This window comes from Bartonella sp. DB5-6, assembly GCF_000278115.1.
GTDB lineage: Bacteria > Pseudomonadota > Alphaproteobacteria > Rhizobiales > Rhizobiaceae > Bartonella > Bartonella refiksaydamii.
This window is the reverse complement of sequence record NZ_JH725120.1, coordinates 115,344-160,584: the sequence shown is the minus strand read 5'-3', so window position 1 is coordinate 160,584 and position 45,241 is coordinate 115,344. Positions and strand designations below refer to the sequence as shown.

Annotated in this window: 39 protein-coding genes, 1 tRNA gene and 4 pseudogenes (1 of these 44 running past the window's edge); 24 read left to right on the top strand and 20 right to left on the bottom strand. The window is 39.5% G+C overall.

Annotated elements, in window-relative coordinates:
- The first annotated feature begins 288 nt into the window (after window positions 1-288).
- The 7 genes from MCO_RS07395 (at window position 289) to MCO_RS07365 (ending at window position 6,732) form a co-directional block, all read left to right on the top strand.
- The gene (locus MCO_RS07395; RefSeq protein WP_007553513.1) at window positions 289-1,590 is read left to right on the top strand and encodes a phage tail sheath C-terminal domain-containing protein; all 1,302 of its coding nucleotides are present in this window, start codon (window positions 289-291) and stop codon (window positions 1,588-1,590) included.
- A complete protein-coding gene (locus MCO_RS07390) occupies window positions 1,587-2,105 on the top strand; it encodes a phage major tail tube protein (RefSeq protein ID WP_007553512.1) in 519 nt (172 codons plus the stop codon). Before MCO_RS07395 ends, MCO_RS07390 begins: the two co-directional genes overlap by 4 nt.
- 23 nt (window positions 2,106-2,128) lie before the next feature.
- The gene (locus MCO_RS07385; RefSeq protein ID WP_007553511.1) at window positions 2,129-2,539 is read left to right on the top strand and encodes a hypothetical protein; all 411 of its coding nucleotides are present in this window, start codon (window positions 2,129-2,131) and stop codon (window positions 2,537-2,539) included.
- Between the two features lie 131 nt (window positions 2,540-2,670).
- Window positions 2,671-5,013 carry a phage tail tape measure protein gene (locus MCO_RS07380; RefSeq protein WP_007553510.1) on the top strand — a complete coding sequence of 781 codons (2,343 nt, stop codon included), beginning with the start codon at window positions 2,671-2,673 and terminating at the stop codon, window positions 5,011-5,013.
- 47 nt (window positions 5,014-5,060) lie between these two features.
- Entirely contained in the window at window positions 5,061-5,492 is a 432-nt protein-coding gene (locus MCO_RS07375) for a phage tail protein (protein ID WP_007552667.1), read from the top strand.
- Window positions 5,489-5,743: a tail protein X gene (locus MCO_RS07370; RefSeq protein ID WP_007552461.1), complete on the top strand. Its 255-nt coding sequence runs from the start codon at window positions 5,489-5,491 to the stop codon at window positions 5,741-5,743. The genes MCO_RS07375 and MCO_RS07370 overlap by 4 nt, the downstream gene beginning before the upstream one ends.
- The gene (locus MCO_RS07365; protein WP_007553509.1) at window positions 5,743-6,732 is read left to right on the top strand and encodes a phage late control D family protein; all 990 of its coding nucleotides are present in this window, start codon (window positions 5,743-5,745) and stop codon (window positions 6,730-6,732) included. The genes MCO_RS07370 and MCO_RS07365 overlap by 1 nt, the downstream gene beginning before the upstream one ends.
- Before the next feature lie 318 nt (window positions 6,733-7,050).
- On the opposite strand, the gene MCO_RS07360 is transcribed toward MCO_RS07365, so the two are convergent.
- A tRNA-Met gene (locus MCO_RS07360) sits at window positions 7,051-7,127 on the bottom strand.
- 169 nt (window positions 7,128-7,296) lie between these two features.
- Between MCO_RS07360 and MCO_RS07355 the strand changes: the two genes are divergently transcribed.
- On the top strand, window positions 7,297-8,253 hold the full coding sequence (locus MCO_RS07355) for a Gfo/Idh/MocA family protein (protein WP_007553508.1): 957 nt from the start codon (window positions 7,297-7,299) through the stop codon (window positions 8,251-8,253).
- Between the two features lie 49 nt (window positions 8,254-8,302).
- On the top strand, window positions 8,303-9,418 hold the full coding sequence (locus MCO_RS07350) for a DegT/DnrJ/EryC1/StrS aminotransferase family protein (protein WP_007553507.1): 1,116 nt from the start codon (window positions 8,303-8,305) through the stop codon (window positions 9,416-9,418).
- Window positions 9,419-9,598: 180 nt separating this feature from the next.
- Here the strand turns inward: MCO_RS07350 and MCO_RS10255 are convergent.
- Both MCO_RS10255 and MCO_RS07335 read right to left on the bottom strand, forming a co-directional pair.
- Window positions 9,599-10,249 (bottom strand): annotated as a pseudogene (locus MCO_RS10255) (hypothetical protein).
- A gap of 26 nt (window positions 10,250-10,275) precedes the next feature.
- Window positions 10,276-10,872 (bottom strand): DUF1134 domain-containing protein, encoded by a 597-nt coding sequence (locus tag MCO_RS07335; protein WP_007553504.1) that lies wholly within the window; start codon window positions 10,870-10,872, stop codon window positions 10,276-10,278.
- A gap of 217 nt (window positions 10,873-11,089) precedes the next feature.
- Here MCO_RS07335 and chpT point away from each other — a divergent pair, with 217 nt between their 5' ends.
- Entirely contained in the window at window positions 11,090-11,728 is a 639-nt protein-coding gene (gene chpT / locus MCO_RS07330; protein WP_007553503.1) for a histidine phosphotransferase ChpT, read from the top strand.
- A gap of 128 nt (window positions 11,729-11,856) precedes the next feature.
- Here the strand turns inward: chpT and ctrA are convergent, their stop codons facing one another.
- Window positions 11,857-12,558 carry a response regulator transcription factor CtrA gene (gene ctrA / locus MCO_RS07325; RefSeq protein WP_007553502.1) on the bottom strand — a complete coding sequence of 234 codons (702 nt, stop codon included), beginning with the start codon at window positions 12,556-12,558 and terminating at the stop codon, window positions 11,857-11,859.
- A gap of 566 nt (window positions 12,559-13,124) precedes the next feature.
- On the opposite strand from ctrA, the gene MCO_RS07320 reads away from it, so the two are divergent.
- Window positions 13,125-13,511, top strand: coding sequence for a hypothetical protein (locus tag MCO_RS07320; RefSeq protein WP_007553501.1), 387 nt, complete (start codon window positions 13,125-13,127; stop codon window positions 13,509-13,511).
- Between the two features lie 132 nt (window positions 13,512-13,643).
- On the opposite strand, the gene MCO_RS07315 is transcribed toward MCO_RS07320, so the two are convergent.
- Complete coding sequence (locus MCO_RS07315; protein WP_007553500.1) at window positions 13,644-13,919, bottom strand: DUF1153 domain-containing protein; 276 nt, start codon at window positions 13,917-13,919, stop codon at window positions 13,644-13,646.
- Window positions 13,920-14,268: 349 nt separating this feature from the next.
- On the opposite strand from MCO_RS07315, the gene mnmA reads away from it, so the two are divergent.
- Window positions 14,269-15,477: a tRNA 2-thiouridine(34) synthase MnmA gene (mnmA, locus tag MCO_RS07310; RefSeq protein ID WP_007553498.1), complete on the top strand. Its 1,209-nt coding sequence runs from the start codon at window positions 14,269-14,271 to the stop codon at window positions 15,475-15,477.
- A 71-nt stretch (window positions 15,478-15,548) separates the two neighbouring features.
- Here mnmA and MCO_RS07305 read toward each other — a convergent pair.
- A pseudogene (locus tag MCO_RS07305) lies at window positions 15,549-16,358 on the bottom strand (TrmH family RNA methyltransferase).
- Window positions 16,359-17,083: 725 nt separating this feature from the next.
- On the opposite strand from MCO_RS07305, the gene MCO_RS07300 reads away from it, so the two are divergent.
- Window positions 17,084-17,992 (top strand): cation diffusion facilitator family transporter, encoded by a 909-nt coding sequence (locus tag MCO_RS07300; protein WP_007553496.1) that lies wholly within the window; start codon window positions 17,084-17,086, stop codon window positions 17,990-17,992.
- Window positions 17,993-18,225: 233 nt separating this feature from the next.
- On the opposite strand, the gene MCO_RS07295 is transcribed toward MCO_RS07300, so the two are convergent.
- From MCO_RS07295 to MCO_RS07275, 5 genes are all read right to left on the bottom strand, one after another.
- Complete coding sequence (locus MCO_RS07295) at window positions 18,226-19,128, bottom strand: metallophosphoesterase (RefSeq protein WP_007553495.1); 903 nt, start codon at window positions 19,126-19,128, stop codon at window positions 18,226-18,228.
- Window positions 19,129-19,377: 249 nt separating this feature from the next.
- On the bottom strand, window positions 19,378-21,474 hold the full coding sequence (locus MCO_RS07290) for a glutamine amidotransferase (protein WP_007553494.1): 2,097 nt from the start codon (window positions 21,472-21,474) through the stop codon (window positions 19,378-19,380).
- Window positions 21,474-24,287 carry a DUF4159 domain-containing protein gene (locus MCO_RS07285; protein ID WP_007553493.1) on the bottom strand — a complete coding sequence of 938 codons (2,814 nt, stop codon included), beginning with the start codon at window positions 24,285-24,287 and terminating at the stop codon, window positions 21,474-21,476. Before MCO_RS07285 ends, MCO_RS07290 begins: the two co-directional genes overlap by 1 nt.
- Window positions 24,284-25,195: a DUF58 domain-containing protein gene (locus tag MCO_RS07280; RefSeq protein ID WP_007553492.1), complete on the bottom strand. Its 912-nt coding sequence runs from the start codon at window positions 25,193-25,195 to the stop codon at window positions 24,284-24,286. The genes MCO_RS07285 and MCO_RS07280 overlap by 4 nt, the downstream gene beginning before the upstream one ends.
- Window positions 25,195-26,226, bottom strand: a complete 1,032-nt coding sequence (locus MCO_RS07275; RefSeq protein ID WP_007553491.1) for a MoxR family ATPase — start codon at window positions 26,224-26,226, stop codon at window positions 25,195-25,197. The genes MCO_RS07280 and MCO_RS07275 overlap by 1 nt, the downstream gene beginning before the upstream one ends.
- 244 nt (window positions 26,227-26,470) lie before the next feature.
- Here MCO_RS07275 and MCO_RS07270 point away from each other — a divergent pair, with 244 nt between their 5' ends.
- Window positions 26,471-27,724 (top strand): CCA tRNA nucleotidyltransferase, encoded by a 1,254-nt coding sequence (locus MCO_RS07270; protein ID WP_007553490.1) that lies wholly within the window; start codon window positions 26,471-26,473, stop codon window positions 27,722-27,724.
- A gap of 295 nt (window positions 27,725-28,019) precedes the next feature.
- On the opposite strand, the gene MCO_RS07265 is transcribed toward MCO_RS07270, so the two are convergent.
- Window positions 28,020-28,496, bottom strand: coding sequence for a tRNA (cytidine(34)-2'-O)-methyltransferase (locus MCO_RS07265; RefSeq protein WP_007553489.1), 477 nt, complete (start codon window positions 28,494-28,496; stop codon window positions 28,020-28,022).
- A gap of 859 nt (window positions 28,497-29,355) precedes the next feature.
- On the opposite strand from MCO_RS07265, the pseudogene petA reads away from it, so the two are divergent.
- The 6 genes and pseudogenes from petA to MCO_RS07240 all read left to right on the top strand — a co-directional run bounded on the left by petA (window position 29,356) and on the right by MCO_RS07240 (window position 32,578).
- Window positions 29,356-29,905: pseudogene (petA, locus tag MCO_RS07260) on the top strand (ubiquinol-cytochrome c reductase iron-sulfur subunit).
- A 4-nt stretch (window positions 29,906-29,909) separates the two neighbouring features.
- On the top strand, window positions 29,910-30,179 hold the full coding sequence (locus MCO_RS11285) for a hypothetical protein (protein ID WP_007553487.1): 270 nt from the start codon (window positions 29,910-29,912) through the stop codon (window positions 30,177-30,179).
- Window positions 30,180-30,431: 252 nt separating this feature from the next.
- A complete protein-coding gene (locus MCO_RS11280; protein WP_007553486.1) occupies window positions 30,432-30,668 on the top strand; it encodes a cytochrome b N-terminal domain-containing protein in 237 nt (78 codons plus the stop codon).
- A gap of 26 nt (window positions 30,669-30,694) precedes the next feature.
- Entirely contained in the window at window positions 30,695-31,069 is a 375-nt protein-coding gene (locus MCO_RS11585) for a hypothetical protein (protein ID WP_007553485.1), read from the top strand.
- Window positions 31,070-31,194: 125 nt separating this feature from the next.
- Window positions 31,195-31,890, top strand: a pseudogene (locus MCO_RS07245) (cytochrome c1).
- 247 nt (window positions 31,891-32,137) lie between these two features.
- Window positions 32,138-32,578, top strand: coding sequence for a PRC-barrel domain-containing protein (locus MCO_RS07240; protein WP_007553482.1), 441 nt, complete (start codon window positions 32,138-32,140; stop codon window positions 32,576-32,578).
- A gap of 719 nt (window positions 32,579-33,297) precedes the next feature.
- Here the strand turns inward: MCO_RS07240 and ychF are convergent.
- Window positions 33,298-34,401 carry a redox-regulated ATPase YchF gene (gene ychF / locus MCO_RS07235; RefSeq protein ID WP_007553481.1) on the bottom strand — a complete coding sequence of 368 codons (1,104 nt, stop codon included), beginning with the start codon at window positions 34,399-34,401 and terminating at the stop codon, window positions 33,298-33,300.
- Between the two features lie 258 nt (window positions 34,402-34,659).
- On the opposite strand from ychF, the gene MCO_RS07230 reads away from it, so the two are divergent.
- On the top strand, window positions 34,660-35,409 hold the full coding sequence (locus MCO_RS07230; RefSeq protein ID WP_007553480.1) for a L,D-transpeptidase: 750 nt from the start codon (window positions 34,660-34,662) through the stop codon (window positions 35,407-35,409).
- 105 nt (window positions 35,410-35,514) lie between these two features.
- On the opposite strand, the gene pth is transcribed toward MCO_RS07230, so the two are convergent.
- On the bottom strand, window positions 35,515-36,129 hold the full coding sequence (pth, locus tag MCO_RS07225) for an aminoacyl-tRNA hydrolase (RefSeq protein WP_007553479.1): 615 nt from the start codon (window positions 36,127-36,129) through the stop codon (window positions 35,515-35,517).
- Window positions 36,130-36,209: 80 nt separating this feature from the next.
- Window positions 36,210-36,836, bottom strand: coding sequence for a 50S ribosomal protein L25/general stress protein Ctc (locus tag MCO_RS07220; protein WP_007553478.1), 627 nt, complete (start codon window positions 36,834-36,836; stop codon window positions 36,210-36,212).
- A gap of 285 nt (window positions 36,837-37,121) precedes the next feature.
- On the opposite strand from MCO_RS07220, the gene MCO_RS07215 reads away from it, so the two are divergent.
- Window positions 37,122-38,621 carry an ATP-binding protein gene (locus tag MCO_RS07215; protein ID WP_007553477.1) on the top strand — a complete coding sequence of 500 codons (1,500 nt, stop codon included), beginning with the start codon at window positions 37,122-37,124 and terminating at the stop codon, window positions 38,619-38,621.
- Here MCO_RS07215 and MCO_RS07210 read toward each other — a convergent pair.
- The 4 genes from MCO_RS07210 to lgt form a co-directional block, all read right to left on the bottom strand.
- Window positions 38,618-39,550, bottom strand: a complete 933-nt coding sequence (locus MCO_RS07210) for a ribose-phosphate pyrophosphokinase (RefSeq protein WP_007553476.1) — start codon at window positions 39,548-39,550, stop codon at window positions 38,618-38,620. The two genes, MCO_RS07215 and MCO_RS07210, sit on opposite strands and share 4 nt — an antisense overlap.
- Before the next feature lie 410 nt (window positions 39,551-39,960).
- Window positions 39,961-40,743 (bottom strand): peptidoglycan editing factor PgeF, encoded by a 783-nt coding sequence (gene pgeF / locus MCO_RS07205; protein WP_007553475.1) that lies wholly within the window; start codon window positions 40,741-40,743, stop codon window positions 39,961-39,963.
- Window positions 40,744-40,837: 94 nt separating this feature from the next.
- Window positions 40,838-41,917, bottom strand: a complete 1,080-nt coding sequence (locus MCO_RS07200; RefSeq protein ID WP_007553474.1) for a class I SAM-dependent methyltransferase — start codon at window positions 41,915-41,917, stop codon at window positions 40,838-40,840.
- On the bottom strand, window positions 41,892-42,770 hold the full coding sequence (gene lgt, locus MCO_RS07195) for a prolipoprotein diacylglyceryl transferase (protein ID WP_007553473.1): 879 nt from the start codon (window positions 42,768-42,770) through the stop codon (window positions 41,892-41,894). Before lgt ends, MCO_RS07200 begins: the two co-directional genes overlap by 26 nt.
- Window positions 42,771-43,030: 260 nt before the next feature.
- On the opposite strand from lgt, the gene MCO_RS07190 reads away from it, so the two are divergent.
- Entirely contained in the window at window positions 43,031-43,288 is a 258-nt protein-coding gene (locus MCO_RS07190) for an accessory factor UbiK family protein (RefSeq protein WP_007553472.1), read from the top strand.
- Window positions 43,289-43,657: 369 nt separating this feature from the next.
- Window positions 43,658-44,158: a YbjN domain-containing protein gene (locus MCO_RS07185; protein WP_007553471.1), complete on the top strand. Its 501-nt coding sequence runs from the start codon at window positions 43,658-43,660 to the stop codon at window positions 44,156-44,158.
- A 49-nt stretch (window positions 44,159-44,207) separates the two neighbouring features.
- Here MCO_RS07185 and MCO_RS07180 read toward each other — a convergent pair whose 3' ends face one another.
- Window positions 44,208-45,241 carry the 3' portion of a HAMP domain-containing sensor histidine kinase gene (locus MCO_RS07180; RefSeq protein ID WP_007553470.1) on the bottom strand. 307 nt of this gene lie beyond the right edge of the window, so only the last 1,034 of its 1,341 coding nucleotides appear in the window; its start codon lies beyond the right edge, outside the window — the gene reads right to left on this strand; the stop codon is at window positions 44,208-44,210.

The window sequence follows — 45,241 nt, the reverse complement described above, 5'->3', positions numbered from 1 at the left end:
CTCCCCCCGTGGTGGACGAAAACACAAAACAGCTCTCATCTACTGAACAAGTAGAGATAGACACATCCGTAGAGCCCCTAAAAGAACCGCAAGAGAAAGAAAAACAAGTCTAGGTTATAGAGGGATGCTTATTGTACAAAAGCTTAAAGGCTTGTATGATTTTCTTTCTTTAAAGTCCCTTTATAAAACCATTTTAAAGCCCTTTAAAGGGACTTTTTGACTGACAGTGTCAGGCTTATGAGAGAGTGCACTTGTTGTTATTGTTTCTTCATTGATTTGGAGAGCAAGATGGCAACAGAATTTAATCATGGGATACGCATTGTAGAGGCTGGTGAGGTTTCCCGTCCTTTAGCAACATTTGATCAGACCGCCATTGGTGCGGTTGTTACAGCCCCTGATGCTGACAACCAAATTTTCCCCCTCAACGAGCCCGTGCTTCTCTTTACGCATGAGGGTGAAAAAATCCAAAAGCTTGGGCAAAGAGGTACAGCTCTTGATATTATTAATGCTGTATGTGTGCAAGGGATTGAGGCACAAATTATCCTTGTGCGTGTGGAAGAAAAATCAACCATTGCTGAGACACAAGCTGAAATGGTGGGCTCAAACGTCGCCTTGACCGGTGTACAGGCTTTAGCGCACGCTAGGGGTCATTTAGGGGTAGAGCCTGGGATTTTACTGGCACCAGCTTATAGTGCAGGGCGCCTTGATAATGGTAAAAACCCCGTGGCAGATGCGCTTGAACAGGTTGCCGAAAAGCTGCAAGCGATTGCGGTTTTTGATACGGGAGGTAAAAACACGGAAGAAAGCCTTGCCTTTCGTGCAGATTTTTCTTCACGCTTTTGTTATCTGATTGACCCCTTTGTGCGGGTGGCAAATAGTGAGGGTGGTTGGAGTGTTAAACCGGCAAGTCCTTTTGCAGCGGCGATGTTTATCAAACGTGATAAGCAAAGGGGAGGTGTTTTTTGGTCTCCCTCTAACCAAGATGTTAAAGGCATTTTAGGAACCGCACGCCCCATTAGCTATTTTGATGGCGAAATCGATCATGAGGCAAATCGTCTTAATCAAGCTGATATTGCTACCTTTATACCAGCACGGCTTAGCCAAAATGCGCATTTGTTATCTGAGGGGAAAATGGCTGCCAATGGACGCATTTTATGGGGCAACCATACCACCTCCAGTGATCCACTGTGGCGTTTTGTCAATGTGGTGCGCACCCGTGCAGCACTCGAAAAAACCATCATCAACAATTTCCGCCCTTGGGCCAATGATGAGAATCTGACCGGTCAACATGTCATTGCCATTACCCGCTCTTTGACCAGCTTTCTTGATGATATGATTGCCCGTGGAGCGCTGTTGGGAGGACGTGTCTGGTTTGACCGTGATTTAAATTCCAACAGCACTTTACAGCTTGGAAAGTTACGGGTGGAATTTGATGCCGAAGAAGTGCCTCCTTTAGAAGATTTAAGTTTCTCCAGCCGGCGCAATAGCGCTTATTTTGATCGGTTGGCGCAAGATATCCAAAAGAAAATGACCTATCAATTTGGCGATACGCTTGAAACTTATCGCAAAGCAGCAAGGAGTGAAGCATGACTTTACGCATTGTACGCGGTTTTACGCTGATTGTTGATGATGATGTGAATCTTCACCTCGATCTTGAAACGCTTAAATTGCCCACACTGGAAGAAATCACCGAAACCTATCAACCAGGCGGTTCTGATATGCAAATTGATGTTGCTGGTCTTGGTGTGAAAGCTCTCGGTTTGCAAATGAAAATCCGTAGCCACACCCCCGAAATTATTGGTATCTTTGGAGGTCCCCCTGGTCTTCGTCATAAATTTACCGGCAAAAAACATGTGATCTCTGAAGAAGATGGGCAAGAGCATGAACATTCCATTGATGTCACAGGACGCTTGGTCAAAGTCGATAGTGAAGGCTTAACGGCTGGCAAGGCAACAGGCTATGATTGCGAGATCAAAAATGTTTGGGACTATACGGAGTTTTGGGATGGCGCTGTTTTGCACCGCTTTTCGTTCAAACGGGGCGGTTGGCTTGTGCGCAACGGGCAAGAGATCGGTTTGCGTCGACGCTCTATTCTCAATCTATAAGCTCTCATTCATAGGAATTGATCATGACAAGTTTACAAACCAGCATTGATGTGGAATTGCAGGTTCCACTTCTTTATCAGGATAAAGGTGGCAAAGAATCTCTCTGCAAGAAACTGACCTTTTATCGCCCCACTTTCAAACAAGCTAAGCAATTAGCCGTGTTGATTGGACCACAGTTAACAGAGTTGCTGCTTCCTGAATTTGGAGAGCAAAAAACATTCACCAATGATGTGCTTATCTCTAAGCTTTCTCAAATTTTGTTCACAAGTGAGGCAACAGAAGGGATTACAGCGCTTTTGGCGGATATGTCTCATGAAACCGTTGAATTGATTGATCGTGTGGATGTTGTTGACATTATTGCTGTCTTCAAGGCTTTTTTTGCTTTTTTTACGCCACGCCAATCCTGTCTGCCGGTCAATTTGGAGCAGAATTAGCGCTCTACTTTCGCTGGTCTGCTACAGAGATCAATCAGATGGATTGGCTGGATGTGATTTTCTATCGCAGTGAATTAGCACGCCTGAAAAACCTAGAATATGAAAGCCATAGGTTAGAATAAGGAGCTGTTATGGATGTTTCCCTTGTTGTGCGTTTTGTTAATCATCTGCAAGAGGGGATAGCTTCTGCCAAGCGTGATCTTGCAGCCTTTAGTTCAGATGTTGCGCATTTCCAAAGCAAGACACGACAGCACTTTAAAAATTGGTTTGACCCTGAGCATCTTGAGGATGCGACAAAGAATGCGGAAAATGCTTTCAACCATGCGCGTGGGCGCATGGTGGGTGCGCTTGCGCAAACAGCAACTTTGATTGCACCCCTCTATAAAGCCATGCAATTTGATCAATCCATGAAAGGCTTGGAAAAGGTTCTGGATGCTCCTCTTCATCGCTTAAAAGAATTGCGCCGTTTTGCTTTGGAAACCTCCACCAAGATTCCGCTAGCAGCACGTGAAGTTTTGGAACTGATGACCAGTGCCAGCCAAGCAGGAATTGGCGAACAAGATCTGGAAGCTTTTAGCATTTACGCCGCTAAAGCAGCTGTCGCCTTTGATATGACGGGGGATCAGATTGGGGAGCGTTTTGCCAAATTGCGCAATGTCTTTAAGCTTAATCAAGCAGGGATTGAAGATTTAGGTGATGCCATCAATCATCTCTCTAACCACATGGCCGCCAAGGCAAGCGAAGTATCTGACTTTACCAATCGCGCCACCGGTGCAGCAACTATGTTTAAACTCACTGCCCGCGAAACCGCTGCTTTTGGTACGGCAATGATTTCTGCTGGTATTGTACCTGAGAGTGCAGCGCGTGGTTTTAATGCCATGAGTGCCCGCATACAGGCAGGAGGCAAGCATATTGAAGATGCTTTTGCCAATATCGGGCTTTCCCGCCAAAAATTTATGCAAGATCTGGACAAAGATGCCACCGGCACTTTGGTGCACTTTTTTGATGTTTTAGCCAAATCCGAACAGGGCATGCGTTCCCTGATAGCCATTGCTGGTCGTGATTTTACCGGTGATTTTGCCAAATTGGTTGGCAATCCTGAATTGTTAGGGCAAGCTTTAAAATATGTTGAAGACCCAAAAGTCTTTAAAGGCTCGGTAGAGCAAGAAGCAGACAAACAAGCAACCGGTGCTATCAGGCAGTTTGAACTTTTGCAAAACCGCATCATAGCTTTGGGAATTACCATTGGTGAAGTCTTATTGCCCCCTGTCAACAGTTTGATGGAAAGTGTTGGTGGGTTTATCAATGTTCTTATGGCATGGGCCAATGCGCATCCAGCTTTAACAAGCGCCATTATCAAAACCATTGCTTCTCTGATGGCTTTTAATATTGCTCTGCGGGTGTTGCGCTTTACCCTTGCTGGTACACGGCTTGGGCTTCTTCAATTGGTAGGCCCTTTTATCAAGCTTGGTGGTGTGAGCGGCAATCTTAAAACAAGCTGGGGCACGCTTATCGCTTCAGGGCGCTCGTTGGGAATAATGACGGCAAGTCTTGGTGGCAGTTTTGCACGGTTATTGCGACCGATGACTCTCTTAGTGGCTGCGTTTCGGGGGATTATGGTCTCAAGCAGTGCATTCGCCGCTTCTTTTGCTTGGGTAGGGACAGCGATAGAAGTGGTTGGGGTTGGCATTGCCTCTGTTGTTGGTACTGTTTTTACCCCCATAGGGGCTCTGATTACCACTGTTGTGGCTGTCATCCTTGCTGCTGGTTTTGCTTTGTGGAAATATTGGGATCGTTTCTCTTCTTTTGTTAAAGGCTTTGCACGGGGAATAGCACACGCTCTTGGGCGTGCCTTTGAAGCCGTCATGCGCTTTTTTGGTGCTGATACCGCAACCATCACCAAATGGAAAAACGCCATTACTGCTGCTTTTGACTTTTCTGAACATTGGCAAAAGTTCAAACAGGGTCTTGGCGCTGTTTCTCAAGGGTTTGGCAATGTGTGGGAGGGTTTTAAGCACAGTATCACTAAATTTTGGGGCTGGTTGGGAAGTTTTTTTGCCCAAGAAAAACTTTCTGATGATGCCAAAGCCGGTATGGAACAAGCAGGGGAGGACTTGGCCAATTGGATTGTCGATGGCTTTATGGCACCCATCACAAAGTTGAGTGATTTTTTTAAATCTTTGCCAAGCCGCATCAGAGAATGGATTGGCAGCGTTGATTTATCCGATCTGTTTCATTTACCCAGTTGGCTTGGGGGCAAAACAGCCATTCAACCCATAGCACAATTTGCGGGTGCTGGTCATGCAAATCCATCTGGTCCAGAGCAAAGAGAGAAAGACCGCTCTCCCACCACCCACAATCAAAATGTCACAGTGCATATCAATGGTGCCCGTGATCCCGTTGCTACCGGTCGTGCGGTAAGTCACGCTTTGCAACGTGCACGCGCCAATGCCCTACATGGGGGAACAGAATGAGAGCGGGGAGTGAATAATGGCAGAAACAGAATGAGGGGAGGGAGCCTATGAGAGATCCTTTGATGATGTTAGGTCCGCATCAATTTTATGTGGACTGGCTGAATTTCCAATCCTTTGAAGAAGAGTTTTCTGCCTCATGGGTTCCTATGGAGCGTTTTGGCAAGGCACCCAGTTTGCAATTTACCGGCTATGGCAATGACCCCAAAACCATTCATGGCGTGTTGTTTCCAGAAGAATTTGGTGATCGTATAGCCATTGATGCCATCACCAGAACTATTCGTGCCGCAAAGCCGGTTCAGATGCTGCGTTGGATCAATGATACGACCTATAGTGCCATTCTCCATGGCCCCGTGGTGATCACCAGCATCAGTCAAGATCACGACTTTATCGCCCGCTCTGGTCAATCCCAGCGCATTCGCTATTCCATTAGTCTTTTGCCTTTTTTTAATGGGGGAAAACCGCAAGGATATATGCAATGAAGATACCAGAAAAGCGCGTTGTTGTAGAGCTAGAGGATATGAGCTTAGACCTGATCTGCTTTCAACATGCCATGGCTGTGTTAGGGGAGCACATCCAAGTTGGAGCTGTAAGCGGCTACTTAGAATCTACCTTGGAAGCCAATCCAGAGATTGCTAAATATGGTGCTCTTTTGCCGCGGGGCTTAACCGTTCTCTTGCCTGAATTTGCACTTCACAATCCCCAAAGCATGGTGAAGCGGCTATGGGATTAATGCGCACACACCCTTTTATTGTGGTCAAAGTGGGAGACAAACCTGTTCATGAGGTTTTTTACCAGCGTCTTTTAACGGCAACCATCACAGATCATGCCGGCAATGAAGCTGATAGCTTTGAAGCAGAGTTTGACGATAGTGGCAATGATTTAGAGGTTCCGCAAAGCAACAGTGCACTGCAAGTGATCTTTGGCTATGAGAACAGCATCAGTGCTTCTATGGGGCGTTTTGTTGTCGAATCGGTGATCAGTTCCGGTGGCAGTGAGGGAGAGATATTGCGCCTTTGTGGCAAAAGCGCTTCGATGCGTAAAGAACTCAAAGAACAAACAAGCGAACATTTTGACCACAAAACTGTTGGCGAGATTGTTGAGACATTAGCCAAACGCCATGGCTATCAAGCAAAGATTAGTCCTCAGTTCACTCAACAAACTTTGCCTTATGTGATTCGTACAGATCAATCGGCTGTTGATTTTTTAACCCGCCTTGCCGATCGGATGCAGGCGCGTTTTTTAATCAAGGATAATAAGTTTTTATTTTTAAGCGGAGAGAATTTACCAGCCCTCGACATCCATAAACATGACTGTTCCAGCTGGGAATTTACCCTTGAGCCGCGCACGCAATATGGCAGCATTGAAGCTTTTTATTTTGACCGCTCCCAAGGGCAGCAATGGCAAGTCAAACATCAGACAGGTTTTAGCGGTCCCATGCGTCGCTTGCGCAATTGCTACACCTGTGAGGAAGAAGCTCTGGCTGCTGCTGCCTCAGAATCAGACCGATTATGCCGTGCTGTAGGCAGTGGTTCTTTGTCCCTTGCGGGGCGTCCAGAAATCATGGCCGACCAACCTCTTTTATTGCAAGGGTTTCGTGGCGAAATCAATGGTTCATGGAAAGCCGCAACCGTTACCCACCGCTATGACAAGCAAAGCGGTTACACAACAGAAATCACCCTCGAAGCTCCAAACAAGGGAAAACAAAGCAACAAAGAATAGAAGTTGTTGGAAACAGATCACCAAAGGGGCAAGTTCAACCTTCGATTGGTTGTGAAGCACTCTTAGATTCAAAGTGTAAAGTTTGCACTTTTTAGGAGAAGAGAAAAATATGCATTAAAGGCTCTTTAAATACCCTTTGAAAGACCTTTGAAGACCCTTTGAGAACCCCTAAAAAACTTTTTGAAAAAAAATAAATTGGTACAAAACCTAGTGGCAAAATATACAAAACCTGCCGTCAAGCTACAGTCAAGCTACAGCCGTCAAGCTACACTACATACAACAAGCTACATACAGCTACACTACACACTGAAAAGAAGATGGTAGCGGAGGAGGGATTTGAACCCCCGACACAAGGATTATGATTCCTCTGCTCTAACCTACTGAGCTACTCCGCCAAAATAGAGAGATATGATTGCAACTTATATCATCCTTTGCGGATATAAGAGGTAGAATAGTGAGATGTCAAGCGTCGTTTTTAAGCTTTTCTCTTGTCATTCTGTTTCATCCTCGATATGGAATGAATGGGAGTATGTTTTTTATATGATGAGTAGGGTAAGGCATAAAATGGTGCCACGTGTAGCGGTTTTAGGATGCGGTTCTTGGGGTGAAAATCATATACGTACACTTCAAGAGCTTGGAGCTTTAGTAGCAGTTTCTGATATAGATGTTGAGCGCTCTGCGCAGTTTGCTTCTATGTATGGTGTTAAAGCCATTGCGCCTAAAGATCTTTTTACTCATAAAGATATTGATGCGCTGGTGTTGGCATTGCCTCCGCAATTTCATACAGAAAATGTTCTGCGTGCTGTTAAAAATGGTAAAGATGTCTTGGTTGAAAAACCAATAGCCTTGAATATTTCTGATGCTGAACGTCAAGTGCAGGTTGCCGGTGAATATGGGCGCATTTTTATGGTAGGGCATATTTTGCGATTTCACCCTGCTTTTGAAAAAATATGTGAGTTGGTGGCAAAGGGAGAACTGGGGGATGTGCGTTATATTTATTCTCATCGATTAGGCTTTGGCAAATTTCATACACAAAGTGATGCTTTATGGGATCTTGCTCCTCATGATCTTTCAATGATTTTGGCTTTGACAGGTTGTGAACCTTCTGAAGTTCGCGGAGAGGGGGCTGCTGTGGTTGATAAGCTCTCTGATTTAGCACATGTTCATATGGTCTTTCCCAATGGTATACGTAGCCACCTTTTTGCTTCACGTCTCAGTCCCTATCGTGAAAGGCGCTTAACAATTGTTGGTACAAAGGCTATGCTTGTCTTTGATGATATGAAGCCGTGGAGCAGTAAATTAGCGTTGCATCCTTTTATTGTTTGGCAAGAAGGTAAAGAGTGGAATTTTAGCACGGATGAGCTGAATTATATTGAACTTTGTGAAGGTTTGCCATTAACTTATGAATTGCAGCATTTTCTTCATTGTATTGAGACGCGTCAAGCACCTCGTACAAATGGTAATGAAGCTGTTGCTGTTTTAAGAATTTTGACTGCTGCTCATATTAATTATCATGGATAAAGGAGATGAGTAGTGATTTCACACGGGTATAACTATCAATGGAGTTAATATGCAATTCATCGACCTTGCAGCGCAACGCTTGCGCATCGAAGATAAAATTAATAATGCAATTGCGCATGTGGTCTCCAGCGGTCAATATATTTTAGGGCCGAAGGTAACGGAATTTGAAGATCGCTTGGCAGATTATCTTGGTGTCAAGCATGTAGTTGCGTGCGCTAATGGCACTGATGCGTTGAAAATACCTCTTATGGCTAAAAATATTGGTTCAGGTGATGCTGTTTTTTGTCCTAGTTTCACGTTTTCGGCAACTGCTGAAGTGGTTGCTTTGGTAGGTGCTGAACCTGTTTTTGTTGATGTTTTGCCTAATACATTCAATATTGACGTTGGTAAACTTTCTGAAGCGATCAAGATGATCAAAAAAGAGGGGCGTCTCAAACCAAAGGCAATTATTGCTGTTGATTTGTTTGGGCTTCCTGCTGATTATACGCAAATTTCTAAAGTGGCAGCAGAGGAAAATCTTTTTGTTATTGAAGATGCTGCGCAATCTATGGGGGGAAGAAGCGGTAATATTATGTGCGGAGCTTTTGGTGATGTGGCTGCGACAAGTTTTTATCCTGCTAAACCATTAGGGTGTTATGGCGATGGGGGTGCTATGATGACAAATGATGATAATTTAGCAGTACTTTTACGTTCTATTCTGTTTCATGGTAAAGGTGAAACACAATATGACAATGTGCGTATTGGTATGAATTCACGTCTAGATACCATTCAGGCTGCAATTTTGCTAGAAAAGTTTGTTATCTTTGAAGATGAGATAGAAAAGCGTGTGGACATTGCTCAATACTATTCTAATAATTTAAGAGATATTGTCACAGTTCCAGAAGTGGAAGAGGAAGAGCGTTGTGCCTATGCACAATATACTATTAGGGTGGAAGATCGCGACAAATTAAAGGATTATTTACAGGAAAATTCTATTCCTACAATGATTTATTATAAAACTCCATTACATAAACAGTTAGCTTATAAACACTTTCCTTATGTAAAAGGTTCTCTTTCAGTTTCTGAATCTCTTGGAAATTGTGTTTTAAGTTTACCAATGCACCCTTATTTGACGAAAACTGATCAAGATATGGTTATTCAGCGAATCAGAGATTTTTATCTTTAAAGTTATTATTTTAACGGTGAGTTTTATTTCAGTTATGCTTTAAAAGGTGCCCTTTGTGTTTTAATTAAAAAATAAAGTTAAAATTAGCGAGAGTTCTGTTAAGAGGGGCGCTCATATCTTGTAAAGACTGTTTCAATATTAACTAATCCCAATATTTTTTAAGCCATTTTAAAAGGCAACTTATGTAAGAGTTTTTTGGGAGATGCGGTGTATTTTTTTGCGAATACGTGCTGCTAGGTCATTGTTGCTTTTTGAGCTTTTGATCAATGTGTTGATGGGTGATGATTCACCCTCCTGTAGTGCTATTTGGGCAGCTAATGTTGCTGCTAATTCTTTTGTTTCTTCACGCAGTTCATCTAGGAGTTGATGGCACGTTGTGGTGTCAAGTCCATTGGTTTGAATTTTTTGTAAACGTTGCTGATAATGGGCGATTTTTTCACGCATAGTTTTGATTTCCATTATGAAAGTGTTTGTTGTGATAACATTTTATTCGATTGGAACAGTTTCTTTGGAGGAAGACGAAGTGTTTTGTGTGGAGAGATTTAATTGATAAAGTTGTTCTGTTACTTGGCTAAGTTGTATTTTTTGTCTAGCATATTTTTTTTGCAAAGAGTCGTATTTTTGTTCACAACGTACTAGTTCTACAGCGTGTTGAGCACAGAGAAAATCATAGTTTGCTTGTATCTCAGTGTGTGATGACGGAATTTGTACAGAAACAACTTTATGTGCAAAATGCAGAGCTCTACGCCAAATAAGAGGAGCAAGAAGCACAAGCAACCAAGAAGTGGAAGCGACTCCAAGAATAAAAAAAAGAAATGATTGTATAAGCATAAATTTCCTTTTCAATGAGAGTTCGTTTAAAATGGATTCCATGTCGGTTTGGGTGTTAATTTTAAATATCCTATATTAATGCCAAGACGTGCGCCAATTCCTGTACGTACTGGAATTAGCAAGACATTGTGCCGCTTGAGGACATGAAAGCCAACACCTGCAATTAAATAGGCCGAACCTGAAATACCACCATAGCGTCCCCATAAATTATTTATATTATTAAGGTCGTAAACTAAGATCATTAAACGGGAACCTTGTCCGCCAAAATCCCATCCTACAGAAGGTCCTTGCCAAAAAACTTTATGCTGACCGTAGTTTTTGGTAAAAAGCTTTCCTTCGCCATAGGTTAATCCAGCAAAGAAAGCACCAGAAGCTTCTTCCCCTAAAATATAGGCATTTGGATGACCGTATTGTGAAAAGATATTTTGAATTGCTACTGCTATACCGCTGGTAGTTTTTCCAAAAAAAGTATGACCAGAATCGATAATTTCTTGTAGCGAATAATGGAGTTGGTTTTGTTCTATTGGTCGGAGTTGGGCATTTGCAGTGTTTATGATTACGAATAAAAGGAAGATCATAGATACAATACTTTTGTATCTGCGCGTTAGAAGAAAGAGAGTCATAGAGTTTTTCCCTTTTATTAGTTACAAACAAAAAGATAATATTAGGATTTTCATTCTATTCAAACAAAAAATAAGATGTAAGGTTATTTAAATTCTTGAATTTGTTTCTGAAAAAAATTTTTAGCGTAATTGTTAAAGCATCTCATATGTATGCATTGGATGTTAAGAATTTTGCTTTAAAAGGAAGCTTATTTTAATCTAGGAGTTCTCAATAATTATGACGTTAGCTGTTGCTTTGAAGCCTATGGATCTTGCTGCTTTGCTTTGTAGCCGTATTTGCCATGATTTGATTTCACCCGTTGGTGCTATTCAAAATGCAATGGAGCTCTATGATGAAGGGGGAGCTGAAGAAGATGCTTTGCAATTGGTGCGTTGGTCCGTTGCGAGTGCTTCTGCACGTCTACAATTTGCGCGATTGGCTTTTGGTTTTGCAGGAGCAAGTGGGGGACAAATAGATACACGTTCTGCTGAAAAAGTTGTTCAACAATATATGAAGGAAGAAAAAGCAATTTTAAAATGGCAAGCTCCTGCTCTACTTTTACCAAAAAATGAAATTAAACTTTTGCTTAATTTGTTATTGATTGCAAACGCAACGATTTCTCGTGGGGGAGAAATTGTGGTTATGATTTTGCAAGATGAAAATGAGCGTTTTTTTCGATTTGAGATTTGCGGGAAAACTTTACGTATTCCTTCTCATTTTATTGCGTTATATAATGGGAACATTCAGGAAGAACTTATCGATGCTCATGTCATCCAATTTTATTACACAATGTTACTTGCTGAGATGACAGATATGAAAATAAATATCGAAGAAACTGACAGTTGTGTTATTTTGGAAAGTGTGAAAAAGCTTTAAACAAAATAAAACTACTTAAGCCATGTAAAAAGAGGGTTTAGATTGTATTAGTGTGCGAGCCTTTATTGTCATAGAGAAAAATCCCGGCCCGCTACACTCCGAGATTTTACAATGTGCATTTTCACTGTTTAAGCGGTTTGACGTACGTTTTCTTCAACTGGATCACGTAACACGTAACCACGTCCCCAAACTGTATCGATGTAGTTCACATGAGAAGAGACCGCTTCCAATTTCTTTCGCAATTTACAGATAAAGACATCGATAATTTTAAGTTCTGGTTCATCCATCCCACCGTAGAGATGATTGAGAAACATTTCTTTGGTAAGTGTAGTACCTTTGCGTAGAGAGAGAAGCTCTAGCATTTGATACTCTTTACCAGTTAAATGAACGGGACGCCCAGCGACTTCGACCGTTTTTGCATCAAGGTTAACGGTAAGATCGCCGGTAACAATAACCGATTGTGCATGCCCTTTAGAGCGACGAACAACTGCATGAATACGCGCAACGAGCTCATCTTTATGGAAGGGCTTTGTCATATAATCATCTGCACCAAAGCCAAAACCACGTACCTTGTCTTCAATGGCATTCATGCCGGAAAGGATGAGAACAGGAGTTTTTATTTTTGCTAATCTTAAGGTCCGCAAAACATCATACCCTGACATATCAGGGAGATTCAAATCAAGCAAAATGATATCATAATCATAAAGTTTACCTAAATCGACTCCTTCTTCACCTAGATCAGTGATATAGACATTAAAGTTTGCTGACTTTAGCATTAACTCAATGCTTTGAGTAGTTGCTTTATCATCTTCAATTAGTAATACGCGCATCTTAGATCCCTCACTTTGCTCCTCCGAATCAAAAGGAGCGTTTTTATTTTATAACAGTTGGTAAAACCACTGTTTATAAAAAACAATTCATAAAATCAAACACTTACAATACAAGTGTTTATGAACATTTCAGTAGTACGCGCAACAAATCACCACTGAATTCCCCACTATCTATTATAGTGGTTAACAAAATATTTTTATTTTTGAAAGAGGCTATAAAATTATTTTAGAAAAATCGCACATTTTTTAATTTAATAAAAAAATCAAGTGCTTTTTCCGATAACTTTGGCTTAAAAAAATTTATAAAAGATTATTTTGAATTACTTTTTTACAATTTCAGTGTTTATTTACGGAGCTTTAAGTCTCTGCATTCTACAATGGGGGTGAAAAGTAAAGAAATAGTTATTTCACTTTAAGGCAGATTGTGTTTGCAGGTGCTTTGGGAGGAGAAAAATTATAATTTTGAGTTAAGAAATACACAGTTTTCATCAGAACGAGTGTAATGAGAAATATATGTAAGAGTGTGGAAGCAAATTTTGGGTTGGCGCAATCAAGGAGTAGAAAGTATGAAGCCACGGGAAAGTATGGTGCAATTGAGGATGTTTCAAATGCGTGGGAAGCATCGTGAAGTTGCACAGCTTGAGATGATGATCGCAGAGTTTGAGCAAATGGTGTTAGAATTGGAAGCGCAAATTATTAACGAAGAACGTAAATCTGGAAATAATGATGTTCACCATTTTGCTTATTCTGCTTTTGCTCGTGCAGCACGACAGAGGCGTGATAATCTTATAAATTCGATTCGTGATTTGCAGCTTCAAAAAACAAATGCTGAAATTGCTCTCCATGAAGTTAAAACAGAGTTGCAACGCGCACAGCTTTTGGAGACGCGGGAAAAGAAGGCAAAAATCGATGATGATTGTATTTTAATTCAATCTAATTCAATGGCTGGATGATAGAAATTTTTGTTTGAAAATAAATTTGTTAAGATGTTTATGCGCTGAAAAGATAAAAACAGCCAAACTTGATAAAAGCTTGGCTGTTTTAAGGGTATTATAGAGCCGATATTGAATCATTATCAGTAGTAACTAATGCCTGTAATGTTGGATTCTGGTCGTTCGTAATCCAGCTAAACCGTGTTCATCTATCAAACTTTGCCATGAAAGAAATTCTTCTACGGTCAAAGTATAGCGTTGACACGCTTCATCAAGACTTAACAATCCACCCCTGACAGCCGCAACAACTTCAGCTTTGCGACGAATTACCCAACGCCGTGTTGTTTTCGGCGGTAGATCGGCGATTGTAAGTGGACTTCCATCTGGCCCAATAACATATTTCATTTGTGCTTTTATCAAAGTAGTCATTGTATCCTCTACTTTAGTCAAGGACTTGATTCGTTTGTAAAACATGAAATTTAAAAAAGAGCTAAACACCTTGAAAAAAAATTAATAAATTAAGCCAGTAGGTCAAAATATGGTGCAGAGTGAGGTGCATAGAATGGTCTATTACCATGTTTTTGTTGCATTTTTTAAAAAACAAAAAGGATTTTTATTGTGCCTTATTTTTATCACTCTTTTTTCGTTTGCAGCTGCTTTAAAGTAAAGTTTACACTACTGGTTGTGGAGAGTATAAAAAAGCTATAAAAAAGGACAAGTGACAGAGTGCACATAGGAAAATGAGCAAAAAGATGCGCATTTCAATAGAGAATGAAACATGTTTTTGAACAGTCTTGATTTGCCAAGCAAACCTGAAAATTCCCGCATTGTTGTGGCAATGTCTGGTGGGGTTGATTCATCTGTTGTTGCAGGTCTTCTAAAAAAGGAAGGGTATGATGTCGTTGGGATTACTTTGCAGCTTTATGATTATGGTGCTGTAACACATCGTGTGGGGGCATGTTGTGCCGGACAAGATATTGAAGATGCGCGTCGCGTGGCAGAGACACTGGGAATACCTCATTATGTTCTTGATTATGAAGAGCGATTTCGCGAAGCTGTGATTAATCCTTTTGCAGAAAGTTATGCACATGGAGAAACGCCCATACCCTGCGTGGCATGCAATCAGACTGTCAAGTTTGCTGATTTATTAGCAACTGCGCGCCAATTAGGTGCGGATGCTTTGGCAACAGGGCATTATATTCGCTCGCGTCCCAATGGAATACATCGGGCACTCTTTCGTCCTCTCGATATTGATCGCGATCAGAGTTATTTTCTTTTTGCAACGACACAAGAGCAGATTGATTATTTGCGTTTTCCCCTTGGTGATCTTCCGAAAGCACGTGTTCGTGAAATAGCAGCAGAAATGGGGTTTGTTGTTGCTAATAAGCATGACAGCCAAGATATTTGTTTTGTTCCACAAGGAAAATATTCTGATGTTATCACAAAATTACGTCCAGAAGCCGCTAATCCTGGGGTTATTGTGCATATTAATGGACAGGTTTTAGGAAAACATTCGGGGATTGTTAATTATACTGTTGGTCAGCGTCGTGGTATTGGTGTTGCAACGGGTGAAGCGCTTTATGTGATTTATCTCGATGTAGAAAATGCGCGTGTTGTTGTTGGACCGCGTGAAATGTTGGAAACATATAAGCTTTTTTTGCGTGATGTAAATTGGCTTGGTGATGAGCAATTAGATAATTTCCCTTCTGATGGTGTTGAGGTTGCTGTAAAAGTTCGTTCAACACGTCCACCCCATCTTGCTCGCGTATATTATCAAGACGGTGTTTTTTCCGTTGAATTGTTGGAGCGTGAAAACGGTGTGGCACCAGGGCAAGCTTGTGTTTTTTATAATGGAAAAGGTGATGGAGCACGTGTTCTTGGAGGTGGATTTGTTACTCATTCAGAACGTGCTGCCGGTGCTGAAGGGATGTTGAAGCGCGTTTTGTGCAATCTAGAAACAAAAGCTACTGTCTCTTCCAAAATTTAAACTACCATTTCTTATAAATAAAAGTGGCATTTTCATCGGGTATTTTTTACAAATTAAAGTGTTATCAATCTTTAAGAGAGTTTATCAGAATCACTAAAATGGGCGAGTGCAATACCTGATTCTGTGGCAACATTGAGGCTGTCGAAGTCATGAGCCATCGGAATATGTAAGGTGTCTGATTTTTGTAGTACATGGTTTGGTAAGCCATTCCCTTCTGTTCTCAAAATAATGGCTGTTCTGTTTGTTATTTTTGCTTGCTTGAGAGTGTATGGGCTAGAGGGAGAAAGCGCATAAATATGAAAATCTACATCCTGTAAAGCTGTTATAATGTCATTAATATCGGCGCCTTGTGCGTAGGGCGTCTTGAGAGCTGCACCAGCAGAAACTCTGATTGATTCGCGGTAAAGTGGATCGCATGAAGTTTTATCAACGATAATGCCATTACTGGCAAAGGCAGCTGCATTGCGAAAAATAGCACCCATATTATCGTGATTAGAGATGCCACACAAAACCAGAATCAAGACTTTTTCTGGGAGATCTTGTAAAAAATTTTGTAATGATAGTAGCGTTTTGCGTTTACCGATACCGAGCACACCACGATGAACATGGAATCCCACGATATTATCCATAACTTTTTGTGGAATGCAATAAATGAGACATGTTGGCTATGTTTTTCCTAAAAGGGGTATAAATCTAGGAAGACATTCTGTCACAATAAGCAGAGAGAGAGCTGAAAACTCTTTCGAATGCAACAATACCGACAATATTATTTTGCCTTCAGCAATAAATTGATTTTGTCGTCCAACAAGATCTTTTTCACGGATATTGTGGTAGTCTCTCAAACGTGGACCATCAGTTTCATAGATTGTGGTGATATTCAAATGCGTATGGGGCTTTAAAAGTTCTTTTTTCTAAATTGCCGGATGTTAAATATTTGCTTTATTTTTGAAGAGAAAGACGAAAAAAACATTATTTTAAACCTAGGGTAGAATTTATGTTGACATGGTGCAACCATTGATATATACAGAAAACACCGAGGGCGGTACAATGTGTTTTGTTTTCGCATCGGGTGCAGGGTTTTAGGTCCCCGCTATTTCCTGAGCTCTGCATACCCTTAATTTCTAAGGGAAAAGAATCTGGGTCCCCAATGCCCAGATTCTTTTTTTTTGGTATTCTTTTTTCGTTCCTGAAAATGGTTTTTAAGTTGTTTTAGCAGTCATATTTTTTTGATACAGTTGAAGTATAAAATTGCAACAGAACGCTAAGCGGTCTTTTTATGCTTCGCGCGATTATGTCGATTTGTTAAATGGTTTTATGATCATAAAAAATTGAATGATGATGCGTACAAATGATGCATTTGAGAAAAATAACAGGTGATTTTTCTTAAGGGCTGTTGGTTTGAGTTATATCCATGTTACTTCCGTTCCTCGCGTTATATTGTATAATCATAGGACAGTTATTGCAATAACAATGGTAGGTTGAGAGAGTCATTTATTGTATTGTAAAACTTCTGTGATATTGAAGAAATATTGGTGTCATGTCAAAAATATCATAGGGATATTGTGAGAAGTGTTAGGTTTTATTGCGTGAAGAAGAGGGTGTGGTTATGGATGTAAAAATCAATATACAAAGCTTGACCTTATACTCTATTTTCGTCGCTTGTATCGTTTTTGCTTTGAAATATTGGGCATATTACATTACTGATTCTGTTGCACTTTATTCTGATGCCTTAGAATCCATTGTAAATATACTTGCTGCATTGGCAGCATGGTGGGCTGTTAAAATCAGTATGAAGCCAGCAGATCATGATCATCCTTTTGGACATCATAAAGCCGAATATTTTTCTGCGATTCTTGAAGGAATCCTAATCATTATCGCAGCAATTATTATTTTAAGAGAAGCATGGGTTGCTCTTTCAACCGTGAAATTATTGCAAAAGCCTGGGATATGGCTTGTTATTCATCTTGTTGCAAGTGTTATAAACTATATGTGGGGTTGGATTTTAATGAAGCAGGGAAAAATTCACCGTTCACCAGCTCTTAAAGCTGATGGAATACATTTCATAACAGATGTTTTTACGTCACTTGCTATTTTAATTGGTCTGGTTGCTGGTTTTGTGGGTGGATGGAGTGTTTTGGACCCGATTTTAGCGATAATTGTTGCCGTTAATATTCTTTTACAAGGCTGGAAGGTGATTAGGAGTGCTATTCAAGGCTTAATGGATGTTGGAGTTGAATTGAATGAAACGATGCGAATTCGTGAGCTTATTTCTGCAAATGCACATGGTGCACTTGAAGTGCATGATTTGCTTACGCGTGTCTCTGGTAGAGTCACTTTTATAGAGTTTCATTTGGTTGTCCCAGCTGCAATGTCGGTGGGAGAAGCTCATCAAATTTGCGATAAAATTGAAGGGGTTCTTCAAAAAGAATTTGATAATGTGCGTATTTCTATTCATGTCGAGCCTGAAGATGAAGCTAAGTTGCCTTTAGGTACAACGGTGATTCCTTTTATATAAAAAAGATTTTTCCCAATTATCTGTAGTAACGTAAAATATTGAGTTTCAGGATAGTGATATAAAGCCTGATGGAACAGACTCGAAAGGAATTAATCTATAATCAGATGGGTAGTTAAAAATTTCTTTCTTTTAGAGTGAGGAAGAGGCTGAACTATTATTTAGAGGGATATGAACAAAAAGATATTTTCGTTTTTTGCTTTTTTTACAACTTTTTGGCTATTCTTACAGAGTGTTTAAAGATTAATTATTTCAGTACACGTTATTTCATTTTTTTTATTGATAAGATTATAGCGTTGCAACTGGCAGTTCCAACGATGGTGAAAACGCTCAATGGCAAATAAATTAAAACCTGCTGGTGGTTTTTTATCACCAAAAGCTTGCGATGCGGAAGCAACACCAACAATAGGAATTTTTCCTATTGTTCCTTCAACGGTCTTTAGTGTGGGTAAATGGGTATGTCCGTGAAGAACAAGTTCACAGCCATGATGTTTGATAACATCTAGAAAACGTTCGATGCCCCATAATTTTTTATGCCAAGAGGTTGCATGATGAAAGGGAGGATGATGTATCATGACAACACGAAACAGATTGCGTGCTGTTGCTTCGTTTAAAAGTTGCGATAAAGCTTGCGCTTGCATTTTACCAAAATAACCAAAAGCTTGAAAAGGTGGTGTAGCTATGGCTGAGGAGGCCCCTATAATAGCAATATTTTTGCGAATGCGCATATAAGGAAAGGGAAAGGCATTTTGAGGAGGAAAATCATCTTTGATCCAAGGTTGGAAGAGAGTACAGGCTTTTAGGAATGCTCCACGGACATAGGCGTCATGATTACCAAATGTTAAAGAAATATTTTGAGGCTGTCCTTGCTTAAGCAACCAATTGTGTGCTTGTTCAAATTCTTTGTCGAGAGCAAGATTGACAAGATCTCCAGAGATTACAAGATGATCAGGATTTGTTTTTTTTAAGGTGTCCATCAAAGTTTCTAGGACATTTGTTGCCATTTGGCTCTTACGTTTTCTTTGCCAATTAAGATAGCCAGTAAGCCGCTTGCCAAAAAGTTCAAATAAGGAAGGTTGCGGTAGAGGTGAAAGATGCACATCCGATATATGGGCAAGATAAAACATAGGTGTTAGCATAGCGTTGAAAACAAGTTAGGCAATAAAAAAGATTGTAAAACAATCCAGTGCATTTGGGAAGTAAGATGGGATTGTGAAATAAAAAACAGTTTGTCATAAATGTCAAAAAACTTTGGGGAATTTATGCTTCATTGGTTTTTGAATGACAAAAAGGGAGTATGATACTCCATGTTATTCTTCATCTCATCGGCGTATATTTTTTTGTAAGAAGCATTGCACTTTTAGATTTTGGTATAAATACTCAGTTTTTTAACGGCTTTCGCGATACCACATGCTGTTCAACAGTAAAAGACAAGCAAGGAGCGCAAAAAAACCAGAAAAGATCGAAAAATAGAAGGTATTGATTAAACGGGTCTCCGTTGCTTCTTTCAGAACAATTGAATGAGCAGAGGAGGATGTTGGGCTTGTTTGTGATCGAATTACCTTGAGGGGGGGAAGATGAATGCTTTTCCTTTGTTTATTATATAAACGTGTAATGTGCCCGCCAGTCTGTTTACTGATGGGGGCTAATTTTTCTTCCGTTGAAATTAAGTCAAACAATTCGAGATTATCAAATATCCCTACAGAAGAAAGCGCTGTTAAATTGCCATTTTTGATGGTAAAAATGCCTATTTCATCAGTATTAATAGCTGCTGTAAAGACACCTTCCTGTTCTTTTGTAAGGGTAACATTTTCTTTTTTTCCAGAAGGAAAAGTTATTTCAGCTGGCTCGGGGTGATCTTTGAGCGTTTGGCGGTGAATCATTAAACGATGTTGGTCGCTGGTGGTACTTAACTTTTCTTCTTCAAGTTCTGGTTCTTTCATAAGCCAATGAGCAATTCGGCGATAAAGAGCTGCATAAGGACCTCCTCCATCGAAACCTCTTGCCCAAAGCCAACTTTCGTCGGAAAGCAACATGCCTACACGTCCTTTACCAACATGGGAAAGAAGTAAAAGTGGTTGCTCATCAGCTCCTTTCATGAGAGCAGTGCCTTTGTATCTGTTTTGAATGGCAATTTGTCGTAGCCATTTTCCCCACTGAGAGGTTGGATAATTAAGTGTTGCAAGTCCTCTTGTGACAGGATGACGTTCACCTTCCTTTGTTAATTGAGGACGAAAAGGTTTTTGAATAATAGCACCATTTGGTCGTGCGGGTAAGATGCTTATTAAAGGTGTTTTTGCAAGCGAGTTTTGTTGGGTAAACTCAGGCCCTGTTACCATCAGCAACGCACCACCCTTTTGTACATATTGGGCAATATAATCATAATAAATTAATGGAAAAACAGCAGAGTGTTGGTAGCCGTCAAAGATGATGAGATCAAAATTACCGATCTCTTCAACAAAGAGTTTTCTTGTAGGGAAGACTACAAGTGATAATTGGCTTGATGGTGTATTATCTGCTTTGTTGGGGGGACGCAAAATAGTAAAATGAACAAGATCAATATTGGAGTCACCCTTCAAAAGATCACGCCATGTTCGTTCACCATTGTAAGGTGCACCTGAAATAAGAAGGACACGCAAATTTTCTCTGATTCCTTCAATAATAGCTATAGCACGGTTGTTTTCAAAGCTTAATTCACCTTTGTGCGCATCGGTGGTAACTTGGATGATATTTTTTTTAGCATGAAGAAGAGTGATTTCAGTTTGAAAAATAACGCCAGGAGTTACAGAATAATGGCCAACTTCTTGTCCATTGATACTTATAGTAATGTTTGCTTGCGTTGGTAGAGATTCTTGGGATTGTCCTTTATCTTCTACCAAGATGGAGAGCATTTGTGGTTTATTAATAAGGGCAAAGCGGGGAGGAGAAACAATTTTGATTTGGCGGTCAAATTCATCTGATCTTCCTGTTATAAGAGCATTGACAGGTGCTTGATGGTGAAGTTCTGAGAGTAATGGAATGTCATGGACTTGCCCATCAGTGATGAAGATTGTACCTGCATAACGAGATGGTGGGACATCAGATAGTGCTTGTGTTAAAGTACTAAATAAATTTGTTGAGTGCGCATATTGATTATCAGCGAGTTTTCCTGCTTCAATAAAGCGTGGCTCAAATTGCGGATACTGCGCCAATACATTGGTTAATTGTGCGCGTGCTGCATCACTATCACTTGTGCGTGTGCCAAACGTTTGGCTTTTGCTGCGGTCAATAACAATGCCTACAGTGCTTTTAACTGGTTCACGCTGCTCTTTTATGATCATGGGATTAAGCAGAGCAAGGATGAGTGCGGTTAATGCTATAAAGCGGAATAAAGAGCCTTGACGTTGTGTAATAAGGCCAATAATGACGAAAAATATGGATAATCCACTTAAGAGGAGAATCCAAGAGAGTGGTAAAAAAGGTTGAAAAGTGATGAATGCTATCATTACCTTCTTTCTCTTTTAAAGCGTTCTAAGAGTGCCGGAACATGAATTTGGTCAGCTTTATAATTTCCTGTAAGCACATAGATAACAATATTTAATCCTGCACGAAATGCCCATAGGCGTTGCATTGGATCATTAGGAATAAGAGGATATTTCCACATGCCTTTTTCATTTAGTGCCCAAGCACCAGCAAAGTTATTCGCGGTGATCAGAAGGGAACTTACATTATCACCCGTAGCAAGAAAGCTTTTGTTTTTTTTACTTGTTGATGATGATTCAACCCACAAAGGTGAACCACGATAGAGTCCGGGAAAATCAGGCATAATATAAAAAGAACGCGCAATAACATGATCGGTTGATGCTGGTTCAATGGCTGGAATGTTCAATCCCTTTAAGATGGTTCGTAATCTTTGTGTAGCAGGGGTGGCAGCTCCTTCAAGATTAAGGTCGGTATTTATCTGATCACGTGTGTCAAATAAAATAGTGCCTCCGTGTTTCATAAAGTTATTTATTTTTTCAAGGCTTTTTGGAGTTGGTACAGGACTGTTAGCATCAATTGGCCAGTAAATGAGAGGATAGAAGGAGAGTTCATCTTTATCGAGATCAAGTGCTATCACAGAGCTTGGCAAGAGCATTGTACGTTCTGCAATAAATTGGCTTAAGGCTTCTAGACCACTTTTACTCGTTTTATCAATTTCATGATTATTCGTTATCACGTAAGCAAGATGTGTAGAACCAGCTGCTTGTACTATGGTTTCATTATTATTTTCTGTACCTTGTGCATGAACTGTTGGATTATATGAAAATAAGGCGATGATACCTATTGTAAGGGGGAGGAAAAGGAGTATATTGCGCCGCCGGTTTAGAAAAAAAGCACCTCCCATCCATAACATGAGAAAATTGTCAAAGGCGAATAATAAGAGAGCCAATCCTAAAAGTGGGCCAGTAAGATGTTTTTCTTTTGTATTGTAAGATAAAGGACTCTTGCTTAAAGGGGATGGTAATGATGATTGCTTCATCAAGTATGATGAATGATTTAAGAGATTAAGTGCATAAAAATTATTTTTTATGCCGTAGAGTCCAGGTGGGGTATAATAAGAAGGAAGAGGCGGCTCTTGGCCATCAAGGACTAATGGAACAACATGAGGAGGGGGCATTTGTAATTGCCCGTCGGTATTCACTGTTCGCCAAGGATTTTGTATTGTTGTTCCTTTTTTTATGTTTTTTATGTGTGATGGGTTTGTGTTTTCATAGGCGCTCAATGTGATCAGTTTTTGCAACATTTGTGCAAAAAAGCCAGAAAGTGGAAGATTTGACCATGTGGGATCGGGAGCGATATGAATAAGAATGAGTGTTCCTTTGCCACGACGCGTTGCTGTAATAAGGGGTGTTCCATCAGAAAGACTGAGCCATGTTTTTTCAAAAAGATCTGAGCTTGGTTCTGCTAGAATTTGGCGAGTGACAGTGACATCTTCTGGAAAAGGGAGATCGAAGAAGAAGCTATTTTTTGCAAAAGGCGCAAGTTTTTGCGGTTTAGTCCAAGACATAATACTCCCAAGTGAACGTTTTCCAGGACGCAGTGATACTGGTAGTAGGCTATCGTAGTGTTCTGCAGTACTCAGATTCTCCCCTGCAAAGCGAATGAGTGTTCCTCCTTTATTTACAAAATTAGACAGCTTTTTTTCTGCTCCTTCCGACATGTTCACAATATCCCCCATAATGAAAACAGAAGGACTTTGTTTGAGTAAGTGATCAATATCAGTAGAAAGTTCTCTTCCACCGGCTGTTATAAGCTGTGTGTGGCTTTGTAAGGCTTTGATAATGTAGTAAAATGGAGAGAGCAGAGGCTGTACCATTTCATTGGTACCTAGTGAGAGGAGAGCAACACGGTTTACTCTATTGTGGCTGTCTACTAAGAAAGTAGCAGCAGCATGTGCTTGGTTATTGATTTTTATCCAAGCAATATCATTGTGGAGTTCAAGTGGTACATTAAATGAAACAAGCGCTGTTGTTTCTCCCTCAAGAAAGTTTGTTGTAAATTGTCCGAGCAATTTATTGTTTGCATCGTAAAGACTTAGAGTAGCTGGAGTTTTGCCACGTGTCGTTGGACGGATGATGCGCGCTACCATGTTTCCATTGTTATTTTCTATGGCCGCTATGCCGATCAAATCCGAAATATCAGCTGAGTACCATAAGAGTGTTTTGGGTTTTAATTGTTTAATAAGAGCGAAAGTTTGATCATCTTCACTTATTTGTAATCCATCACTTAAGTAAGCAATATCAAGGGGTTTACCTTTGCTTATTTCAATGAGTTTTTTTAGAGCTGACATACGATTGACAGGCCAAGGGTGAGGCTGTAAATGCATTAAATGTTGTTTTATAGTTTTTGCGGGCAAGGGGACTATATTGGGGCTATCATTTTCAGCAGTTGCAAGTAAATAAATATCTTTTTGATGTTTTTCTGCTTGTGCAAGGAGAGTTTTGGCAATAGAAATGCGTTTTTCCCATTCTCTCGCTGACGCCCATCCATTGTCGATAATGAGTGCAAGGGGATGAGACCCAGAGAGTGTAATTGGCTTTTGATTCCAAGTTGGTTGTGCCAAAGCGATAATAATGAGCGCCGCTATGATTAACCGTAATACCAGTAACCACCAAGGTGTATGATTTGCGGTTTCTTGCTGATTTGTTGGTTTTGGTAGAAAGCGCAAAGGAGGAAAGAGCTCTTTACGCGGGGATGGAGGTGTTATCCGTAACAACCACCAAATGGCTGGTAGGGATAAAAGTCCTAGTAATAGCAAGGGAGCAGCAAAACTCAAAACAACCTCCTGCTGTGAGATGGAGGGCACCCCATTTTATTTGCAAGATGCAAAATGGTTTCTGTGAAGGGCTGGTTTGTTGTACTCACGTGATAGGTCCATCCTTGGCGTGAGCAAAAATTTGCTAATTCTTGTCTCCTTGCTTGATACAGTTCGCAATAGTGCTTACGAAGGTTTTCTGCTTTTCCGAAAATGTGCTTTTCCTTCGTTTCAGGGTCAAAAAATTCTGTGCGACCCTTGTAGGGAAAGTTTTCTTCTGCGGGATCAGCAATTTCAATTAAATGAGCCGTGACCTGCTTCGTAGATAAAGTGTTTAAATGTTGAATGATTTTTTCAGGACGATCAAGAAAGTCGCTTATTATGATAGCATGCGAAAAACGCGTAATCGTTGAAAAGTTTGAAAATGGATTTTCACTTTGATGATTTGTCAAAGCTAATGCCATCCGTTCTAGTATATTGGATGCCATTGTAGGTGACATTAAGTTAGGGATAGCAATACGTTCACCGCTTTTGGCTAGAAGTGATGCCAATGCAAGGGTAAGAATGATAGCATGATCACCCTTAGAGATTTTGGAAAAGCGCGAACAGTAATGCATAGATGCACTTTGATCAGGACAAAACCAAACTGTTTGTGTCATTTCCCATTCATGTTCGCGTAGATAAGTATGTTCATCACGTGCTGAGCGACGCCAGTCAATGCGTGTAATGGATTCTCCTTCAACATAAGGGCGAAATTGCCAAAAGTTTTCTCCGTTGCCGCGTTTACGTTGTCCATGCCATCCAGTTATCAGTGTCTTGGCGATTTGACGTGCTTGTAGAAGAAAATATGGCATTTTCGCTGCATTTTCATGCAGTTTAACCGCAAGGGTCATTGGAGGCTGTTTTGAAACTTTTTTACCAATAGCCATCAGAGAGTGTCTTTCACAAGATTATTGATAACATCTTTTATGGTTATATTGTCAGAATGTGCGGAAAAATTGAGTGCCATGCGGTGTTGTAATACGGGGTAAGCTAATGCCTCAACATCATCAAGTGAGGGAGCTAAACGCCCATGATAAAGGGCACGGGCGCGGACACAGAGTGAAAGCGCTTGTGATGCTCGAGGACCAGGTCCCCAAGCAATATAAGCATTTGCAAGAGTATTGTCTTTATGAGGGCGGGCTGAACGGACAATCTTTAAAATGGCTTCTATAATATTTTCCGAGAGTGGCATTTTACGAACGATCTTTTGAATTTTTTGCAGTTTTTGAGTTGACAAAATCGGTTTTGCTTTTTTGTTTTTCTCTCTCGTTGTTTCTAAAATAATACGTCGTTCTGTGCTTAAATCAGGGTAGTCAATATCAATTTGCATCAAAAAGCGATCCAGTTGTGCTTCAGGAAGTGGGTATGTTCCTTCCTGCTCAAAAGGATTTTGGGTTGCAAGCACATGAAAAGGTTGAGGCAAATCATAACGATTACCGGCAACAGTGACATGATATTCTTGCATGGCTTGTAAAAGAGCTGATTGCGTGCGAGGAGAAGCGCGATTAATTTCATCAGCCATGAGAAGTTGGGTGAAAATAGGGCCTGGAACATAGCGGAAAGAACGCTTACCATTTTTATCTGAATCCATAATTTCAGAACCAATAATGTCCGAAGGCATTAAATCAGGAGTGAATTGGATGCGTTTTTCATCAAGTCCTAATACTGTTCCCAAAGTTTCAACAAGACGCGTTTTAGCAAGCCCTGGAGCACCCACGAGAAGAGTGTGTCCACCAGCAAAAATAGCTATTAAAGCATATTCAATCACATGATTTTGTCCAAAAATAACTTTATCAATTTCTCGTTGTAAAATATCCAATTCTTTGTGTGTTGTATCAATATCATTAATAATTTCTTGGGCTTCATGATTGATATTAGCTTTTTTAAGAGAATTGGATGATGTATCAGGTTGACTCATATTTTTTCCTTAAGGCGTCTATTGAAAAATCACTGATTTTCTCTGCATAATAATGGATATTTTATAATTTGTAACAGAAAATGAGGAGAAAAGAAGTGTAATATGCTGTTTTTTTATATTCGTACATACACAGAGTAATCTATTTGGAACAAACAGATGTGTTGTATAAGGGATAGCTTAGAAATATTGCCCTCATGAGGATATTTGATTAAGGCAATGAGGACAATTTTTGAAAGGTTAAAGGGTGAGTATAAGACAAAATTTTAAGCAGGTTGAGTGGTTACAGCATAGTGATGTCCAAACACTTCTTCGTATTTTGTCTTTGGAGGGTGAAGAGGCGCGTATTGTGGGGGGAGCAGTGCGCAATCAGCTGTTAGGGCAGCCTATTAGTGATATTGATATTGCGACAACCTGTTTGCCACAACAGGTTATAGTACGCGCAGAAGAGGCAGGATTTAAAGCTATTCCTACAGGCGTTGCGTTTGGTACAGTGACTGTGGTTTCTCAGTCATGTTCTTATGAAATAACAACGCTTCGCTCTGATATTGAAACGGATGGTCGTCATGCAAAAGTGGCATTTGGTCGTGATTGGCAAAAAGATGCTGAGCGGCGGGATTTTACAATTAATGCACTTTATTGTGATGCTGCTGGGCAGCTTTATGATGATGTAGGAGGCTTGGATGATATTGCCAGCCGAACAGTGCGTTTTATTGGTATTGCAGAAAGTCGTATTCGCGAAGATTATTTACGTATTTTGCGTTTTTTTCGCTTTTTTGCTTGGTATGGAACAGGACGACCTGATGTGCAAGGGTTAAAAGCATGTGTTTGTTTAAAAAATGGTCTGCAAAAACTTTCATCTGAGCGCATTTGGGGAGAAATAAAAAAACTTCTCGCTGCTTCAGATCCAATACGTGCTCTTTTATGGATGCGTCAAAGTGGAATTTTAACACGCATTCTCCCTGAAACAGAAAAATGGGGAATTGATGCAATCCATTCATTGGTGAAAGCAGAACAGGCTTCTGGTTGGAAAATCGATCCATTGTTGCGGCTAGAAAGTCTTCTTCCTCCTGACCCCGTACGTCTTCATGACATGGCGCATCGCTTGCGTTTTTCTCATAAAGAAACAATGCGGTTAAAGGAATGGGCAGAGTTAAAAATGATTAGTCAAAACTGTTCAGATGGTTTCGTGCAAAAATTGATTTATTTTCATGGTCGACAGCCGGTTTTGGACCAATTGTCCTTATCTGTAGCAGCAGCACATACTGATGCTTTTGAGGGAAATGGGATTTCGCAAAAAGTAGAAGATTATGAAAGGCTTTATCAGCTTGCTCAAAAATGGCAGATTCCAACGTTTCCTGTTAAAGGCAAAGATTTGATAAAAAAAGGTTTTTCTAAAGGAGTGCTTTTGGGGAAAAAACTTAAAGAGCTAGAAATGATATGGATTGAAAGCGGATTTTTAATGGATCGTAATGCATTATTAGAAAGAGTTAATCCATAATACGGACTTTTACAAAGAAGCTTTTGTTATTTTTATGGCAGGATTGTTTGTAGTTGCTTGATTATTGGTAGCGGAAATGGTGCGGTGAAGTGTTTAGCTTCCAACTCTTAATCTTATTTTGCATAATTTTTTCAGATGATTTGTAAAGGTGCTTTGAAGATTATAAAATTTTAAGAGATTGTAGGTCCTAGGAAAATGTGGTGATTGCGTTCTTTTGAAAATTATAGGCTATGTACAATACATGGGGCGTTTTTATCAATGTATTGAATCTCTTAATGAGATTTTTGTATTTTCTTTATGAAGTTTTTCTTTTCTCATTATAACCAATTTGGCGAAGCGCTTCTCCTGTTGTTATAGCGACGCTCATTGCAAGATTGAGAGAACGTGCGTGTGGTTGCATGGGAATTTTTAGTGCACAGTCAACGGCTTCATGAATATAGTCGGGAACTCCAGCTGATTCACGACCAAAAAGTAAAACGTCGTTTTTCTGATAGCATATCTGCGTATAACATGTTTTTGCCTTTGTACTCAAAAGCAAAAGGCGACGGTTAAAGTGTCTCATGTTTTTTATAAAATGTTGCCAATCAATGTGTCGCTCTAGCGAGGCGTATTCAAGATAATCCAACCCTGCTCGCTTAAGGTTGCGATCTGACAAATTAAAGCCTGCGGGCTCAATAATGTGCACATGTAAACCAAAACAGGCACTAAGACGCAAAATTGTTCCAGTATTACCAGCAATATCGGGTTGAAAAAGAGCAATGTGAAGTGTCATATTTCATGTAGTATGATTTTTCTTTCGTGTTTGTAAAGAAGCTCTGTATCTTATTCAAAAAATATAATTGAGAAGCACGTAATTTTTGTGTTTACCTGTTATTCAATTTAGATTTCAAGGAAAAGCTATGCTCCTAGATTTGTTATCAGATGAGTAAAGCATGAACAGTGAAAAATGATCATGATTAATGAGTTCCAATACAGATTTGGATGATTAGAAAAATGTATCCTATCCAGAGAATGTCCAGTTTATTTTTTTCGCAACATTTTGTTGCTTGAGTCAGGTGTTTATCCGTGAAAGAATTCGATTAACAATAAAGATCGCTCGTGGAGTCATACCAGTTGTCAAATAGGCTTTTATTATTTCTTTTATAAGTATTAATTATGAGACAAGCTTTATTATCTCGACAAGATGATAAAGCAGATTATACGCAGAATTTCGATATTGTTGGTAGAGGAAATAGCAGAATATTTAGTGAATCAAAAATCAAAGGAATTCTAGGGTTTCGTAGTAAATAGGCTAGCTGTAAAAGATAATATATCTAAGAATATTGCTTTATAGAGCTTGAGAATGTTGAAGCTGTATCTACAATTGGAATAAGAAAATTTTAATTTCCAAATGTAGGATTTGAAAAACAAAAAAGTGTTGAAGATAGCAAGTATGGGGAATGTTTATGCTCAATTATTTATTGAAATTGCGTTTAGTTAGGGAAAGACAAAAAAGAACAAATCATATAAATGACAAAAAGTCTTTTGAGGGATATTTTTCATGGTTGAGGAGGCTAAATGATCAGGGATTATGTAATGGGGAAGGGTATGGTAAAAAATCTTTTAGGGGATAGGCTCCTTTAGTTAAGGTAATGAGTGAGCAGACAAGACGGGTTTTTCTGTTTCTGGTGACAGGTATTACAGGGGCAGTTGGAATTGGGGGCAGTTATGTAGCCTTTTATCTGTCAAATGCGCCCTTATGAGGTTGTTTTGGCATTTTCTTCTGTTGAAGTTGATCTTTCTGGTATTGAAGAGGGGATGCCAGCGACAGACAAGTGACGTGGACAACCTGTTGTTGTTCGCAACCGTACGGCAAAAGAAATTTCTGAAGCTCGTGCTACCAAATTGGATATTCTTAGAGATTGTCAGGCGAGTAATCCTAATCTTGAAGGTGAAGAAAAAGCTACGGATTTCGCGCGTTCTGCAGGCGATGGACGTGAGAATTGGCTTATTATCATTAATCTTTGCACGCATCTAGGTTGTATAACATTTGGATAATCAGGTAAATTTGGGGGCTGGGTATGCCCATGCCATGGCGCTGCTTATGATACATCTGGAAGAGTGCGCTCAGGGCTTGCTCCTTATAATTTAGTCATTCTGCCCTATCAATTTCTTTCTGGTACTTTGCTGAAAATAGGATAAAGTGATGGCAAAATTTCTTTTCTATTTTCCCAAAAGTGCTCTTGCTCGTTGGTTTGGTAAGTGTTTGCTTCTCTTTCGTCTTTTTTATAATGTATTTGTCATTTTTTCTGTTCCACGTAATCTTAACTATTTTTATACATTCGGCGGTATTGTGACCGTTACGCTTTTATCACAGCTTTTTACCGGTATTGTATTAGCACTGCATTATGTGCCAGATGTTCATTTAGCTTTTGAAACTGGTGAACGTTTTAGGCGTAAGGGGCAGTTTGGTTAGCTTTTTCGTCCATGGCATTGTGTTGTAGGATCTTCGTTCTTTTTTATTGTTGTTTATATCCATTTAGCACGTGCTCTTTATTATGGTTCTTATAAAAATATGCGAGAAATGGTTTGAATCACGGGGGGGTATCTATATCATTATGATGGCATAGCATTTTGGGGTTATGTGCTGGTTTGGGGGATGATGTCTGTTTCAGCAGCTTAAGTTGTTGCAGGCCTTTTAAAAGCTATTCCTTTGGTGGGGACGTGGTTGCATGAAACATTTCTTGGTGGTTATAGCGTAGGACAACCAACTTTGAACCGTTTTTATGTTTTCCATTATTTATTGTCATTTGTTTTGCTTTTTCTTGTGGGGCTGCATATTTTTGCACTCCACCAAATTGGGCAAGCTAATCCAACCGGTCTTGCAATGCAATCAGATGAGGAATCTGTTCCTTTTGCGCTTTATGCGCTTATCAAAGATATTTTTGCCATTACTGTTTTTTGATCTTTTTGGTTTGTTTTTTGTTTTATATGCCTGATTATATGGGACAGGCTGTAAATTATAGCGCCGCCGATCCTTTAAAGGCGCCTCTTGGTGTGGTATCAGGGTGGTATTTTCTGCCTTTTTATGCGATGTTGCGTGCTATAACCTTTAATATTGGTGCTCTTTCATCAACTTTTCTGGGTGTTGTTCTCTTAGCTGGTTCGGTTTTCGTTTTGATTTTTGCCCCATGGTTAGATTGCTCTAAAATATGTCCCGCAAGATATCGACCTATTTATAATTTTTTTGGGGGCGTTAATTATCGATGTTGTTTTTACTTGGTTGGCTTGGTTCACAAGAAATCAGTGACAGAACTCTTTTATAGACGTAATTGGCTACAGCATATTATTTTATATTCTTTTTGATTATTTTACCGCTCCTCCCTTCTTTTGAAAAGAGTCGTTCTCTTCCTTCTCAATTATTGAAGATCTGAAACAGAAAAAAATGTTCTGTGGTAAAAGTTTTTATTGTATTGATTGTTATAATAGTGATGAGTTTTTCCTCTCACAGTGTTGCTGGTAATGTCTTTGATACAGAGGGAGTCTATTTTTTTCCTTTACAATCTCCTAAAAAACAGGAATGGAGCTTTTCAGGACCATTTGGGGTTTATGATAAGGCGCAATTACGGCGTGGGTTAAAAATTTATAAACAGGTTTGTTCTAGTTGCCATGGGTTAAAATATGTAGCTTTTTGTGATTTGAAAGCGCTTGGCTATGATCAGGAATAGATTAAGGTTTTTGCTAGGCAATATGAAGTAAGCGATGGACCTAATCGAGAAGGGAAATTTTTTAAATGCGCAGGTATTGCAACAGACACTTTTCCTTCTCTCTTTGCTAATGAAGAAGAAGCAAAATTTGTTCTTAAGGGCGCTTATCCTTCAGATTTATCACTAATGGAACGTGCACGTGTTGTATATTTACCGTTTCCTGCTTTGATTACTGATGTATTGATTCATTATAATGCTGCTGGTCTAGATTATATTACGGCTCTTTTAACAGGATATCAAAAGGTACTAGAGAATACAAAATGCTGATGGTTATTGGTATAATCTTATTTTATTGCAAGTAATTCTTTGACTATGGCACCTCCTCTGAGGGATGGTGTTGTATCCTATGAGGATGGGACTCCTGAAACAGTTGAACATTATGCACGTGATGTTTCTGCTTTTTTTGATGTGGGCTGCTGATTCCACATGGAGTTTCGTAAAAAACTGGTTTTCGTGTTATTTTATTTCTCATCTTTTTGGGAGGGCTTGTTTATATTTTAACAGTCCGTATCTGGTATAGTTTAGAGGAGGAACTTGAGAAGAAAACAAAAGATTGAAAAGGAGAAAAGGCTAAGATTCTGGTATTGAGAAAGTATAGGGAACAAATCCGGTTACGATGCATTGAGGCTTTGTAAAGTAAAAGCAAAGTAAAAATGGAGATGTTAAAATGAAAAAAATTGCATGTACTACTCTTATGTCAGTTTTGATGGCTTCTAGTACTTATGCCCAGTCTTTCACTGTACCTTCTAAACCTGAAATGATTTCTTCGATGGGTATCGTTCAGGTGGGGTCAGATATGTCTGTGCGTTATGTTACACCTTTAGCAACTGATTTTGTTGCTTCAAGTCTTATTGGTGCAAATGTATACAATTTAGAAGATGAAAATATTGGTGAAGTAAAAGATATTATTTTGCGTGAAAATAACATTGCGGGGTTTGTTATTGCGATTGGTGGTTTCCTTGGTATAGGGGAGAGTTATGTAGTTGTTTCTCCAGAAACAATCCAGATGACAAATGATTATGGCAAGTGGAAACTTATTACGAATGCAACAAAGGATTCTTTAAAGGAAGCTCCTACATTTAAATATGAAGGACGTTGGGCACGTTAATTTTGCGTTCCATTTTCTATAGACAAAACCGTTGCTATTATAGATAAAATGGTAGCAACTGTTTTTTCGTGTTTTTTGAAGGTAAAATTATTTCAGTTTCTTAAAGAATTTAAAGGCATAATTTTTTTGAGGTGAGGTAGTTTTTTAAAGATTTTGATTTGTTTAGAGTAAAACGCTCTAGATGGCTAGCGTATCTAAAAATACCTCAAAGGGGATACTTGTAGATTTAGAGGAGCGTTTGAGAATTCTATCCCCCATCTTTAAAAAGATTCATAAAACAAGATGTTCTTTACATTGGATAACTCATTTATAAAGGCAATTTATCATTATACGATTTGAATGAGAGTCTTGAATACAGGAATATTCTCTCATTTTATTCCCCTTATGATGAAGCACAAAAATCATTCTCTTATTTCACAAGAGGAATCACTGTGTGGATAAGAGCCGTTTAAGAAAGAAGTAGAAATGTCTCACACGGATTGTCTCAATGCAAGAATAGTTGCATCATTTGGAGTTTGCAAAGGAAATAATGATGCTAGCTTATAACCTTTACAGGCGGAACTGTAAAATAGGATTAAGGGCAACGAGAGATGTTTCTTTAAGGCAAGCGTGTGAATGAGTAATACAACAACGCACCATTTTCCGTGAGAGGTGTTCTTCATTAAAGAAACGCTTTGTTATTTGCTTAATAAATGTAACACATTGAGATGAAGTAGGTATTATGTATTATGTTTAAACAACATAATATCGCCGTCTTGCACAACGTATTCTTTTCCTTCATCTCGGGCTTTGCCAGCTTCTTTTGCGCCGTTTTCTCCACCCAGAGCAATATAATCATCGTAGCTGATGGTTTGGGCACGAATAAAGCCGCGTTCAAAATCTGAGTGAATTACGCCAGCTGCTTGGGGTGCTTTCGTGCCACGCGTAATTGTCCACGCTCGTGTTTCCTTAGGTCCGCACGTAAAATAAGTAATGAGGTCAAGCAAATTATAGCCAGCGCGAATGAGGCGATTTAGACTTGGTTCGCAAAGTTCTAGGGCATTAAGATACTCGGAGGCTTCTGCATCATTAAGTTGGGTGATTTCAGCTTCGATGGAAGCAGAAATGATAATGCTTTGAGCGTTTTGCTCTTTTGCCATTGTTTCAACCATTTGGGTAAAGCTATTTCCATGAGCGGCGTCATTTTCACTTACATTGCACACATAAAGTACGGGTTTGGAAGTTAAAAGATTTAAGCTCTCAAGGATGTGGTGTTCATCGGAAGAGATATCTTTAAGTAATAAGCGGACAGGACTTCCTTTCTGCAGCAAATCTAATGCTATTTCCATAACGGGAAGAATCGTTAAAGCTTCCTTATCTTTTCCGGTTGCACGTTTACGGATTTGTAAGATTCTCCGCTCAAGACTTTCAAGATCCGCGAGCATGAGTTCCGTTTCAACAGTTGTGGCATCAGAAATGGGATCGATGCGTCCTTCTACATGGGTAATATCTTCATCTTGAAAACAGCGCAAAACGTGGACAATGGCATCTACTTCGCGAATATTGGCTAAAAATTTATTGCCTAAACCTTCACCTTTTGACGCGCCACGTACAAGTCCGGCAATATCAACGAAACTAATGCGTGTAGGAATGATTTCTTTTGAACTAGCGATAGAGGCAATTTTTTCCATTCGTAAATCTGGAACCGCGACTTCACCCGTGTTGGGTTCGATTGTACAAAAAGGATAATTGGCAGCTTGTGCTGTGGCTGTTTTTGTTAATGCATTAAAAAGAGTTGATTTACCAACATTAGGTAATCCCACAATACCGCATTTAAAACCCATGGATATCTTCTTTTCTATTGATTTTATGGTCAAGATAAAATTTTCTAGAATTTCTATAGCATATTTTGAGGAGAGTCATAGTCTCTTGTTGTTGTCGGTAAAAAAATCTATGTTAGATAAGCTAATCTGCTTTTTTGTCGTATTCTAAATATCCCCTATCTTATATCATAAGATGAAGTCAGAATTAACGTTAACAATGTGCTAAGTTTTTCATAGTAAGCAAGTCTACATGAAAAATTAATTGGAGAAAATATAAGAGTGTTATCTCGTTATGCCTTTTTAATTGCAGTATCTTTGGCTTTGGTTGGATGTGCTACGCGTCAGTCAGATGTGTCATTTGTTTCCTCTCAACAAGTTCGGTATATCCCAGCAGAAATGCAGGCTTTGTATGGACCTGTAACAAATGAGCCTTATTTATTGCCTGCTGTTGATCTTTCGACAATTGATCCAAAGTTTTGGCGTCAAAAAGTGATTTATTATACGTCTTATCCACCTGGTACATTGGTTATAGATACACAGGAGCGTTTTCTTTACCTTATTGGTGAAAATGGGCAAGCTTTGCGTTACGGTATCGGGGTTGGTAAAGAAGGGTTGGCATTTGAAGGTGAAGGGGTTGTGCAGCGCAAACGCCGATGGCCAAATTGGGCTCCTACAGCGGCAATGATGACTCGAGAACCAGAACGTTATGGTCATTTGGGGCAAGGAATGCCACCAGGTCCTGATAATCCATTGGGGGCACGAGCACTTTATCTTTTCAAAAATGGACAGGATACCCTTTTCCGCATTCACGGTTCGCACGAGTCGTGGTCGATTGGTCACGCTATTTCAAGCGGGTGTATACGTTTACTCAATCAAGATATTATTGATCTTTATGATCGTGTTCCCACTGGTTCGCGTGTAGTGGTGTTGCAAAATGGTGAGAGTAGACCTCGTGTTTTAAGTCAACAATCAAATGTTTACGATCCATTACAGTCAACAATCAATCCAGATCCAAGTGAAATTTTTTAATTCTAAGCAGGGTAAGCTTATTTAGTATCCATTCGATCATTTTAGGTTTTCTGCTCGATCTTTCTTAAAAAAGAGTACTATGCGCAAGAATTGTACCAAGTAGTATTATTGTTTTATGTTCTGGAAAAATGGGTCGTTATTGTGAAGATCTTTGTTTTTCATTGTTTGTGAGATTTCGTTCATAAAGAGGCACTTGTCACCTTTTATGAGGAAAGCAATATTTTTTGCAATCGTTTCTAAAAGGGGGGATAACCATTCTTGGTCAGATTTTGTAAAGTTTCCTAAAACATGCTGATGAACAAGTTCTTTGATTCCAGGATGTCCGATCCCTAATCGTATACGGCAGTAATCATTACCGCAATGGGCATCAATAGACTTTATACCATTATGTCCATTATTCCCTCCACCGATTTTTACACGTACTTTTCCCGGTGTTAAATCTAGCTCATCACAAATAATGATCAAATTCTTCGAATCTAATTTATAAAATCGCAAGGCTTCACCAATAGCTTGGCCGGAGAGATTCATGAACGTTTGAGGTTTTATAAGAAAAATTTTTTCACCATTTATGAGACCGTTGGAAATTTCGGCTTGAAATTTTTTTGACCACGGAGAAAAAGAGAAGGATTGGTAAATAGCATCAATAGCCATAAAACCGATATTATGGCGGTTATTTTGGTATTGTGAACCAGGATTGCCAAGACCAGCAATAAGCCACATGCGTACCTTCAGTAAAGTATGAGCGGTTAATAAATATCTAAAAAGTTAAGGCGGGGGAAATTCCCGCCTGTTAAAATTTATCAAGTTTCTTTGTTGTTCTCGTCATCTTCTTGCTCAGAAGTCTCATCACTGACATCCATGCCAGCAGGAGCTGCAATGGTTGCAATAGTAAAGTCTCGATCTTGGATGACTGGAGTAACATCTTTCGGCAGTTGCACTGCAGAAATATGTATAGAATCACCAATAGAGTAGCTGGAGAGATCAATCTCAATTGCTTCAGGGATAGCATTTGCTGGAGCGATACATTCAATTTCATGTCGAACAATATTGAGGACACCTCCTTTTTTAAGTCCAGGAGCTGTTTCCTCATTGAGGAAGTGTACTGGAATATTCACTTCCACAACAGATTTTGCTGAAATACGGAGGAAATCTACATGTAAGGGAAAGTCACGCACGGGATCCAATTGGTAATCTTTTGGTAAAACCGTAATTTTTTGTTTGCCAATTGCAATAGTTGCAACAGTGGTACGAAAGCCACCAGCGTGAATTTTGTGGAAAATTTCTTTATAGGGAACTGTGATTGCCAAAGGGGGCTGTTTTTCACCATAAATGACAGCAGGAATGAGACCGTTGCGGCGAAGTTCACGGGAGGACCCCTTACCAACCCGCTCGCGTATCTCGGCCTTAAGAATATAGCTTTTGCTCATGATTTAAGTCCTTTTACATGATTGGAGATCCATCAAAAACCAACAACAGTTTTTGCATGAATATGAAGATATGCACTGTCAAGCAGCGATTGCTCCATTCTGCGTTGCCTCCAAGGGTGTCTACGCAGAAGTTTTTCTATAATTCAAACTATTCACAGATGCAAGAGTTGTGGGAAAAAACGATGATTTCTATCGTCGGATAAGAGGAAATGTTACAAGCATAGTTTAGATGGAGAATAAATAACTTACTAGCTGTTATATTCAAAATCAAATAGTGGAGATATTATGAAGGTTGAAATTGCCTTGGGTGAGATGGCAGAATGCCGTGCTTTGCATAAATCTGTGCCGGCTTTTGTTGATTTAGAAGAATTATTAGCGACGCGTCTTCTTGTGCAAGGCAATTCTGGTTCAGGAAAGTCTCATCTTCTTCGCCGTCTTCTTGAACAAAGCGCTTCATGGGTACAGCACTGTGTAATTGATCCAGAGGGTGATTTTGTCACTTTAGCAGATAAATTTGGTCATGTTATTGTGGAGGCTCAACGCAGCGAACTAGAATTGACACGTATTGCTCAACGCATTCGTCAACATCGGGTTTCGGTGGTGTTCAACCTTGAAGGTTTAGATACTGAACAACAGATGCGCGCTGTAGGGGCTTTTCTTGGTGCATTATTTGATGTGGAACGTGACTATTGGTATCCCATGCTCGTTGTTGTCGATGAAGCACAATTATTTGCTCCAGCAGCGGCAGGAGAAGTTTCTGATGAAGCGCGTAAAATTTCACTTAGTGCTATGACTAATCTTATGTGTCGAGGGCGCAAGCGTGGTCTTGCTGGTGTCATTGCTACACAGCGTTTGGCTAAACTTGCCAAAAATGTAGCTGCTGAAGCCTCAAATTTTTTAATAGGACGGACTTTTTTAGATATTGATATGGTGCGTGCTGCTGATCTTTTGGGAATGGAGCGTCGCCAAGCGGAAATGTTTAGAGATCTTGAGCGCGGTCATTTTATAGCTTTAGGTCCCGCTTTATCAAGGCGTTCCTTACCGATTATCATTGGTCCTGTCGAAACATTGGCGCGTTCTTCTGGCCCAAAATTAATGCCACTTCCAACAGAGCGGGCTGATGTAAAAGAGCTTGTTTTTACTGCTTCACCGGAGGAAATTTTAATTCCATTTAAACAATCACGAGAGTTGGTGAAAGAAAAATCAATTCATGAGATGTTAGAAGAGGCAGTTCATAAAAAACAAGAATTGTTAGAAGAAGAACCAAGCTTATTTCCTGAACTGTCTATCGTTGATCGTGATAAACAAGCAGAACGCGTTATTCGGGAAATTCTTGATGATCCTGAGGCTTTTTATCGTTCAACCGCGGTGCTTTATCAAGATTTTTTAGTTCGTTGCCGTATTCATGGTTTGTCAGGAGAACTTTTAAACCTTTCGCAATTTCGGCGTAAATTAGCTATTGCTCAGGCTTGTGTTGATGAAAAAACCGCTGTTAGCGAAAGCTGGAAACGCGTTCTACATCTATCAGAAAGTTTGGAGGATGATGTCCAAGGTGTTTTTTTGAATGTAGCACAAGCTGCTTTGAGCGGACAACCATGTCCATCAGATGCATTTTTGGCACGTCTTTATGGAACCCATTCTTTAAGTCGTGCACGTCGACTTTTAACCTACTTTGAAGAGCGTGGACTCATTATTATTCATACGCATTTTAGTGGTCAACGCATTATAGCTTTTCCTGATCTTGGTGTAGAAACAGCACTAGGAGATCCAAAGGAACCAGTTTAACCGAATAAGCTTGAAACAGATTGTTCTGCTGCTGTTCTTGCAATTGCTTCTCCAATCAGGTCGGCAATTGGCAAAACACGAATATTATGTGCTTTTTCAATTGCTTGTGTCGGCATAATTGAATCTGTAATAACCAATTCTTTCATTTCTGAGTTGGTAATGCGTCCGATAGCATCTCCAGAAAGAACACCGTGTGTGATGTAAGCGGTGACGCTATTGGCACCGTGTTTAAGGAGAGCACTCGCTGCATTGCATAGCGTTCCACCTGAATCAACAATATCATCGAGCAAAAGGCAATCTTTTCCAGATATATCTCCAATGATATTCATCACTTCTGATTCTCCAGGACGATCACGACGTTTATCAACAATAGCCAGCAAACTGTTTAAGCGTTTGGCAAGTGAGCGTGCGCGTACTACTCCACCGACATCAGGTGAAACAACGATCACATTTTCAAGAGGGTAATGGATCTTGACATCGCGAGAAATGACGGGAACCGCATAGAGATTATCTGTCGGAATATCAAAAAAACCTTGAATTTGTCCTGCATGAAGATCCAATGTTAAAACGCGATGGGCTCCTGCTTCAGTGATCAGGTTGGCAACAAGTTTTGCGGAAATGGGAGTCCTTGGTCCAGGTTTACGGTCTTGGCGAGCGTAACCAAAATAGGGTATCACAGCTGTAATACGACGCGCCGAAGAACGGCGAAGAGCATCAATCATGATGAGCAATTCCATCAAATGATCGTTTGCAGGATAGGAGGTAGATTGCAAAACAAACACATCTTGTCCGCGGACATTTTCATGCAATTCTACAAAAATTTCCTGATCAGCAAAGCGCTTCACAGTTGCTTTACCTAAGGGAATGTTTAAATAATTTGTAACATCTTCAGCTAAACGTGGATTAGAATTTCCGCAGAAAAGTTTCATGTTAGAACCTTTAAATAATTACAGTAGAGAGCAACAACGGCTTTTAACTTCTTGTCACCAGATTGCAAGGAAACAATTACGAAAGCATTACAATTTTATCTACCATTATTAAAGAGGGATGCATTTTGTTTTTTCTTCTTCAAAGATTTTTATTATTTTTAAAGCAAAGTTTTTTATCCATGGAGAAGAGAGGTACATATTGATTAAGCTTTTTTTGCTTTCTTTATAAAAGAATAGCTTCAATGCTATGCCTTATGTATGAAATGGACCAAAGGAAACCGTTGTTAAAAGAAAAAGAATTTGTCTTAACTTAATCATCACAACTAAATATTGAAAATAATAATAGCCGAAACATTTACATTTTGTGTGTTAATGGATTATTAAAAATAAACACAGTGTAAAAGGTCTTATTATTTCAACATAATAGCAGAAATTTGCCGTCCATAATCAGGTTTGTTGCGGTGTGTTGTACGGCGATAGGAGAAAAAGTTTTGTTCATCTTGATAGGTGCAAAGCTCCACACAAGAAGCATAAACTCCTGCTTCTTTTAGTTGATTCATAATAAATGCCCATAGATCAAAGCGAAAGTGATTTACTTTATCTGTTTTTAAAAAATATTTTTGGAACTTATTCTGGCAATCAATAAATTGGTTGTAAAACTCGCTTGTTACTTCGTAATGGCAAGGGCCAATACAAGGTCCAAGGACTGCTGTTATTGATTGCCTTTTGGCCCCTTGTTCTTCCATAACAGAAATTGTCTTTTTTACAATTCCATTTAAGCTTCCTCGCCAGCCAGCATGTGCTGCAGCGATGACACCTGCTTGAGGATCAGCAAATAGAACTGGTCCACAATCTGCTGTAAGAATACCGATTATGAGTTCTGGTGTGGTTGTAACCAGAGCATCAGCTTTAGGAGGTTCATCAATAAAAGCTTGATTAACAACAACAATTTCACAAGAGTGTATTTGATTAACAGTGATTAAATTTTGCACCTCAACGCCAAAATAATCAGCGATTAAAATGCGATTTTGTGAAATATGTTTAGGATGATCATTGGAACCTTGTCCAACATTAAGGCTTTTATAAAGGCTTTTTGAAACACCGCCTTGACGTGTAAAAAAACCGTGCCTTATCCCATATGGATGTAAAGCAGAAAGATCTTTTGCAAGGATAGGATGAAGCACAGAATTCATAAAAGTTCCTTATGTGGATGGTTATTTTTAAAGTGAGAATGGTGTGTGAGAATTTGTCAATATGTATTATTGCTTGGAGCATTATCGCTGGGAATCAAAATTTAGGAGGCAATGGTATGTTTTTATCACTTACATACAACACTTTAAACAATTTACCCATTTGAGTTGGGCCAGCTAATCGGTTTATATCTTGGCGAATTTGGTTTTGCAATGTGGTGCTTTTGTTAGCTCCAAGCTGTGCTGCGCGTTCCAGAAGTCCCATTTTCAAAAGGAAATCTCCTTGTTCTAAAATCTCAGCAAAACAGCCTTGTTCAAGGGCTATTTTTTTTAAAAAGGAAAAATCAACATGTGATGTTAAATCATGTTCACCAGGTGCATCAAAAATATCACGGAATCTATGTTTTGAGACCGCTTGTAGTGTATCACCAAATGCAAGATCAGAAGCACCATAATCGATAAGCAAAGCAGAACCTCTCATTTGTACAAAATGGTTGCTGATTTGTTGCATTAATTGATTCCGTGAGGGTGCATGTTCGAAAATTGTTCCATCAGGCATTTCAGAACAATAGGATTGTAAGAAGGAAGAAAGAAGTTTTCGCGGGTCAGCAATAAATATGAAGTCTCCATCTTGATTGATTGCAATGCGACGTTCTTTCCATTCTCCTTTGACTTTAATATACTGGTTGATGGGGAGTGCATCGAAGAACTCGTTGGCAATTAAGAAGAGAGGTTTTGAAGGGATTTGATCAAAACTTTCAATGCTACAGATTTGTTTTTTATAAGGTAAAAGACGCTTTTTTTGTTCTTTTGCAAGCTGTTTACTTATTTCAATAAGAAAAATTTCAGCAGCATTAAATGCCGTGGTGGATAATTTTTGAATGGTACGCAAAATATCATCCATCAAAGTTCCCCGTCCTGGACCTATTTCAGCGAGAATGAAAGGATGGGGGCAACCTTGAGCTTTCCAGTTTGCAAGAGTCCAAATGCCAATCATCTCTCCAAATAACTGGCTTATTTCAGGAGCTGTAATGAAATCACCAGCTCTTCCAAAGGGTGTTTGTGTTTGATAGTAGCCAAACTGCGGATCTGTGAGTGCTAATGTCATATATTGACTGACAGTGATTGGCCCATTAAGCGTAATAATTTCTTTAATTTTTTCTTTGAGAGTAACCATTTTTTGTAGATTTGTGTTTGAAGGCTCGGAAAAGGAGACAAAACCCCAAAAAAAGCATAGGAAGAGATAAAGCCATGCCATAGGTAAATCCCATAGAATGGAAGAGGGTAGAAAACCATTCAGGATCTTCTTGAGGTGCGCGGTAAATCTCTGAAATACTGCGTGCTATTGCATAGCCTATAATAAATATTCCTGCTACGGTACCAGGGCGTTTTAATGCTTTGAAAGCAAAAATAAGAATGAATAAGATGATGAAGAGAATAAATCCTTCCATGAATGCTTCATAAAGTTGGCTTGGATGGCGCGGTAGATAGTGAGGATCTAGGGGAAAACAAACGCCCCAAGGGTATGAAGTGATATTGCCCCATAGTTCTTGGTTAATGAAGTTGCATATTCGTACAATACCAATACCAATAGGGGCACCTGCCGCAATTATATCAAACATTGCTCGTGTGTTGATATTGTTTTTATGGGCAAACCAGATCATTGCAATGATAATGCCAATGAGTCCACCATGAAAGGACATTCCTCCATCCCATACTGCGATAATGGCATTTGGATGGCTAAAATAATAAATAGGATCCCATACAAGCACTTGTCCTAAGCGGCCACCAACAACGACACTGATAGCAGACCAGACAACAAAATCTCCAATCGTTTGGTTATCCATGGGAGGATGATTTGCATGCCATAGGGTTTGTTTTTTTAATAGCTTTTGTGCATACCACCAAGCAAAAAGAATACCTAGCACGTACCCAAATCCGTACCAATGAAGAGCTACAGGGCCTAAATGAATAATGACAGGGTCGAGAAAAGATGGAAAAGAAATGGCTGGACAAGAAAGATTGTTCATTGGTTAAGCATTTTACATTATATGAAGTTACATGATGGTCAGAAATGACAGATGAACGTACAATGGTCAAGTCAGAAGGGTAATAGGTTTCCACTAGTTTATATGTGGTAAAAGAAGTGTAAAAAGATTTAAATATTTCAGAATAAAATCTGCACAGTAAGATAAAATCTATCGGGTAAAAGGAACAAATGCAGTATCTAAATGTTATGGAAATGCGTTATAGTGTGTGTGTCAATAATTAAAATGTAAGGAAAAACATTATGCATAATGGATCAAACCGTATTCTTGATGAATTGGCAAAATTAGCAACAGATGCTGCTGACGTTGTGCAAGGTGTACGACGTGAAGCTGGAACAGCTTTTCGTTTGCAAGCTGAAAAGATAGCTAACAAACTTGATCTTGTTTCACGTGAAGAATTTGAAACGCTTAAGGAGATGGTGTTGAAAGCACATGCCGACAATGCTGATTTGAAAAGGCGCTTTGATGATTTGGAAAAAACGCAGACACGAAAAAAGTAAAATAGTTTCTAAAAAAATATCCCCAATTTTTCAATGGAATGTATGAAATTAAAAAATGCTTAATCCTGAGTCTGTTAGAGCAGATTGATCGTTTGTTTTTGATTTGTTTTTTGTAAAAAAAACACTTTTTTGAATCTGGGGGACTAGTACTATGGAATTGTATCAATACACTGAAAAAGCTTGATGATTCGTTTTATTGTTATCAGGCTGCCGCAGGAAGTATTAGTGGGTTCTGGGGTTTCGTGTACTGTCAATGTTTTTAATGTGTATTTGTTTGGTGTAAAGGCTTTGATTGTAGCAAAATGTTGTTACAACTTTTTAGGCTGGTTGTGTTCTGTTGACAATATTTTAATATGATTGAGGATTATGATGAGGCTTGCATTCTGCACCACAGAAAGAGAAGAGCATCCTGTTGACTTTATCGAACAGATTGCTTGTAAATATGATTGGTCGTTTGAGCGGGACGTACAAGATGAAATTAGTGTTTGTGTGGAAGGAAAAAGGGCAAATTATAACCTTGCTTTTTCATGGATAGAAGAGCAGGAGGCTCTTCATTTAGCTTGTGCATTTGATCTTTCTATTGAAAATGCTTGCGTGGCAGAAATGCATCGCTTATTGTTAGCAATCAATGAAAAGTTGTTGATGGGGCATTTTGATTATTGGCAAGGGAATAATTTGGTTATTTATCGGCAAGGGCTTCTTCTGGCTGGTGGGGTGCATCCATCTCATATACAGGTTGAAACATTGTTAATAAATGCGCTTACAGTTTGTGAAAGCTATTATGTTGCATTTCAGATGGTCGCTTGGTGTGGGGAAAGCGCTTGCAAGGCGTTACAATATACTTTGTTTGAAACTGTAGGCAATGCCTAAATTGTCAAGTTTGTTGAACATTTTTTTCTTATAGACGATTTAAATCTTTCTAGAGGGGAATATCAATGATAGCGCGCAAGCCCCCTAAAGGGCTATCATCTAATTGAATATTTCCTCCATGGCTCCGTGCTATATCTTGAGCAATAGAAAGTCCAAGTCCTGTTCCACTTGCATCTTGATTTCGTGCTTTATCAAGTCTAAAAAATGGTTTAAAGACTTCTGTGCGCATATTTTTATGAATACCGGGTCCATCATCGTCGATAGTTATGATAAAAGATTCTTGTTGGGATATGGCTGTTAGTTTGACAATATTGGCGTGACAAAATGCGTTTGATACAAGATTGCTGATGAGGCGTGTGAAGGCACGTGGGCGTACTTGTATTTGTGTAGGTCCTTCAATGCTATAAGAAAATTGACGTTTGTGAAGATGCGCATCGGTAGAGAATTTTTTCATAAGAGCATGTAAATCGAAGATTTTAACACATTCACTTCCTTCACCACGGGCAAAAGCAAGGTAATCTTCTAACATGTTTTGCATGTCGCTCACATCTTGCTCAAGCGGCTTAATGTCAAAGTCAGTATTTGCTAACGCTAGCTGAAGTTTAAAACGGGTGAGAATGGTTCTTAAATCATGGCTTACACTTGAAAGCATCATGGTGCGTTGTTCGATTTGGCGTTCAATACGTTCACGCATGCGTAAAAAAGCAAAGCCAGCACGACGGACTTCGTCAGCTCCTTGTGGTTGAAACCCTTTTGGCAAAGGACGACCGCGTCCAAAACTTTCTGCTGCTTCAGCCAATTGTTGAATTGGTTTGATCTGGTTTCGCAAGAAGTAAATCGCTATCAATAATAAAACAAGAGCTGTTCCGACCATCCAGCTTAGAAAAATAGAAGTATTGGAAGCATAGGCTTGGCTGCGCAGTGCAAAAACACGCAAGATGTTGTCACCAAGGTGAATACGAATTTCGACAAGATCAGAATCTCCTACAGTATCAATCCAGAAAGGACGATTAATTTGGCGGGTGATTTCTTCACTTAGAAAATAATCAAGAATTGCGAAAAATGGTTTCGGTCCTGGGGGCG

Bases quoted from the DNA above. Each gene is read 5' to 3' on its own strand.
- MCO_RS07395 (WP_007553513.1), top strand. From the start codon at position 289: ATGGCAACAGAATTTAATCATGGGATACGCATTGTAGAGGCTGGTGAG.
- MCO_RS07390 (WP_007553512.1), top strand. From the start codon at position 1,587: ATGACTTTACGCATTGTACGCGGTTTTACGCTGATTGTTGATGATGAT.
- MCO_RS07385 (WP_007553511.1), top strand. From the start codon at position 2,129: ATGACAAGTTTACAAACCAGCATTGATGTGGAATTGCAGGTTCCACTT.
- MCO_RS07380 (WP_007553510.1), top strand. From the start codon at position 2,671: ATGGATGTTTCCCTTGTTGTGCGTTTTGTTAATCATCTGCAAGAGGGG.
- MCO_RS07375 (WP_007552667.1), top strand. From the start codon at position 5,061: ATGAGAGATCCTTTGATGATGTTAGGTCCGCATCAATTTTATGTGGAC.
- MCO_RS07370 (WP_007552461.1), top strand. From the start codon at position 5,489: ATGAAGATACCAGAAAAGCGCGTTGTTGTAGAGCTAGAGGATATGAGC.
- MCO_RS07365 (WP_007553509.1), top strand. From the start codon at position 5,743: ATGCGCACACACCCTTTTATTGTGGTCAAAGTGGGAGACAAACCTGTT.
- MCO_RS07355 (WP_007553508.1), top strand. From the start codon at position 7,297: ATGGTGCCACGTGTAGCGGTTTTAGGATGCGGTTCTTGGGGTGAAAAT.
- MCO_RS07350 (WP_007553507.1), top strand. From the start codon at position 8,303: ATGCAATTCATCGACCTTGCAGCGCAACGCTTGCGCATCGAAGATAAA.
- MCO_RS07335 (WP_007553504.1), bottom strand. From the start codon at position 10,872: ATGACTCTCTTTCTTCTAACGCGCAGATACAAAAGTATTGTATCTATG.
- chpT (WP_007553503.1), top strand. From the start codon at position 11,090: ATGACGTTAGCTGTTGCTTTGAAGCCTATGGATCTTGCTGCTTTGCTT.
- ctrA (WP_007553502.1), bottom strand. From the start codon at position 12,558: ATGCGCGTATTACTAATTGAAGATGATAAAGCAACTACTCAAAGCATT.
- MCO_RS07320 (WP_007553501.1), top strand. From the start codon at position 13,125: ATGAAGCCACGGGAAAGTATGGTGCAATTGAGGATGTTTCAAATGCGT.
- MCO_RS07315 (WP_007553500.1), bottom strand. From the start codon at position 13,919: ATGACTACTTTGATAAAAGCACAAATGAAATATGTTATTGGGCCAGAT.
- mnmA (WP_007553498.1), top strand. From the start codon at position 14,269: ATGTTTTTGAACAGTCTTGATTTGCCAAGCAAACCTGAAAATTCCCGC.
- MCO_RS07300 (WP_007553496.1), top strand. From the start codon at position 17,084: ATGGATGTAAAAATCAATATACAAAGCTTGACCTTATACTCTATTTTC.
- MCO_RS07295 (WP_007553495.1), bottom strand. From the start codon at position 19,128: ATGCTAACACCTATGTTTTATCTTGCCCATATATCGGATGTGCATCTT.
- MCO_RS07290 (WP_007553494.1), bottom strand. From the start codon at position 21,474: ATGATAGCATTCATCACTTTTCAACCTTTTTTACCACTCTCTTGGATT.
- MCO_RS07280 (WP_007553492.1), bottom strand. From the start codon at position 25,195: ATGGCTATTGGTAAAAAAGTTTCAAAACAGCCTCCAATGACCCTTGCG.
- MCO_RS07275 (WP_007553491.1), bottom strand. From the start codon at position 26,226: ATGAGTCAACCTGATACATCATCCAATTCTCTTAAAAAAGCTAATATC.
- MCO_RS07265 (WP_007553489.1), bottom strand. From the start codon at position 28,496: ATGACACTTCACATTGCTCTTTTTCAACCCGATATTGCTGGTAATACT.
- MCO_RS11285 (WP_007553487.1), top strand. From the start codon at position 29,910: ATGGCAAAATTTCTTTTCTATTTTCCCAAAAGTGCTCTTGCTCGTTGG.
- MCO_RS11585 (WP_007553485.1), top strand. From the start codon at position 30,695: ATGCCTGATTATATGGGACAGGCTGTAAATTATAGCGCCGCCGATCCT.
- MCO_RS07240 (WP_007553482.1), top strand. From the start codon at position 32,138: ATGAAAAAAATTGCATGTACTACTCTTATGTCAGTTTTGATGGCTTCT.
- ychF (WP_007553481.1), bottom strand. From the start codon at position 34,401: ATGGGTTTTAAATGCGGTATTGTGGGATTACCTAATGTTGGTAAATCA.
- pth (WP_007553479.1), bottom strand. From the start codon at position 36,129: ATGTGGCTTATTGCTGGTCTTGGCAATCCTGGTTCACAATACCAAAAT.
- MCO_RS07220 (WP_007553478.1), bottom strand. From the start codon at position 36,836: ATGAGCAAAAGCTATATTCTTAAGGCCGAGATACGCGAGCGGGTTGGT.
- MCO_RS07215 (WP_007553477.1), top strand. From the start codon at position 37,122: ATGAAGGTTGAAATTGCCTTGGGTGAGATGGCAGAATGCCGTGCTTTG.
- MCO_RS07210 (WP_007553476.1), bottom strand. From the start codon at position 39,550: ATGAAACTTTTCTGCGGAAATTCTAATCCACGTTTAGCTGAAGATGTT.
- pgeF (WP_007553475.1), bottom strand. From the start codon at position 40,743: ATGAATTCTGTGCTTCATCCTATCCTTGCAAAAGATCTTTCTGCTTTA.
- MCO_RS07200 (WP_007553474.1), bottom strand. From the start codon at position 41,917: ATGGTTACTCTCAAAGAAAAAATTAAAGAAATTATTACGCTTAATGGG.
- lgt (WP_007553473.1), bottom strand. From the start codon at position 42,770: ATGAACAATCTTTCTTGTCCAGCCATTTCTTTTCCATCTTTTCTCGAC.
- MCO_RS07190 (WP_007553472.1), top strand. From the start codon at position 43,031: ATGCATAATGGATCAAACCGTATTCTTGATGAATTGGCAAAATTAGCA.
- MCO_RS07185 (WP_007553471.1), top strand. From the start codon at position 43,658: ATGAGGCTTGCATTCTGCACCACAGAAAGAGAAGAGCATCCTGTTGAC.